This window comes from Streptomyces sp. NPDC057565, from assembly GCF_042801455.1.
Lineage (GTDB): Bacteria > Actinomycetota > Actinomycetes > Streptomycetales > Streptomycetaceae > Streptomyces > Streptomyces yanii.
Genome location: NZ_JBHVFU010000012.1, coordinates 155641 through 207923 on the forward strand (window position 1 = coordinate 155641; position 52283 = coordinate 207923).

Annotated in this window: 44 protein-coding genes, 1 pseudogene and 1 riboswitch; of the genes and pseudogenes, 28 read left to right on the forward strand and 17 right to left on the reverse strand. The window is 71.0% G+C overall.

What is annotated here, in order from left to right; genetic code table 11:
• Nucleotides 1-171: 171 nt before the first annotated feature.
• The 3 genes from ACFU8W_RS23000 to ACFU8W_RS23010 form a co-directional block, all read right to left on the reverse strand.
• A complete protein-coding gene (locus tag ACFU8W_RS23000; RefSeq protein ID WP_384040121.1) occupies nt 172-2250 on the reverse strand; it encodes a SpoIIE family protein phosphatase in 2079 nt (692 codons plus the stop codon).
• Between the two features lie 543 nt (nt 2251-2793).
• Nucleotides 2794-4356, reverse strand: a complete 1563-nt coding sequence (locus ACFU8W_RS23005; protein WP_384040124.1) for a DUF4139 domain-containing protein — start codon at nt 4354-4356, stop codon at nt 2794-2796.
• An 8-nt stretch (nt 4357-4364) separates the two neighbouring features.
• Nucleotides 4365-6473 carry a DUF4139 domain-containing protein gene (locus tag ACFU8W_RS23010; RefSeq protein WP_384040127.1) on the reverse strand — a complete coding sequence of 703 codons (2109 nt, stop codon included), beginning with the start codon at nt 6471-6473 and terminating at the stop codon, nt 4365-4367.
• A gap of 314 nt (nt 6474-6787) precedes the next feature.
• On the opposite strand from ACFU8W_RS23010, the gene ACFU8W_RS23015 reads away from it, so the two are divergent.
• Nucleotides 6788-7006 carry a hypothetical protein gene (locus ACFU8W_RS23015; protein ID WP_384040130.1) on the forward strand — a complete coding sequence of 73 codons (219 nt, stop codon included), beginning with the start codon at nt 6788-6790 and terminating at the stop codon, nt 7004-7006.
• A gap of 238 nt (nt 7007-7244) precedes the next feature.
• Here the strand turns inward: ACFU8W_RS23015 and ACFU8W_RS23020 are convergent, their stop codons facing one another.
• Nucleotides 7245-8501 (reverse strand): DUF6777 domain-containing protein, encoded by a 1257-nt coding sequence (locus ACFU8W_RS23020; protein ID WP_384040133.1) that lies wholly within the window; start codon nt 8499-8501, stop codon nt 7245-7247.
• A 144-nt stretch (nt 8502-8645) separates the two neighbouring features.
• Between ACFU8W_RS23020 and ACFU8W_RS23025 the strand changes: the two genes are divergently transcribed.
• Nucleotides 8646-9926: a streptophobe family protein gene (locus ACFU8W_RS23025; RefSeq protein WP_384040136.1), complete on the forward strand. Its 1281-nt coding sequence runs from the start codon at nt 8646-8648 to the stop codon at nt 9924-9926.
• Here ACFU8W_RS23025 and ACFU8W_RS23030 read toward each other — a convergent pair.
• From ACFU8W_RS23030 to ACFU8W_RS23055, 6 genes are all read right to left on the reverse strand, one after another.
• Nucleotides 9885-11003, reverse strand: a complete 1119-nt coding sequence (locus ACFU8W_RS23030) for a serine/threonine-protein kinase (protein WP_384040139.1) — start codon at nt 11001-11003, stop codon at nt 9885-9887. The two genes, ACFU8W_RS23025 and ACFU8W_RS23030, sit on opposite strands and share 42 nt — an antisense overlap.
• Nucleotides 11000-11689 carry a hypothetical protein gene (locus tag ACFU8W_RS23035; RefSeq protein WP_384040142.1) on the reverse strand — a complete coding sequence of 230 codons (690 nt, stop codon included), beginning with the start codon at nt 11687-11689 and terminating at the stop codon, nt 11000-11002. Before ACFU8W_RS23035 ends, ACFU8W_RS23030 begins: the two co-directional genes overlap by 4 nt.
• Before the next feature lie 14 nt (nt 11690-11703).
• Entirely contained in the window at nt 11704-14058 is a 2355-nt protein-coding gene (locus ACFU8W_RS23040) for an FHA domain-containing protein (RefSeq protein WP_384040144.1), read from the reverse strand.
• Between the two features lie 780 nt (nt 14059-14838).
• A complete protein-coding gene (locus ACFU8W_RS23045; protein WP_384040147.1) occupies nt 14839-15471 on the reverse strand; it encodes an SRPBCC family protein in 633 nt (210 codons plus the stop codon).
• The gene (locus ACFU8W_RS23050; protein WP_345510836.1) at nt 15464-15817 is read right to left on the reverse strand and encodes a metalloregulator ArsR/SmtB family transcription factor; all 354 of its coding nucleotides are present in this window, start codon (nt 15815-15817) and stop codon (nt 15464-15466) included. The genes ACFU8W_RS23045 and ACFU8W_RS23050 overlap by 8 nt, the downstream gene beginning before the upstream one ends.
• Nucleotides 15818-16041: 224 nt before the next feature.
• The gene (locus ACFU8W_RS23055) at nt 16042-16884 is read right to left on the reverse strand and encodes a class I SAM-dependent methyltransferase (RefSeq protein ID WP_384040151.1); all 843 of its coding nucleotides are present in this window, start codon (nt 16882-16884) and stop codon (nt 16042-16044) included.
• A gap of 344 nt (nt 16885-17228) precedes the next feature.
• On the opposite strand from ACFU8W_RS23055, the gene ACFU8W_RS23060 reads away from it, so the two are divergent.
• Nucleotides 17229-18890, forward strand: a complete 1662-nt coding sequence (locus ACFU8W_RS23060) for a PHP domain-containing protein (RefSeq protein WP_384040154.1) — start codon at nt 17229-17231, stop codon at nt 18888-18890.
• A 60-nt stretch (nt 18891-18950) separates the two neighbouring features.
• Here the strand turns inward: ACFU8W_RS23060 and pgm are convergent, their stop codons facing one another.
• The gene (pgm, locus tag ACFU8W_RS23065) at nt 18951-20591 is read right to left on the reverse strand and encodes a phosphoglucomutase (alpha-D-glucose-1,6-bisphosphate-dependent) (protein WP_384040157.1); all 1641 of its coding nucleotides are present in this window, start codon (nt 20589-20591) and stop codon (nt 18951-18953) included.
• A gap of 47 nt (nt 20592-20638) precedes the next feature.
• Nucleotides 20639-21373 carry a 4'-phosphopantetheinyl transferase family protein gene (locus tag ACFU8W_RS23070; RefSeq protein ID WP_384040160.1) on the reverse strand — a complete coding sequence of 245 codons (735 nt, stop codon included), beginning with the start codon at nt 21371-21373 and terminating at the stop codon, nt 20639-20641.
• Nucleotides 21374-21546: 173 nt separating this feature from the next.
• On the opposite strand from ACFU8W_RS23070, the gene ACFU8W_RS23075 reads away from it, so the two are divergent.
• The 7 genes from ACFU8W_RS23075 to ACFU8W_RS23105 all read left to right on the forward strand — a co-directional run bounded on the left by ACFU8W_RS23075 (nt 21547) and on the right by ACFU8W_RS23105 (nt 29341).
• Nucleotides 21547-22029 carry a GNAT family N-acetyltransferase gene (locus ACFU8W_RS23075; protein ID WP_384040163.1) on the forward strand — a complete coding sequence of 161 codons (483 nt, stop codon included), beginning with the start codon at nt 21547-21549 and terminating at the stop codon, nt 22027-22029.
• A 164-nt stretch (nt 22030-22193) separates the two neighbouring features.
• A complete protein-coding gene (locus ACFU8W_RS23080; protein ID WP_384040166.1) occupies nt 22194-23390 on the forward strand; it encodes a S8 family peptidase in 1197 nt (398 codons plus the stop codon).
• 406 nt (nt 23391-23796) lie between these two features.
• A complete protein-coding gene (locus ACFU8W_RS23085; protein ID WP_384040169.1) occupies nt 23797-25221 on the forward strand; it encodes an extracellular solute-binding protein in 1425 nt (474 codons plus the stop codon).
• A gap of 89 nt (nt 25222-25310) precedes the next feature.
• A complete protein-coding gene (locus ACFU8W_RS23090) occupies nt 25311-26270 on the forward strand; it encodes a carbohydrate ABC transporter permease (RefSeq protein WP_384040172.1) in 960 nt (319 codons plus the stop codon).
• Nucleotides 26271-26283: 13 nt separating this feature from the next.
• Nucleotides 26284-27234 (forward strand): carbohydrate ABC transporter permease, encoded by a 951-nt coding sequence (locus ACFU8W_RS23095; protein WP_384040175.1) that lies wholly within the window; start codon nt 26284-26286, stop codon nt 27232-27234.
• 115 nt (nt 27235-27349) lie between these two features.
• Nucleotides 27350-28972 carry a glycoside hydrolase family 13 protein gene (locus tag ACFU8W_RS23100; protein ID WP_384040178.1) on the forward strand — a complete coding sequence of 541 codons (1623 nt, stop codon included), beginning with the start codon at nt 27350-27352 and terminating at the stop codon, nt 28970-28972.
• 51 nt (nt 28973-29023) lie between these two features.
• A complete protein-coding gene (locus ACFU8W_RS23105; protein WP_384040180.1) occupies nt 29024-29341 on the forward strand; it encodes a cupin in 318 nt (105 codons plus the stop codon).
• Between the two features lie 2 nt (nt 29342-29343).
• Here the strand turns inward: ACFU8W_RS23105 and ACFU8W_RS23110 are convergent, their stop codons facing one another.
• On the reverse strand, nt 29344-30582 hold the full coding sequence (locus tag ACFU8W_RS23110; RefSeq protein WP_384040183.1) for an MFS transporter: 1239 nt from the start codon (nt 30580-30582) through the stop codon (nt 29344-29346).
• 80 nt (nt 30583-30662) lie between these two features.
• Between ACFU8W_RS23110 and ACFU8W_RS23115 the strand changes: the two genes are divergently transcribed.
• Together ACFU8W_RS23115 and ACFU8W_RS23120 are read left to right on the forward strand one after the other, a co-directional pair.
• The gene (locus ACFU8W_RS23115; RefSeq protein WP_384040186.1) at nt 30663-31559 is read left to right on the forward strand and encodes a LysR family transcriptional regulator; all 897 of its coding nucleotides are present in this window, start codon (nt 30663-30665) and stop codon (nt 31557-31559) included.
• Nucleotides 31560-31663: 104 nt separating this feature from the next.
• Nucleotides 31664-32107, forward strand: coding sequence for an SRPBCC domain-containing protein (locus ACFU8W_RS23120; protein WP_376663515.1), 444 nt, complete (start codon nt 31664-31666; stop codon nt 32105-32107).
• A 58-nt stretch (nt 32108-32165) separates the two neighbouring features.
• Here ACFU8W_RS23120 and ACFU8W_RS23125 read toward each other — a convergent pair whose 3' ends face one another.
• Complete coding sequence (locus tag ACFU8W_RS23125; RefSeq protein ID WP_384040190.1) at nt 32166-33455, reverse strand: RNA polymerase sigma factor; 1290 nt, start codon at nt 33453-33455, stop codon at nt 32166-32168.
• Complete coding sequence (locus tag ACFU8W_RS23130; RefSeq protein WP_384040193.1) at nt 33455-33811, reverse strand: YciI family protein; 357 nt, start codon at nt 33809-33811, stop codon at nt 33455-33457. Before ACFU8W_RS23130 ends, ACFU8W_RS23125 begins: the two co-directional genes overlap by 1 nt.
• A gap of 207 nt (nt 33812-34018) precedes the next feature.
• Between ACFU8W_RS23130 and ACFU8W_RS23135 the strand changes: the two genes are divergently transcribed.
• The 6 genes from ACFU8W_RS23135 to ACFU8W_RS23160 all read left to right on the forward strand — a co-directional run bounded on the left by ACFU8W_RS23135 (nt 34019) and on the right by ACFU8W_RS23160 (nt 39810).
• On the forward strand, nt 34019-34645 hold the full coding sequence (locus ACFU8W_RS23135; RefSeq protein ID WP_384040196.1) for a GNAT family N-acetyltransferase: 627 nt from the start codon (nt 34019-34021) through the stop codon (nt 34643-34645).
• A gap of 261 nt (nt 34646-34906) precedes the next feature.
• On the forward strand, nt 34907-35791 hold the full coding sequence (locus tag ACFU8W_RS23140) for an ABC transporter substrate-binding protein (protein ID WP_384040199.1): 885 nt from the start codon (nt 34907-34909) through the stop codon (nt 35789-35791).
• 77 nt (nt 35792-35868) lie between these two features.
• Nucleotides 35869-36753, forward strand: coding sequence for a hypothetical protein (locus tag ACFU8W_RS23145; protein WP_384040202.1), 885 nt, complete (start codon nt 35869-35871; stop codon nt 36751-36753).
• A gap of 179 nt (nt 36754-36932) precedes the next feature.
• On the forward strand, nt 36933-37196 hold the full coding sequence (locus ACFU8W_RS23150) for a type B 50S ribosomal protein L31 (protein WP_345510858.1): 264 nt from the start codon (nt 36933-36935) through the stop codon (nt 37194-37196).
• A gap of 275 nt (nt 37197-37471) precedes the next feature.
• Entirely contained in the window at nt 37472-38833 is a 1362-nt protein-coding gene (locus tag ACFU8W_RS23155; RefSeq protein ID WP_384040205.1) for a GH32 C-terminal domain-containing protein, read from the forward strand.
• 14 nt (nt 38834-38847) lie between these two features.
• On the forward strand, nt 38848-39810 hold the full coding sequence (locus tag ACFU8W_RS23160) for a carbohydrate kinase (protein ID WP_384040208.1): 963 nt from the start codon (nt 38848-38850) through the stop codon (nt 39808-39810).
• A gap of 66 nt (nt 39811-39876) precedes the next feature.
• On the opposite strand, the gene ACFU8W_RS23165 is transcribed toward ACFU8W_RS23160, so the two are convergent.
• Nucleotides 39877-41184: a hypothetical protein gene (locus ACFU8W_RS23165; protein ID WP_384040211.1), complete on the reverse strand. Its 1308-nt coding sequence runs from the start codon at nt 41182-41184 to the stop codon at nt 39877-39879.
• A 369-nt stretch (nt 41185-41553) separates the two neighbouring features.
• Here ACFU8W_RS23165 and ACFU8W_RS23170 point away from each other — a divergent pair, with 369 nt between their 5' ends.
• From ACFU8W_RS23170 to ACFU8W_RS23200, 7 genes are all read left to right on the forward strand, one after another.
• Nucleotides 41554-42783 (forward strand): beta-ketoacyl-[acyl-carrier-protein] synthase family protein, encoded by a 1230-nt coding sequence (locus ACFU8W_RS23170; protein ID WP_384040214.1) that lies wholly within the window; start codon nt 41554-41556, stop codon nt 42781-42783.
• Between the two features lie 240 nt (nt 42784-43023).
• Nucleotides 43024-44886 carry an acyl-CoA dehydrogenase gene (locus tag ACFU8W_RS23175; RefSeq protein ID WP_384040217.1) on the forward strand — a complete coding sequence of 621 codons (1863 nt, stop codon included), beginning with the start codon at nt 43024-43026 and terminating at the stop codon, nt 44884-44886.
• 285 nt (nt 44887-45171) lie between these two features.
• Complete coding sequence (locus tag ACFU8W_RS23180) at nt 45172-45432, forward strand: acyl carrier protein (RefSeq protein ID WP_384040220.1); 261 nt, start codon at nt 45172-45174, stop codon at nt 45430-45432.
• Nucleotides 45429-46652, forward strand: a complete 1224-nt coding sequence (locus ACFU8W_RS23185) for a beta-ketoacyl-[acyl-carrier-protein] synthase family protein (RefSeq protein WP_384040223.1) — start codon at nt 45429-45431, stop codon at nt 46650-46652. Before ACFU8W_RS23180 ends, ACFU8W_RS23185 begins: the two co-directional genes overlap by 4 nt.
• 75 nt (nt 46653-46727) lie before the next feature.
• Nucleotides 46728-46916: riboswitch (cobalamin riboswitch) on the forward strand.
• A gap of 35 nt (nt 46917-46951) precedes the next feature.
• The gene (locus ACFU8W_RS23190; protein WP_384040226.1) at nt 46952-48019 is read left to right on the forward strand and encodes an ABC transporter substrate-binding protein; all 1068 of its coding nucleotides are present in this window, start codon (nt 46952-46954) and stop codon (nt 48017-48019) included.
• Between the two features lie 83 nt (nt 48020-48102).
• Nucleotides 48103-49110 carry a FecCD family ABC transporter permease gene (locus tag ACFU8W_RS23195; RefSeq protein WP_384040267.1) on the forward strand — a complete coding sequence of 336 codons (1008 nt, stop codon included), beginning with the start codon at nt 48103-48105 and terminating at the stop codon, nt 49108-49110.
• Nucleotides 49107-49901, forward strand: a complete 795-nt coding sequence (locus ACFU8W_RS23200; protein ID WP_384040229.1) for an ABC transporter ATP-binding protein — start codon at nt 49107-49109, stop codon at nt 49899-49901. Before ACFU8W_RS23195 ends, ACFU8W_RS23200 begins: the two co-directional genes overlap by 4 nt.
• Before the next feature lie 111 nt (nt 49902-50012).
• On the opposite strand, the pseudogene ACFU8W_RS23205 reads toward ACFU8W_RS23200, so the two are convergent.
• Nucleotides 50013-50333, reverse strand: a pseudogene (locus ACFU8W_RS23205) (PRC-barrel domain-containing protein); the annotation flags it as partial.
• A 196-nt stretch (nt 50334-50529) separates the two neighbouring features.
• On the opposite strand from ACFU8W_RS23205, the gene ACFU8W_RS23210 reads away from it, so the two are divergent.
• From ACFU8W_RS23210 to ACFU8W_RS23220, 3 genes are all read left to right on the forward strand, one after another.
• Nucleotides 50530-50751, forward strand: coding sequence for a hypothetical protein (locus ACFU8W_RS23210; RefSeq protein WP_384040232.1), 222 nt, complete (start codon nt 50530-50532; stop codon nt 50749-50751).
• 299 nt (nt 50752-51050) lie between these two features.
• Entirely contained in the window at nt 51051-51719 is a 669-nt protein-coding gene (locus ACFU8W_RS23215; RefSeq protein WP_384040235.1) for a DUF4097 family beta strand repeat-containing protein, read from the forward strand.
• A 13-nt stretch (nt 51720-51732) separates the two neighbouring features.
• Nucleotides 51733-52283: ABC transporter ATP-binding protein (locus tag ACFU8W_RS23220; protein ID WP_384040237.1), on the forward strand; the 551-nt coding region annotated here is incomplete at its 3' end.

Below are 52283 nucleotides of genomic sequence, written 5' to 3' on the forward strand. Positions count from 1 at the left end.
TGCGCACCTCGGCCCATCCGGCCGCGGTGCGCCGCCTGAGTCGTGGGCAGCGGTTCACGGGCCCCTGCGACGGATGCCGCCCGCGGCGCGAGCCCGTCGCCTGCCCGACGATCGGAGCGAGCGGGCGCACGAGCGCCGCGATGCAGCACGGGCGAGCGGAGGGTGCACTCGTCAATCTGGGCGCGCGATCTCCTGTTCGGCCCAGAGCGCCTTGCCGGTCCGGCCGTATCGGGTGCCCCAGTGGGTGGCGAGCTGGGAGACGATGAAGAGCCCGCGTCCGCCTTCGTCGACGGTGTGGGCGTGGCGCAGGTGCGGGGCCACTGGACTGCTGTCGTGGACCTCGCAGGTCAGCGAGCGGTCCCGGATGAGCCGCAGGTGCAGCGGCGGGGTGCCGTAGCGGACGGCGTTGGTGACCAGCTCGCTGACGATCAGTTCGGTGGCGTAGACCGTCTCTTCGTCGAGGTCCCAGCCGTCGAGCCGGTCGCGCACGAGCGTACGGGCGATGGCGGGGGTCGTTCGGGCGTGGGCCAGCTCCCACGTGGCGACGTGGTCGGGTGGCACGGTGCCGGTCCGGGCGAGGAGCAGGGCGGCGCCGTCGGGGTGGCTGCCGGCCGGCAGGCTGTAGACGACGTCGTCGCACAGCTCCTGCAGGCCGCGTCCGGGGTGCACGAGCACCTCCCGGACCCTCGCGGCGCTCTCGGCGTCGGGCAGCAGAGCGCGGGTGCCGAGCGCCAGGACGCTGCCCTCTTCCAGCTGAAGGGTGGCAGTGGCGAACGGGGCGCTGTCGGCAGAGAAGAGGGCGGGCCCCTCGGGCACGTCGAAGGGCGGCGTGCTGCCGTCGGGGCCGATGACGATCGGTTCGGGATGCCCCGCCAACGCGATCGTGCAGCGGCGCGTGAACGGGTCGTAGACCGCGTACAGACACGTCGCCGTCAGGGATTCCTGGTGCAGGGAGTCGCCGGGGGGCAGTGCGGCACGCTCCTGGGCCAGGCGGCCGGCCGTGTCGTTCAGCCGGGCCAGGACCTCGTCGGGTTCCAGGTCGAGACCGGCCAGCGCATGGATGACCGTACGCAACTGTCCCATGGTGACGGCCGTCTGGAGACCGTGCCCCGCGACATTGCCGACAACCATTGCGGTGCGGGCGCCGGACAGGCCGATGGTGTCGAACCAGCAGCCGCTGTTGCGCCCGGGAAGGAGGACATGGGCGGTGTCGACGGCGACATGGCTGCTCTCGTGCTGCGGCAGCAGCCGCCGCTGCACCGTCGATGCGATCACGTGGTCGCGCTCGAACCGGCGCGCGTTGTCGATGCTCAGTGCGACATGGGCGACCGCGGTCAGCGCGAGAGTGACGTCGTACTCGTCGTACGGCTCCGACCCGCCGCGGCGGTACAGGCTCACCAGGCCGAGGACGGCGCCACGCAGCTTCAGCGGGGCAACGATCAGCGAATGGGCCCCGATCGCCCGGATCAGCCGGGCGCTCTCGGGATCCGCGACCAGCCATGGAGTGTCCGCGTCGAGCTGGATCCGACGGGGCCGCAGGTCGGACACCGCCAGGGCGAACGGGGTACGGACGGGCAGCCTGCGTGTGTCGCCGACGAGACCGTCCTGGGGACCGGTGTCGTCGGCACCTCGCAGCGCTGCCCGCCGCAACGGCACTTCGAGCCCCAACGGGCCCACCCGAGGATCCGCACCGCGCAGCACGTCGTCCACCACCTCGACCACGGCGAAGTCGGCGAACCCCGGTACGACCGCGTCGACGAGCGCCTCGCAGGTGGTCGCCACATCGAGGGACCGGCCCACCTCCTTGAGCACACCGGCCAGGGTCGCGGACCGTGCGCGGGCCTTCTCACGTTCGGTGACATCGACGACCGAGGCGAGCAGGCCGAGGGTCTGCCCCTGTACGTCGTCGAGGCGGTAGACGGAGACCATGAGACTGCGATCCGGACCGGGCGTGTCCTGGAGGCGGCCCCGGATGAGGCGGTCGCGCACGGGCGCGCCGGTGTCCAGCACTCGTTGCAGCACCGCCCTGGCCTCGTCGGGCCGTTCGAGGTGGTACGCGTCGGAGAAGGGACGCCCGACAAGCCGCTGGGCGTGGGCAGGGTCGGACAGGGAGTTGATGCGCACCAGCCGCAGCTGCGGATCGAGCACATGGAGGCCCACCGACGACTGGGTGAACAGTCTCTCGAGGAGCGCGGTCTCCATGGCGTCGGGCGGCATCGGCGCGGGGACGGTGGGACCTGCGTCCGACACGGTTGCACCCCGATCGCGCTCTGCTGGTCTCTGTGCATCGACACGTATGGGATCAGCGTCCGCGCTGCCCGCGCGCCCGGCCACCGATATGTGGCAGACGGGTGAATGCGGAACAGGGTCGTCGGCACACCCTCCGGCGGAAGGTGCGGCAACCTTTCTGCTTCCGACGGGAACTGACGTGACGACATCCGCCCCGGCCCCGAAGGTGCCTGCCGTGGCCCATCCGCATCCCCGAGCCGCCCGCAGACGCCGCGCAACCCGGTCGCACACCCTGTTCACCGCGCTCGCGGCCGGTGTGCTCGCCCTCACCGGACTGGTCGCCGTCGGCCAGACCTCGCAGGTCACGACCGCCCGGCAGGCCGAGGCACTGGACCGCGGTGTCGTCAGCGTCCACACCGACACCGGCGGCTCGGATGGTGGCGCGCCGGCTCCCGCACGCTGTCGGACGGTGCGGTCCTCCTTCGGGTGTGCGAGACGGCCCCCGGCTGGGAGCGGGGGCCAGGATCAGGCCTGCACCAGCAGTCGTTCAGCGGCCCACCGAACTCAGAGCCCGGTGACTTTGGCGCTCGCCGACAGCTCGTAGACCAGGGTGACCGTGCGGCGGCTGCCGGGCGGGAGGGTGACGTCCCAGCGGGCGATGCCCTCGGCGTCGACCACGTCGGGCGCCGGGGAGCATGAATCCTTGTGCAGGCGTACCTCCACCGCCGAGACCTCGGAGACCGGGATCCGCTCCCGAAGGACGACCACCCGCTCGCCGTGCTCCCCGGGGGCGGAGAACCGGGACAGGTGCAGCCGGACCGTGCGGGTGACCACGGTCCGCTGGGTGATACCGGCGGAGTCGCGGGACTCCTCGGCGTGCCGGACGACGCTGTAGTCGTCGCAGCTGCCGAAGGCCAGCTCAACGGGGGCGCCGGGGGCAGTGAAGTCCAGCGTGCCGCGGCCGCTGAATCCGCTGCCCCGGACCAGGTCCACGGGCCCGGCGAGCAGCGCGTGGCCGGACAGATTGTCGAACCGCACCACCTGGGTGACCAGGGGGGACAACTCCGGTGAGCAGACGTACTCACTGGGAGCGGCCGTGGTGAATGCGGACAGCGGCACTCGGTGGGCGCGGCCGTCACCGGGCACCGAGACCGGTGCGGGGGATCTCAACACCCGCGCCTCGCCGCCGTCGTCCACCCCCGGCAGGCCGAGCACCGGGGCCGGGCCGAGGGCCCCGGTCTCCTCCTCGCGCAGCTCGACATCGACCGTGCGGCGCTCCGCTGCGGAGCGGTCCTTGAGTGTCAGCCGGTCCTCGCCCAGCCATGGCGGATCGGTGGCCAGCGCCGAGCGGGCCGTCGACAATGTCAGCCGTACGTCCGACCAGTCCTCACCGGTGCGCTGCCAGACCATCGCGTCGGTCTCCAGTGTCAGGGAGGCCCCGTCGAGCACGGCCCGGTAGGCGGGCCGCCACAGCGCACACGGGGTGAGGTGGCTCAGGCGCAGTTCGACCGGCCCGGCGACCGTGGCCTCCACGGTCAACTCGATGTGACCGACCAGCTCGGCGGGCTCCTCCTCGGAGAGATGCATGGCCCGCTGGGCTTCCCCGAGTTCGACAGCGAGGGAGGCCAGCCGGGCTTCCACGGCGCGGAGTTGCTCGCCGTGCGCGTCGCGCTCGTCGTCCACCCGGTCCAGTTCGCGGGCCCAGCGGGGCCGTTCGGTCTCCCCGGAGCCGGCGCCTTCGCCGATCTCGCGCAGCAGATCGACGGCGAGGCGGCCGAGCAAGTCGAGGCGGGCATGCAGCCGGTCGCGTCGCCGCCCCAGGTCCAGTCGCTCCTCTTCGAGGGTGTGTACGCGGTGGCGCAGGGCGGAGTCGTCGTCGGTGAACGGCAGCGGTCCGCGCGGCGTCCAGCTGCGGACGATCCGCACGTCGAGCACGCTCGCGGGGTGATCGGCGGTCAACTCGGCATGGAGGGTCCGGTCGACGGCCAGCGCACTGACCGGCCCGAGACGCAGCCGTTGGATCCCGGCCTCCAGGTCGAGCACGACGGCGCGCTCGATGTGGGCGCGATCCTCGAGGCAGGTGACAGCGGTGACGGGGAGGGCGATCGGCTTCGGGGCCGTGGACATGGCGTGTGTCAGCTCCTGCGGTTGCCGCCGACGAGGGCCTTGCCGGTCGGGATGCGGATCTCGTAGCCGCCGTCGAAGGCGGCAGTGGCGCCTGCGGGCAGGTCCAGTCGCCAGACGCGGGTGCCCGGCGCATGTCGATCGGGCCCCACGCCTTCCTCGGGTGCCGTCCAGTCGGCCCGTTCCTCGATCCGGACGTCCGGATCGGAGGTGACCGGCACCCGCTCGCGGACTTCCACGGTGACGGGCCTCGCGAGCCCGTTGGCCAACTCCACGTGGACTCGGTGGTCGAGCACGGTGGTGTTGTTGCGCAAGCCCGAAGTCGACTCGCGCAGGCTCGTATGGTGGATGACCCGGATGCCCTCGGCCGGCCCGAGCCCCACCCGGCGGACACCGCCGGGGGCAAGCGTGGGCAGTGCGGCGGTCAGCAGGAAGTCGTCGTCGACGGTGACCTCCATCGGGCCGGCCAGCAGTGCCTGGTCGGTGGCGTTGGAGAGCACCAACGTCGCGTACACGGCCTGCTCGACGGACGGAACGCAGAGGTACTCGGTACGCAGGCCGACCGGGATCTCGCCGATGGTGACGGTGTGCCAAGTGCCGTCCGACGGAATGTCGGCGCGGGCGGTGGCATCGAAGCGGTGGTCGAAGGAACCCGCCGACTCGCGGGGCCGCACGGCCTGTCCGGGCAATGGCAGCGCGGCCACCGCTTCGGCGCGGCGGCGGTACTCGGCCGCCACCGGGTCGAAGGGAGAGTCGGGAAACAGCCGGCCTCTCCGACCGCCCTGCTCGTCGGGGCCGCACAGGACAAGGCCGACATAGTCGAGCTCGGCGCCGCTCGGCTGCGGCGGACCGGCTACCGGTGCCGGAGGGGGTGGCGGCGCAGCCCGGCCAGGAGCCGCGGGCGCCATGGCGGCGGGGGAACCCGCGAAGGACCTGCCGCCGGTACGCGGCCTGTCGCCCGGTCGCGACCCGGCCGGCTGCGCAACGGCCGGCATCCCGCCGCCGAAGACTTCTGGGGGAGCGCCGTCTGCGCCGCCGGGCACCGAGACCGCGGCCGGCGGACCGCCGTAGCTCTGCGGTGCCGGCGGCGGGGGAGGCGGCGGCGGAACGGGACCGGACGCGGAGCCGCCCGCGGCACCCATGGGCGCGGAGCCGGCCCGGACGGCCGCGGGTGCGGCGGTCGTGGCTGGGCCAGGACCTGCCGCGTCGTACCCGGAGAACAGGTCGACGAGCCCGGCCGGGGGCTCGCGCCAGCCAGAAGGCGCGGGGGCGGGCTGACTGCGTCCGATCCGGATCGAGCGGAGCCTCGGCAGGTCGGTGCGGCGCCGATGATCGGCGGTGGCCACGGCGATGCGTACGCCGGTCCAGTCCTCGCCGGTCCGCTGGGCGACCGAGGCGCGCAGCACCAGACGGCCGCTGCCGTCGCCCTGACGGTGAGTGAGACGGTAGGTCGGCACCCAGACGGTGCCCGGCACCCCGTATTCCAGCTCCAGCTCCACCTCCGCCTCCGCCTCACCGGTGCCGTCGAGGGTCAGTACCGCGCAGACCGTGGTCGCCACGTGCGCTGACGGCGCGTCGGTGGAGGCGCGGGCGAGCCTGTCGGCGGCGACGGTGAGCTCGTGCTCGACGCTGCGCAGCGCCTCCTCCAGCTCGACGAGGCGGTTGTGCAGTCCCGTCAGCCGCTCGTCGACGAAGTCGGCGAGCTCCAGCCACGCGTCGACCGGGGTGCGGCGGTGCGGATCTTCGCGCCTGCGGGCTGGTGGGACCGGGTGGAGAGCCCTGACCTCCTCGATCAGGCTCAGCTGCCGGTCCCGGCGTCCCTGCGCCGCCGCGTACTCGTCGCTCAGCCGCTCGACCTCGCGCTGCAACTCGTCGGGCGTGCCCGTGCCGAGCGGCTCGGCCTCGACTTCCACCCGGGCCTCGGTGACGCGCACCCCGGGGGCGCCCAGGACACGGGTCCGCAGCGAGCCCGGGTCCAGCGAGCGGGGCAGTCCTGTCACCCGCACCCGGCCGTCCGGCGACACGCTGCCCCGGGCCAGGCGTCGGCAGACCGCGCCCTGTGCGTACACCACGACCGAATCGAGGGTCGACCCCCACCTCTGTGTTGACTCAGCTGTCATGCGCTCTGCCCCCCGCTGCGTTCATGCTGAGCGAAGCCTACGCCCGGGCGGTCTGCGCGTCCGTGTCGATTCAGGAGATGACGTCAGGACCACACGCCCTGTTGGCTGAGCACCGTTTCACGGCCTCCCAGAGGGGGCGGGTCGCATGCGGCCCGGCACGGGCGGGGCGCCGAGGCCATCGAGGTGATGCGCGCGCTGGACAGCGCCGAGGACTGGGTCGTCGACTCGCTGTGCGGGCTGTTCACCTCCGAGGGCCGCGCCGAGGAGGGCCTCGCCCACCTGGACGCCCTCAAGGCCCGGCGGGGCAAGGAGGAGTGGGAGCTGTTCCGGCTGCGGGGCCGCTCCTGGCCGCCTGCGGACAGCTCGACGAGGCGGTCGAGGAGGCCCAGGCGCACCCCGAGGGCGGGAGTCCGTACGAGGTGGAGAGCCTGGCCGGCCTGTTGGCCGACGCCGGGCGCCCGAAGGAGGCTGTCGCCCTCCTGGACGCGGACCGCCTGGACCACCGACGGACTCTCGGCCCGCTGCTGGTGTAGCTGGGCCGGGTCGAGGAGGCCGTGGCGCTGCTGCCGACGCCGCGCCCCGTCGTACCACTGCCGGAGCCCACGGGCTACAGCGACTGTCCGCCCTTTCAGTGCCGGGACAGCCCTCAGGCAGTCGCTTTCGCATCTTGTTCGGTAAGCCCGTGGTGTCCGGTGCCGGGCACGGCAAGGCGGAGGTCTCCACAGGGCGTAGTCGGGAGCCCCGGCAAGGCAGGCAACCCATTCGCAGCCCTCACGCGGAGCCGACCTCGGACGCCTTTCCGGGTGCGGAGGACGCCGCGGAGGACTGCGGTGTCAGGGACTCCGTGTTCGCCGGCTCCGGGGCCGGCCGGGACGCGGGCGACTCGGTGACGGGCGGTGGCGGCGCCGTCGGCTCCGGGGAACGCGGGGACGGCGAATTCGGCGACTCGGGCGACGGCGACTCGGATGCGGGCGGGTGCGAGGACGGGGACTCGGACGCCGGCGACTTCGATGACGGGGACTTCGAGGACGCCGAAGCCGACGGGCAGGGGCCGGTGGACGGGCAGGGTTGCGGTGTGCGCTCGGCGGGCGGCTCGGTCTTCTTGTCGCTGCCACCGGTGTCACCCGCCTTTCGGGCGATCCAGTTCCCGGACTTCGGGTCGAACATGATGAACTCGTCCACCACCTGGGCCGCGGGTTTCACCACCACGACGTGCGAGGAACTGAATCCGGGCCAGGCGTCGCCCTTCAGCCGTGTGGTGCCCTTCACCGCGACCGGCGGGAGCAGCGGATTCCCGCACGCGCAGCGCACTCGCGGTACACCGTGGTCGTCGACGAGAACGGCCGTGCCCGCCTGGAGCACCGCCTGGTAGCTGGTGGGGGCGCCGTTCCGGTACCCGTGGTTGGTCACCCGGGTGTCCATCCGCAACTGGACGGGGGTCAGCGCCCGCAGGTAGTCGGGGACGCCCGACGGATCGATGCCCAGGACGGAGGCGAAGGCCTTGTTCTTGTCCGGATCGGCTGTCAGCGCGGTGATCTGTTTCTCCACGTCGCAGCTGGAGACCTTGCGGGTGCCGCCGTACAGACCGGGGGTCGCTCCGTCCACACCCTGCGTGACGTTGGCCCGGGTCTCCGACGGGTTGGGCACCGGGGTCGGCGTCGCCGGGGCGCTGGTGCGCGCCGTCGAGGCGGTGAACGGATCCTGCCCGGCCGACCCCGCCGGCTGCAGGAACACCTCACCGGCCGCCACCGAACCGCCGTCGGGGCGGGTGAGCACGACGGTCAGGATCACCGCGGCCACGAGGGCGGCGCCGATCGACGCCATCGTCGGCACGGAACGCCACCAGGGACGGCCAGGACCACCGGGTCCGCCCGGGACGGGCGGCCCACCGGCGGAGCCGCCACGGCCACCGCCACCGCCCGACGGGACATCGGGCGGTGGCGGCACGGAACCCGGCTTCGAGGGGCCCGAGAGCGGGCCGGAAGGGGGGCCTGTCGGGCGGCCGGACGACGGCGGTTGGGCACTCACGGGCTCTTCTTCCCGACGGAGGGATCAGTCCCAGTTTCTTCCGGTACCCGCCCATTGTGTGCCGGGTACTCGCGCGGCCCGCAAGCTGACGCCGTCGGGCCCTCCCAGGGGGCGGATGGCCGCGCTCCTGCCTAGCGTGGCAGCGTGAGCCACCAGGGAGCCATCGACCGAAGCGGAGCGCCGCGTGCCGCGCACGGCTGGGGTGAAGCTCTCCTGGCGGTGCTCGCCGGACTCGTGGTCATGGCCGTCACCGCGGCCCTCGGCCTCTGGGCGGCAGGTGCGACCGGTCTCCCCGCGGGCGCGTTCGCGCGTGTCGTCGCGGCCGTCGTGGTGATGGCGGCGGGCGGCTCCGTCTCCCTGTCGGGAAATGTCGGGGAACTGGCCAGGACCCATGCGGAATTCTCGGTGCTTCCGCTGTCCGTGACTCTGGCCGGGGCCCTGGTCATCGCCGCCGGCTTTCTGCGGCCCCTGCGCCACCGGGCGGTCGCGGGTGCACGCGAACTGGCCGGCTGGGCCGCCCGGGTGGCGGTGCTGTGGGCGCTGGTCCTGCTCGGCCTGTCGTTCCTGGCCCGCCAGAGCTTCGACGTCCCTGTCCAGGATCTGACCCGGGATGTCATCGGTGACCTGCTGGGCGCCTCGCCGAAGGTCGGATTCACGACCGACGTCCCGCTCACCCTGCTCCTCGGCCTGCTCTGGCTGGTGGGCGTCCTCGTCCTGGCTCTCGTCGTGTCGCGCGGCGCCCCGCTCCCGGCCCGTCTGCTGCGCTTCCAGGAGTCGGTGCGCCCGGCCGCGTACGCAATGGTCGCGCTGCTGCTCGTGTACGTCGTCCTGGGCGTGATCGTCGGACTCGTCGTCGTGGTGACCAGGGGCCACCCCGCCGAGACGTTCGCCGTGATCCTCCTGGGGCTGCCGAACCTCGTCTGGCTCGCGTACACGCTCGGGCTGGGGGCGTCCTGGGAGGGCAGGGTGGACGGGCCGTTCGGGCTGCCCATGCCACAGGTGCTGGACTCGGTTCTGCGTACGCCGGACCTGTCCACCCTCAGCGTCTCCACGCTCGCCGACCACGACGGTCGGGCCTGGTGGCTGGTCGTCGCCGCCGCCGTGCTGACCCTGGCCGCCGCCTTTCTCATGGCGCTCCGCTCGCCCGGCTGGATGCGGCCTTGGCAGCACGCCGTACACATGGCGGTGGCGCTCCTCCTCACCGTGCTGACCATCTGTCTCGTCGCCGGGTCCTCGGTGCACTACGGCCTGTCACTGCTGGGCATCGGGGACCTCGGAGGCGGTCTCGGCGGCGAGGTGACGCTGCGCCCGCGACTGGGATCCGCGCTCGTCGTCGCCGTCGCGTGGGGGCTGGTCACCGGCTTCCTCGGAAGCCTGTTCGCCTCAGGGATCCGCCGGCGGGGAGAGGTCCCGGCGGACGGCTGAGGCGGTTGCGGTTACGGACTTCGCCTCCCGTACCAGCCCGGGGAACACGGGGAGGGCCCACCGTGGCGGCGCGGGCGGCGGTTCGGCCCCCGCCCCCGTGGCCCGGGCACCGATCCGCACATCCACCTGCGTCGGCGGATGGTTCTCCTGCACTGCGCCCCGGGCCGCACCGCGCAGTGCCGCCACGAAGTGCAGACACGAGTCGTACCGGTCGTCCGGGTTCTTGGCCAGGGCCTTCGCCAGTACGTCGTCGACGGTGGCCGGGAGATCGGGGCGCCGGCCGGTCAGCGGTGGCGGCGGGTCGAACTGATGGGCCCACAGCAGTGCCATGTCGTCGTCGCGCTGGAAGGGCGGCGCACCGGCCATCGTCTCGTACACGACACAGGCCAGGCTGTAGACATCGCATCGGCCGTCCACCGGGCGGCCGGAGATCTGTTCTGGCGCCACATAGTCGAGCGTGCCGACGAACTGGCCCACCGAGGTGAACCCGGTCAGCGACAGGGACTTCTTCGTCAGCCCGAAGTCCGTGAGGTACACATGCTCCGGGTGGTCGCTGTCCGTGCCCGCCGCGACCAGTATGTTGCCGGGTTTGACGTCCCGGTGCACCAGATCGTGGTCGTGGGCGGCATCGAGCGCGGACGCCACCTGTGTGGCGATCCGGACCGCCACCGCCATCGGGAGCGGCCCCTGACGGTCGATGAGGGCACGCAGGTCCTGCCCGGCGACGTAACGCATCGCGATGTAGAGGATGCCCTCGGTCTCCCCGGCCTCGAAGACCGGCACGATATGCGGGTGATCGATCGCGGCGGCCACCCGTGACTCGTGGGTGAACCGCTTGCGGAAGGTGTCGTTGCGGGCGAGTTCGGGGGCGAGCAGCTTGAGGGCGACGGTGCGGTCCAGTCGCAGATCCCTGGCCCGGTACACGACGGCCATGCCGCCGCGGCCGATCTCCCTCTCCACCTGGTAACCGGCGATCCGTCTGCCGAGCAGATCGGACGGGCGGCCCACGGGCAGTGCCGTGTCCTGCCGGGGGTCGGGGGAGTGCGGGGCGCCCGGCGCGGGATCGGGGGAGGTCATGCGTCACCCGTCCGGGTGGGTGGATGCGCGGTGTCCGCCCCGGACCGGTCGCCGGGCCGCAGGAGCTGGGTCGGCTCGGTATCGGCGGGATCCGCCGGGCGGTACGGGGCCACCTGCGCGGGGTCGACGATCTGCGTCGGCTCGGGCTCCCGTGTGTGTGCCTCGCCCGCTCCAAGGTCCGTGGGGGCACCGCTCGGCCGACCGGGACCGCCCGAGGCCGCGTACGTGCTCAGCTGTGTGCCGTCGCAGTACACCCAGCGTTCGTGCTCGGCGTCGTACAGCCACATCGCCTCGCTGTCGACGACCATGCCCACCCGCAGCCCCTGGGTCCGGCGGCGGAAGGTCTCCCCGTCGATCCGGCCCTCGGCCAGCTCCTCCGCGGCGCGCCGGTACTGGGTCAGCGACTCCTGGACCCGCGCCATCAGCGGCCGGGGGTCCGCGGTGCGCGCGAGTGGCTGTCCGGACTCCGGCGGGCCGTGGGGGACGGAGACGAGCAGTCGGCCGTCGACCCATGCCGACCAGCCGTTGGCGCAGAGGATCTGCCCCCAGTCACCCCGCCGACCGACCAGCTGGACGGGAAGCAGCGGGTCGAGCGGCTCGGTGGGCCGGGTCACGTCGGGTGCCTCCCAGGCGGACATCCCGTCCGGGGGGACCACGTGTGTGGGGCGGAAATCGGGTGTCGCCACGGCTCCCGCCTCCGCTACTTCCGCATGATGACGGGTTCGTGCCGACGAAGCAGCCGCGCCACCACCAGTCCGAAGACGACCGACAGCACCACCAGCATCCCCATGTTCAGCAGCCACGCCCCCGCGGAGTGCTCGAACAGCGGATCCGCGCTCACCCTTCCCGGCACGATCCTGGCGAGCCCGATGGTCCCGCCCATCGCCGCGATCGCCCAGCGGGACGGCACCAGCCACGCCACTTGCTCCAGCCCGGGCACCCCGTGCAGTTTCAGCAGCGCACCGCAGAACACGACCTGGACGATGGCGAGGAGCACCAGCAGCGGCATGGTGACCTCCTCCTTGCGCACCAGCGCGGAGACGAGCAGACCGAGCATCATCGCAGTGAACGACAACAGGGCCATGGCCAGTGTGACTTCGGCCAGCGGCGGCAGGAGAACACCTTTGCCGCCCGGGGCGTTCAGATCGACGCCCACCAGACCGACCAGGGTCAGAACCACCGCCTGCAGGACCGTAACGGTGCCGAGGACCACCACTTTGGACATCAGATACGCCGATCTGGACAGCCCGACGGCCCGCTCCCGCTGGTAGATCGCCCGTTCCTTGATCAGTTCCCGTACGGCATTGGCGGCGCCGGTCAGCACGCCGCCCACACAGAGGATGAGCAGCGCGTTGATCGCCGTGTCCTGGGTCAGCCGGCTGCCGGCCAGGGCCCGGGTCATCGCGCCCATCACGAACGGCAGAGCGATCATGATGGCCAGGAAGGTCCGGTCGGCGCTCAGCGCGGCGGCGTACCGGCGCACGAGCGTCCACAGCTGAGCGCCCCAGCTCCGGGTCTTCGGCGGTGGTGCGACCGAGGGGACCGCGGCGTGCGGCAGTCGGGGCTGCGCGGTGGAGTTCGCGATGTACTGCTGGTGGAACGGGGAGGCGCGGTACTCCGCCGACCAATCCCGGCCCCGGTCGTGCTCGAATGCCTCGAACGCCTCCGGCCACTGCTCGAATCCGAGGAAGGCGAGTGCGTCTTCCGGGGGCCCGAAGTAGGCGGTCTTCCCGCCGGGGGCGAGAACCAGCAGCCGGTCGCAGACGTCGAGGCTGAGCACACTGTGCGTGACGACGATGACCGTACGCCCGTCGTCGGCGAGCCCCCGGAGCATATGCATGACCGAGCGGTCCATACCGGGGTCGAGCCCCGAGGTCGGCTCGTCGAGGAAGAGCAGCGACGGCTTCGTCAGCAGCTCCAGTGCGACGCTGACGCGTTTGCGCTGGCCGCCGGAGAGGCTGTGGATCGACTGTTCCGACCGCTTTTCCAGACCCAGCTCCCGGATCACTTCGGTGACCCTGGCCCGGCGTTCGGACGGGGCTGCGTCGTGCGGGAAGCGGAGCTCGGCGGCGTACCCGAGGGCGCGGCGCACGGTCAGCTGGGAGTGCAGGATGTCGTCCTGCGGGACGAGCCCGATGCGATGGCGCAGCTCGGCGTAGTCGTGGTAGAGGTCGCGGCCGTCGTAGAGGACGCTGCCCTCATCGGCCGGGCGGAGGCCGGTCAGTGCGTTGAGCAGGGTGGACTTGCCCGAGCCGCTCGGACCCACCACGCCGAGCAGGCACTTCTCGCCCACCGGGAAGGAGACCTGTTCGAGCAACATCTTGCGGCCCCGGTCCACGGTGACCGCCAGGTCCTGTACATCGAGCGAGACCTCACCGGTGTCGACGAACTCCTGCAGCACGTCGCCGACGAGGGAGAACTCGGAGTGACCGATACCGACGATGTCACCGGCGGCGACCGGGGCGCGTCGGACCAGTTGGCCGTTGAGATACGTCCCGTTGTGCGAGCCGAGGTCGACGATCTCGTATGTGCCGTCCGGATGCGCCCGCAGTTCGGCGTGCCGGTGCGAGACGGTCAGGTCGTCGACGACGAGGTCGTTGTCGGCGCTGCGGCCGATGCGTACGGTATGGACGGGCCGCGGTCGCACAGTGGTCGGCTGCCGGAACGTAACGGTGGCGGCGGGCATGGAGACGGTGGACGGGCGGTCCGCCGGATGCAGAGCGGGGGCCGGGGGTTCCTGACCGACCAGAACGGCGCACGGCCCGTCCGCGGGATGACCGAACCGGATGACGCTGCCGGGTCCTACGCCCGACTCATGGATGCGCCTGCCGTCGGTGAACGTACCGTTCGTGCTGTTCTCGTCCTCCAGGGACCAGTGGTCGGCCACGGGCCGGAGCACCGCGTGGTGCCACGAGACCCGGACATCGTCGATGACGATGTCGCTCAGCGGGTCGCGGCCGACGTGGTAGTCCCGGCTCGGACTCATCACCGTGGGTCCTGCATCGGTTTCGAGAATGAGCTCGGGCGCAGTCGACGCGACAGGCCTCTCTGACATGGTCGAATTCTATCTATTGGTGCGGATATATGCTCATAGGTCCACGTCGGGGCGCTCTGCCGGAACATGGCGGGCTCACGGGGGCCGGCGCGCATCTCCCCAGGCCTGACCGGGCCCGATCTCCCGGCCGTCGTGGTGCGATGCCCAGCGGCCACGCTGCCGGCGCACGCTTTCGCTCGGAGAGCCGGCGCGGACAGGCCGTCGACCCGGCAGGGAAGGAGACCCGTCGCCGACCCGGGTGACGATCACTGAAGCGGACCCGCCTCATGGTGCCCGCCTCGACCTCACCGGAGCAGATCCCGATGCATCGTTCCCCGCCGGATCACGTCGGCACAGAATGGCTTGATGGCACACGTACATGACGATCCATCGTGGTGACGCCATCCGTCGCCAGGAGGAGCAGTGCTTCCTGGGCGGCGTCGGTGAGGCCTCTGCCGCCGCGAGGGGGTTCCCGATGGGCGGCCCCGGTTCGCTGGTGGCGGCACCTGATCCGACCGGCGACGTCGCCCGCCGAGCTGTGCCACGCACCGTGGTCCCCCAGCGGTGCGCCCGCCCTGTCGGACGGATTCCGATGGCGGCGACTACGGCGCCGAACTGTGGGAGGTGGAGTGCAGCGACGGCGGAAACCCGGCCATGGTGCCGGGAGCTCTGCCCCCGGCGGAGACCGCGTTGCCCTCTTGATCGAGGAAGCGGTCTCCGCGGTCCGTCCACAGCCCGAGGGGAGCGCAGAGCCGGGCCGCGGCCGAGATCGCACCGCGAGGTGTGTGGGAGTGGCCCCGCCTACCCGCCCGTGTAGAACCCGATCGTCGCTGCCGTCGTGGCCGCCACGACCCCCGCGTCCGCGCCCGAGGCGGCATACGCGGTGCCCCACTCCTGGCCCGACCGCGTCATGAACTCCTTCGCCTCGGGCGACGTCTGCCAGGCCGCGGCGTCCGCCTTGCTGATCCCGCCGCCCGCGAGGTGCCTCCCGAGCCCCAGGAGCATCAGGTCCCAGCCGACCCCGACCGCCCCTGGCCCGAACTGCCCCCAGAACTCCTCCGGAACCACGGCCACATGCTCCAGCTCGAACACCGTCCGTCCCTCGCCCTCCGGCGTGAGCCGCACCTCGACCTCGCTGAACCCGGGATCCGGCCCGAACAGCCAGGTCACCCGCAACCGCTCCGGCGCGACGCACTCAAGGATCTCGCCTCCGGCGTTCCCCTCCAGCTGGTACTGCCCGCCGACCTTGAACTCCCCGCTCACCGGCAGGAACCACCGCCCGATCCGCTCGGGTGACGTCACCGCGTCCCACACATCGGCAACCTCGGCGTCGTAGCTGCGCCGCAACAGCACCGTGCGAGCCTCACTCGCCTCGACCTGCCGCCCGCCGACCTCCCGGTGCAGCCGGTTGATCTCCTCGACGATCTCACTCATCCCTGCTCGCTCCCTCGCTCAGCCTGCGCTCGCGCCTTCCCCGCGCGATCTCCGTCCCCAGCGCGTCGAGCCGCTGCTCCCAGAACCCCCGGAACCTCTCCAGCCATGCGTCCACCTCCCGCAGCGGCCCGGTCTCGACGGCGTACAACCGCCGAGTCCCCTCCGCCCGCACGGACGCGAACCCGCTCTCCCGCAGTACCCGCAGATGCTGCGACACGGCCGGCTGCGAGATCCCGAACTCCTCGCGGATCACGGCACTGACCTCACCCGATGCCTTTTCGCCCGATGTGAGTAGTTCCAATATTCGGCGCCTGACCGGGTCCCCAAGAACATCGAAGGCATGCACACGCCCAACTATGCCATCGTTCGCTTATATAAGCGAACCCTTAATGAAGGGTGTCCGTCGAAGGACATGACAGCGACGACCGCGATGCCGACGGGACGGTCTCGACGCGACGCCGGGCAGGATCCCCGGAACCTCGGTGCCGTGGGTGAACGTCACGAACATCTACTCGCATCCGGTGTGCCACTCCCGGACGCACTCAGGCTCCGCAGGGCCGGCAGCGGCCGTCATGGCGGGGCCTCCTCCGGCCGCCGTCCCCAGGCCGTGATCATTCCCGGCGACAGTGCGGCGCATTCGGGTGAGTCGAGATACCGGACCGCCGCGTCGACCGCCGCGTCGTCCACCAGCCCGGTGGCCAGGATCGCCTCCCTCGCCCGGTCCCATGTCCCGGCCCAGAAGCGGCTGATGGGGCTTCCGGGGATCAGGGGCGGTACCTGGATCTCGGCGGCGACGGACACAAGCCCCGTGGCGCGCAGCAGATTTGGGTAGTCGGGGACCCACGAGACGTCGGTGCCGATGGTGTCATGCAGCCCCTGCCACATGGCCTGCATGACCCGGGTGTACGGCGTCGTGGGCGCAGTCGCGGTGGTCAGGTCGACGGCGTCGCTGAGGACGAGCACCCCGCCGGGAACCAGAAGTTCGCCCAGGTCGGCGATCAGGCGTTGCCGCGAGGGCAGATGCATCAGGACGAATCGGGCGTGTACCAGCTGGAATCGGCCGGGGTCGAACCCCGGGGCGCTGATGTCGGCCTCCAGGACACCGAGCCCGGGGAAGGGGCGGGCGGTGAGGAAGCGTACGTCGCGGTCGACGGCGAGCACGGTCGCGACACCCGCTTCGCGCAGCAGCCGCCGGGCGATGGTGCCGGTGCCGGCTCCTACGTCGAGGCAGTTCCAGCCCGGCCCGACCCCCAGGTTCCGCAGGCGGGCCATCGTCATGTCGTCGTACGCGAGCGCGCCGAGGTCGATGCGGTCGTCCTCGCCGACCTGATCGGGCCGGAACACGGCCTCGCCGTAACGGTCCGCTGCGGACAACCCCGGAGGCTGTTCGCCGTGCCGCGCGCGTGCGCACATGCGTCGATCACCGCCTCTGTGCCTCGGAGGGCATCGCGCGAGCGGCCTGATGCCCCTGGAGTGACGGCCATCGCCCGCCGCGGGCACTCCTCCATTATGGCCGGGGTGCTCCGCGCCTTCCTGGCGTAACTGCGGGCGGGCATGATCCTGACCCCCGGACCTCGGCGGCGTGGCCGGCGAAGAGGGCGAGGTGCGGCCGGGTGCGTCGGCCGCCGACGGGTCATGGCGGCGACCCCGGTCCTTCAGTCCGGGTTCACCGCCGGGTTCCGGAACCAGGCAATCCTGCCCGGGACGGCCCTGGGGCCCCGGCCCGGTGCCGTCCACGACGAAGGAGAACTTCCCGCATGTACCGCCCCGTGCCCGAATGGGCCGACCCCCAGGTTCCCGCAGAGACGCTCGACGCCCAGGGGTTCAGCCGCCGCGGTCTGATACGCCGCGCGGGCCTGTTCGGTGCGGCTTTCGCCGCCGCGTCGCTTGCGTCGCCCGCCCGCGCCGCGACCCCGGCCGCCGAGGGGAACGATCGCGCCCCCGACCTGGTCTATCTGGTCGGGGACCACCACAACCACTCCGTGTACAGCCATGACGCCAAGTACACGTTCTCCCAACTCGCATCCGCAGGGCAGAGGTTCGGTCTGGACTGGATGGTCTTCACCGAGCACAGCAACATCGGCCACGTCGAGTTCGGTGCCGCGCTGGAGCACCGGGAGATCCTCAGGGCACGCGCCGACAACAAGCGCATGCTCATCTTCCAGGGGCTGGAGTGGTACATCCCGGGCGCCGAACACTGCACCGTCTTCTCCCCGCCCGGACGGCACGAGGTCGAGCTCCTCACGAGGTTCGAGAAGGCATTTGACGGCAAGCTGCTCGGCTACACCGCCGGCGCCGCGGACCACCCCGACACCCCGCGGAACGAGGCGCACGCGGTAAAGGCCCTCAGGTGGCTGGCCGAGCAGCGCCGTACCGGATACGTCGACGACGTACTCGTCCTCGCCAACCATCCGATGCGTCTGGGGATCGACTCCCCCCACGAGATGCGCGGCTGGCGTGACGCCGCACCCGGAATCATGATCGGCATGGAGGGCGCCCCGGGCGCCCAGGCCGGCGCGATCCCGGGCTGGCACCCGGACACCAACATCCGCGGCGAGTACACCAATGCGCCGTCCGCCGATTCCTGGCCCGGCTATCCGCGCGAGGCATACGTCACGTACGGCGGCTTCGACTGGGCGACCGCGACGGTCGGCGGCCTCTGGGACGCGATGCTGGCCGAGGGCAAGCTCTTCACGATCACCTCGAACTCCGACGTCCACCGGGTCGCCCAGGACACCTGGGTCAACGGCGCCTGGCCGCCCGGCGAGAACTTCGACAACACCGGGCACGTTCCCGACCCGTACGACACCACGGAGCCGCAGCCCGGCGGCGACTTCTGGCCGGGGCAGTTCAGCCGTACGCATGTCGGCGTCACCCGGTACGGCTACCGCCATGTGATGGAGGGTTTGCGGGCCGGCCGGGTCTGGGTCGACCACGGGCACCTTCTCGACGGCATCGACGTCAAGGTGCGCGGCGAACACGGCAACAGCGCGACGCTCGGCGGCCGGTTGCGCGCCCGGCGCGGCGAGCGGCTCACGCTGACCGTCACGGTGACGGCAGCGTCGCGCCGCAACCCGTACGGTGTGCTCCCGCAGCTGGAGCACGTCGACGTGATCCGCGGCGCGGTCAGGGGCCCGGTCGCCGACCGCGACGACTGGCACGCTCCGGACACCCGGGTCGCCCACACCGCCGACGTCTCAGGACGCCGCGGCACGTACACCTTGAACCTCCCGGCCGGACGCGCGGACGAGCCGTTCTACCTGCGTCTGCGCGGCAGCGACGGCAAGCGCCACGGGACGGGCTTCCTCGGCGCGTCGGTCGACCCGCACGGTCCGCTGCCGCACGAGCCGGGGCAGGGAAACCCGTGGCTCGACACGTGGTTCTACACCAACCCGGTGTTCGTGGACATCGTCCGCTGACCACGAAGCCGCCTCCCGCACGACGCCCGGGCGTCGCGCGGGAGGCGGCCCTTCGACCGCTCAGGCGCCCAGTGCCGCCGAGACCACGGCCTTGGCCTCGTCCTGCACCTGGTCGAGGTGATCGGACCCGAGGAACGACTCCGCGTAGATCTTGTAGACGTCCTCGGTGCCCGAGGGGCGGGCGGCGAACCAGGCGTTCTCCGTGGTCACCTTGATGCCGCCGATCGGTGCGCCGTTGCCGGGAGCCGAGGTGAGCACCGCCGTGACCGGTTCGCCGGCCAGCGTGTCGGCCGTGACCTGCTCCGGCGAGAGCTTGGCGAGTACCGCCTTCTGCTCACGGTTCGCGGGGGCATCGATGCGGGCGTACGCGGGCTCGCCGAAGCGGGCGGTGAGCCCGGCATAGTGCTCGGACGGCGACTCCCCGGTCACCGCGAGGATCTCCGAGGCGAGCAGCGCCAGAATGATGCCGTCCTTGTCGGTCGTCCACACCGATCCGTCACGGCGCAGGAACGACGCCCCGGCGGACTCCTCGCCGCCGAATCCGAGCGACCCGTCGACCAGACCGTCCACGAACCACTTGAAGCCGACCGGGACCTCGACCAGCTGCCGACCGAGATCGGCGGCGACCCGGTCGATCATCCCCGACGAGACCAGGGTCTTGCCGACGCCCGCCGCGTCCGGCCACTGGTTACGGTGTGCGTACAGGTAGTTGATGGCGACGGCCAGATAGTGGTTCGGGTTCATCAGCCCGCCGTCCGGGGTCACGATGCCGTGCCGGTCCGCATCGGCGTCGTTCCCCGTCGCGATCCGATACCGGTCCCGTTGACCGATCAGCGACGCCATCGCGTACGGCGAGGAGCAGTCCATCCGGATCCTGCCGTCCCAGTCCAGCGTCATGAACCGCCAGGTGGGGTCGGTCAGCGGATTGACGACGGTCAGATCGAGCCGGTGCTGCTCGGCGATACGTCCCCAGTACGCGACCGACGCGCCGCCCAGAGGATCCGCGCCGATCCGCACCCCGGCCGCGCGGATCGCATCGAGGTCGAGCACGGACGGCAGGTCCGCGACGTAGGTGCCGAGGAAGTCGTACGTGGAGGTGGTCGGCGCCGCCAGCGCGCGGACGTACGGCAGCCTCCTTACGTCCTTCATGCCGGCCGCGATGATCTCGTTGGCCCGCTCCTGGATCCAGCCGGTCGCCTCGGACCCGGCCGGGCCGCCGTTCGGGGGGTTGTACTTGAATCCGCCGTCGCCCGGCGGGTTGTGCGACGGAGTGACCACCACGCCGTCGGCAAGACCCGAGGTACGGCCCCGGTTGTGGGTGAGGATGGCGTGCGACACCGCCGGGGTGGGGGTGTAGCCGTCGGCGGAGTCGATCAGCACAGTCACGTCATTGGCGGCGAACACCTCGATCGCGGTGACCCGTGCGGGCTCGGACAGCGCGTGGGTGTCGGATCCGAGGAACAGCGGGCCGTCCGTGCCCTGCTGCGCCCGGTACTCGCTGATGGCCTGACTGGTCGCGGCGATGTGGTCCTCGTTGAACGCCGTGGCCGTCGACGTCCCGCGGTGACCCGAGGTGCCGAACGCCACCCGCTGGTCCGGCTCGGCCGGATCGGGATGCAACGTGTAATACGCCGTCACCAGCCGGGCCACATCGGTCAGGTCCTCCGGACGTGCCTGCTGTCCGGCTCGTTCGTGCGGCATCTGCCCACTCCTCCGTATCGGTCGGTCGTTGCGATCTGCCCGCCGGATCAGTTTCCCCGGTGGCCGACGTGGACCGGTGGCTGCCCCGCCGTACGCACCGCCACGGCGGCGGCGTACCCGGCGGGGACCAGCACGTCGGTGACGGTCCAGCCCGGGGGACCGGGCTCCGGCACGGGCCCGGTGCCCAGATGGTCCAGCGAGAGCTCGCGTGCGAGCCCGATCCCTTCGCCCTTCAGATACGCCTCTTTGCGGGTCCACGCCCGGGCGAAGGCGACGGGCCTGTCCTCCGCGCGGAGTTCCGCCAGCTCCCGTACCTCCGCCGGATGCAGCATCGCCCCGACGTCCGCGGCGGCCCTGTCGTTCGGTACGACCTCCACGTCCACCCCGACCGGTGCGGTGGCGAACGCCAGCAGCGACAGGTCCCGGCTGTGCGACAGGGAGAAATGCACCCCGCCGTCGGTCGCCGGACGGCCGTGCGGACCGCCGCAGGACGGGCACGGCTCGCGGACCAGCCGCACCTCGCGCGGTTCGACACCCAGCCGGGCCCCGAGCAGTATCCGCAGCGCCACATGGGCCGCGACATAGCAGCGCCGGTCGGCCGGAGCGACGAATCTCCCGGCACGCCGCTGTTCCCCGGCGTCGAGAATTCCGGGCGCGAGCCGCTCGGCCGGATCACCGTGCCGCACCGCGTCCACGATCCACAGAGCAGGTATTCCGGCAGGCCAGGAGGGCAGCATGCCCCGGGCGCCGTCCACCGGGTCGAACTCGATGGGCTGATGCACCGGTCGGATCATCTCCAATCACTGGCGAACGCCGTGAGGGAGCGTCATCGGCGCGTGGAGCAGCGCCAATTCTATGGAGACCTCGACAGGACCCGGCATAGATTCGTCCACGATGTGAGCAGCTCGTCGCGCCGGGAGGCGCGACGAGCGCTGTTGCGACAGGGAGAGACAAGATGACACCCAACCATTCCGCGCCGGCCGACCCCGTACTGCTGCGGAGGGCCACCGCCGAGGACGCGGCCCCCCTCACCGGGGTCTTTCTCGCGTCCCGCGCGCGGTCCATGCCGTATCTCCCGAAGGTCCACAGCGATGAGGACACACTCGCCTGGATGACGCACGTCGTCCTGCCCGAAACGGAGGTCTGGGTCGCCGAGGCGGTGAGCGGTGAGGTGCTGGGCTTCGCCTCCGTCGACGGCACCGAGCTCGAACACCTCTATCTGCGGCCCGACGTACGGCGCCGCGGCATCGGCTCGCTGCTCCTGGCGAAAGCCCGCGAGATCTCCCCGGCGGAGCTCACCCTGCACGTCTTCCAGCGCAACACCGAGGCCCGGGCCTTCTACGAGTGGCATCGGTTCGCCGCCGTCGACTTCAACGACGGCAGCCGCAACGAGGAGAAGGAACCCGACGTCATGTACCGGTGGGTCGCACAGGGCTGACCGACCGGCCCGGCGGCCACGTCCCGCATGCACCGGCTCGTTCGGGTGCGGACGCGACCTGTTGCGCTGTCCGGATGATCACGCTCAAGGCGGCAGCGGCTCCCGGACGAAGGACAGGTGTCCGCTCTTGTTCGCGCTCGATCCAGGCATTCCAGGAGTCATGCATGCGTTTGCGTACACGATGGGCGTCGGTTGCCCTGCTGATGCTCGTACCGCTGATCAGCAGTGCTTACGCCGTCGCCGCCGTTCCGGGTGACGACGGCGTCGTGGTGGAACGTTCCGCGCGGGCCGTTCCGGGGCAGTACATCGTCACCCTCCAGCCCGAGTACTCGGCGACCTCCGCCGTGGAGCAGTTCGGCGTGAAGCCTCTCTTCACGTACAACAGTGTGCTGCGCGGTTTCGCCGCTGTGCTCAGCCCCGCTCAGCTGGCCACGGTCCGTTCGTCACCCGATGTGGCGGCGGTCGAGGAGAACTCCGTGGTCACGGTGAGCGAGCCGCCCACGGCGTCCGCCGCCGTGCCGTCGCGCTCCGCGGTCACGGCGGCGAGTTGGGGACTGGACCGGATCGACCAGCGGAAGCTTCCGCTCGACCACGAGTACAAGGTGACGGCCACCGGCAGGGGCGTCACGGCGTACGTCGTCGACACCGGAATCGACACCGGGAACAGTGAGTTCGGGGGCCGCGCAGTCGTCGGATTCGATGCCCTCGGCGATGGTCACGCCGGTCAGGACTGCCATGGCCACGGCACGCATGTGGCGGGCACGATCGGCGGTGCCACCTATGGAGTCGCCCGATCGGTGTCCCTTGTCGCCGTGCGCGTTCTCAACTGCAAGGGGAGTGGGACCGCGGCCGGGCTCCTGGCCGGATTCGACTGGGTGGCCGGGCATGCCAAGCAGCCGGCGGTCCTGAACGCCTCCCTCGGCGGCCCCGGGTCCGCTGCGATCGACGACGCCGTCAACGCCATTGTGACCCGGGGGACCGTACCTGTCGTCGCGGCGGGGAACAGTTCGTCGGACGCCTGCACCGTCTCCCCGGCGCGCGCGGCACAGGTGGTCACGGTCGCGGCCAGCGACGGTCAGGACCGGCAGACCAGCTTCAGCAACTACGGCCGCTGTGTGGAGATGTACGCCCCCGGCTCGGCGATCGTCTCGGCCAAGCTCGGCGGTGGTTCCGTGGCCATGAGCGGAACCTCGATGGCCAGCCCCCATGTTGCCGGGGTCGCCGCTCTCTACAAGCAGGGGAAGCCGGCCGCCACGCCGAACGACCTCACTCGCTGGCTCGTCGACCAGTCGACCAAGAACGTCCTGTCGTCCCTGGGCGCGGGTTCGCCGAACCGGCTCCTCTACACCGCGGGGCTCTGACCCCGATCCGCTGAAGCAGCTCGACCGGCGGGGTCCGCATTCGCGGGCCCCGCTTGCTGCTGTGCGGTGCACAGTCCTTTCACTCTCCCGCACATCCATTGCGCCATGTGCGACGCCATCTGTCGATCTGCGTGGTGCGCTCCGGCGCCGCGCGTGCTGTGAGTCTGCCGGGTACGGCGGCTGCAGGCGCCGTCCCTGACAAGCGAGGGGCGCCCGTTCGATGGACAGGGCTGCGCTTCGGGCTGTGCACAGCCGTCGATGCGCACGTCGCATGCGTTCCACTGTCAATCATTTACGAAATCTGCGCGAGATATTGCGCTGTCATGGGGGCGGTGGTTGAGTGTGCCGCGCCCCGGCAGAGAGCCGGCCGCGGGCCTTCCGTGCTCCTGCCCGAAGGGGACCAACGATGAGAAGTGCTGGGTTCCGCCGTCATCGCCGTACACGCCGCACCTCCGCGGCCGCCCTCGTCACCGCCCTCACCCTGACCGCCCTCGCCTCCTGCGGTACGAGCAGCAGCGGCAACGACAACGGCGGTGGTACCGGCGGCGGTTCGTCCGACCCGTCGGCCCCCCTGGACCCGAAGACGAAGGTGACGCTCTCGATCGACTGCATGCCACCGGCCGCGAAAGCGGCGGAGCTGCGGGAGTGGAACGAGGACATCAAGACGTTCAACAAGAAGTACCCGAACGTCACGATCCACGGAAAGTCCACCCCCGGGCAGTGCCTGGAGCCGCCGCGCTTCACCGCCATGCTCAAGGCGAAGTCGCAGCCCGACGTCTTCTACGCGTACTTCACCGACCTGGAACAGGTGCTGGACAACGACGGGGCGGCGGACATCTCCGCCTACGTCAACAACAGGACGGTCCCCGCACTCAAGGACATCCAGCCGCAGGTGCTCGACGTGGCACGCAAGGACGGCAAGCTGTACGCCCTGCCGACCAGCAACTACACCATGGGCCTGATGATCAACCGGAAGCTGTTCACGCAGGCCGGTCTCGACCCGGACAAGCCGCCGGCCACCTGGGACGAGGTCAGGGCGGCCGCCAAGAAGATCGCCTCACTCGGCAAGGGCGTCGCAGGCTACGGCGAGTACAGCGCGGGCAACACCGGCGGCTGGCACTTCACCGCCACCCAGTACGCCCTCGGCGGCGACGTGGTCGACTCCACCGGCAAAAAGGCCGCCTTCAACGACGCCACGGGCAAGCAGGTCCTGCAGCAGCTGCACGACATGCGCTGGGAGGACAACAGCATGGGCCAGACCCAGCTGCTGAAGTGGGGGGATCTGCAGAAGCAGATAGCCAGCGACAAGCTCGGCATGTTCCTCGCCGCACCCGACGACATCACGTACATGGTCCAGCAACTCGGCGCCAAGTACGAGAACTTCGGCATGGGTCCGATCCCCGGCGCCCAGGGAACCCTCTTCGGCGGCAACAACTACATGATCAAGAAGGGTAGTTCGCCGGACCGGATCAAGGCCGCCGTCGCCTGGCTCAACTTCAAGAACCTCACGCAGGGCAAGGGCCAGTTCGACTGGGCCCGCACCAAGGCCGACCAGCTGCCCGTCGGACTGCCGCAGCCGAACTTCTTCCTCGGAGCCACCAAAGCGAAGGACGACGCGGAGCGCGTCGCCAACGCCACCATGCCGGTAGAGAACTTCAAGACCTTCATGGACAACCCGGTCACGGGCAAGGCCGAGCCGCCGAAGGCCCAGGAGATCTACAAGATCCTCGACAACGCCATGTCCGGTGTCCTGACCAACAAGAACGCGGACATCGACAAGCTCCTCTCGGACGCCGAGAAGCAGGTGGATCAGGTGCTGGCGAACCAGTGACGGGCGCGCGGGCCGGGTCGTGCGGATCCGGCCCCGCATCCCGGCCCCGTCCATCCGCGGCTGAAGAACACCGGCACCGAGGAGAAACCATGTCGGCCCCCACTCTGTCCACCGGCAAGGCAACCAGGTCACGCCACGGACAACCACGCCCGGCCCGCCCGGACTCCGCCCGTGAGGAGTTCGTACGAGCTCTGCGCCGCAACCTCTCCGCGCACGGCTTCCTGATCGGAGCGGTGCTCTGCTTCTCGTTCTTCTCCTGGTACCCGATGGTCCGGGAGTTCATCCTGGCCTTCCAGAAGAACGAGAACGGCAGGACCACCTGGGCCGGCTGGTCCAATCTCAGCCGCGTGGTCAATGATCCGGCCTTCTGGCAGGCCTGGCGCAACACCCTGCTCTTCACCGGGCTCGCCCTGCTCCTCGGATTCGCCGTCCCCTTCGTCGTCGCCGTCGTACTCAACGAATTCCGGCACGGCCAGGGATACCTGCGGCTGCTCGTCTACCTGCCGGTCATGCTGCCGCCCGTCGCCTCCGTACTCCTCTTCAAGTACTTCTACGACCCCGGCTACGGACTCTTCAACCGCATCCTGGAGGCCTTACACCTGCCCGCCCAGCAGTGGCTCCAGTCCACGGACACCGCGATGCTCTCCGTCGTCATCGCAGCCACCTGGATGAACATGGGCGGCGCCACCCTGATCTACCTCGCCGCACTCCAGTCGATCCCCGGCGAACTGTACGAAGCGGCCGAACTCGACGGTGCCGGACTGCTGCGCAAGGTCTGGCACGTCACCGTCCCGCAGACCCGGCTCATCCTCTCGTTGCTCCTGCTGATGCAGATCATCGCGACGATGCAGGTCTTCACAGAACCGTTCCTGCTGACCAACGGCGCCGGACCCGAAGGTTCCACCACGACCGTCGTCTACCTCATCTACCAGTACGCCTTCAACTTCAACAACTACGGCAGTGCGGCCGCGCTCGGACTCGTCCTGCTCGTCGTCCTCGCGGGCTTCTCCGCCGTGTACGTACGACTCAGCCGCACCAGCGAAGACTAGGCGGGGACCGACCATGGCATCGAACACCTTTGTCTCCCGGCGGCGCGCCCCCGGACGGCGCAGGGCCGAGCGTCGAGCCGCCGCACCGGAAGGCCGGCGGACCCTGATCTCACCGGCCCAGCTCGCCCGGCCACGCGGCAGAGCCGTGTACTGGACCGTCTTCGCCCTGGTGACCGTCCTGTTCACGGTGGCCTTCCTCGGGCCGCTGTACTGGATGGTCACCGGCGGCCTCAAGACCACTCAGGAAGCCGTCCAGAGCCCGCCCACGCTCTTCCCCACCTCCGTCCACACGGAGAACTACTCCCGGGCATGGACCGTGATGGACCTGTCCCGGCTCCTCTTCAACACCCTCTACTACGCGTTCGGCGCGCTCGCCTGCCAGTTGCTCTTCGACGTCACCGCCGCCTACTCGCTCTCCCGACTGCGGCCCGTCTTCGGCAAGGCCATCCTGGGCATGATGCTGGCCACGCTGATGATCCCCGCCACCGTCCTCGTCGTACCGCAGTACCTGACAGTCCTCGACATGCCGATCGTGCAGCGCAACCTGATCGACTCGCCCTGGGTGATCTGGCTGCCGTCCGTCACCAATGCCTTCAACATCTTCCTGCTGAAGCGGTTCTTCGACTCGATCCCGCACGAACTCCTGGACGCCGCAGCCATCGACGGGGCATCCCCGCTGCGCACCCTGCGCTCCGTGGTCCTGCCCATCTCCCGCCCGATCCTCGGTGTCGTCTCCATCTTCGCGGTCGTCGGCGTCTGGAAGGACTTCCTCTGGCCGATGCTCACCCTGCCCGACCCGGGCGGACAGACCCTCAATGTGGGCATCTACTCCCTGGCCAACGGGGTCCCCGAGAACGTCCTGATCGCCGCGCTCACCATCGCGTCCGTCCCGACGCTGATCGTCTTCCTGGTCTTCCAGCGCAACATCATGAGCGGACTCACTGCCGGCGGCATCAAGGGCTGACCTTCCCGTTCCCCCGCTACCGGCCCCTCCCCAGCACTCCGCCGCCGGCTCCCCGTCCAGCACTCCGCTGTCCGGGGCCGGCGGCGGAGTCCCACCTGCCCGAAAGGAACGCCACGTGGCAGCCAACCGCCCGTCCGAGGCCACCACGAACTGGTGGCGCGACGCCGCCATCTACCAGATCTACGTACGCAGCTTCGCCGATGGCGACGGTGACGGCACCGGTGATCTCGCGGGGGTACGGGCCAAGTTGCCCTACCTCGTCGAACTGGGCGTGGACGCCATCTGGTTCACCCCCTGGTACCTCTCGCCGCTCGCCGACGGCGGATACGACGTGGCCGACTACCGCACCATCGACCCCGCCTTCGGCACCCTCGCCGAAGCCGAGAAACTGATCGCCGAAGCCCGCGCGCTCGGCATCCGCACGATCATCGACATCGTCCCCAACCATGTGTCCGACCAGCACGCCTGGTTCACCGCGGCACTGGCGGCGGGACCCGGCAGCCCCGAGCGCGACCTCTTCCACTTCCGGCCCGGCCGCGGCCCGGACGGCGCCGTCCCGCCCAACGACTGGATCTCCGAGTTCGGCGGCACCCCCTGGACCCGGCTCCCGGACGGCGAGTGGTACCTCCATCTGTTCGCCACCCAGCAGCCCGACCTCAACTGGGCGCACCCGGTGGTCCGTCAGGAGCACGAGGACGTGCTCCGCTTCTGGTTCGAGCGCGGTGTCTCGGGTGTACGGATCGACTCGGCGGCCCTGCCCGCCAAGGATCCTGCCCTGCCCGACTTCACCGAGGGCCGCGACCCGCATCCGTACATCGACCGGGACGAACTGCACGACATCTACCGCTCCTGGCGCGCCATCGCCGACGAGTACGGCGCCATCTTCGTCGGGGAGGTGTGGCTCCCCGACACCGAACGCTTCGCCCGCTATCTGCGCCCCGACGAGCTGCACACCGCCTTCAACTTCAACTTCCTGGCCTGCCCCTGGGACGCCGGGCTGCTGCGCTCCGCGATCGACGACACGCTCGCCGAGCACGCTCTTGTCGGCGCCCCCGCCACCTGGGTCCTGAGCAACCACGACGTGACCCGGACCGTCACCCGGTACGGACGCCAGGACACCGGTTTCGACTTCGCGGCGAAGACCTTCGGCACCCCCACGGACCTGGCACTCGGCACCCGCCGGGCGCGCGCCGCGGCGCTGCTCTCGCTGGCCCTGCCCGGCGCCGCCTACCTCTACCAGGGGGAGGAGCTCGGCCTTCCGGAAGCGGACATCCCGCGGGACCGGATCCAGGACCCGATGCACTTCCGCTCCGGCGGGACCGACCCCGGACGCGACGGCTGCCGGGTGCCGCTGCCCTGGTCGGCGCAGGCACCGTACGCCGGGTTCGGGTCCGCCGTGGAGCCGTGGCTGCCGCAGCCGGCCGGCTGGTCCTCCTACGCCGCCGACGCCCAGGGTGCCGACCCCGACTCGATGCTCAGCCTCTACCGCGAGGCGCTGCGGCTCCGCCGGACCGAGCCCGGCTTCGGGAGCCCGGGGAAAGCGGGGGAGCGGCTGACGTGGCTGCCGACCGCGCCGGGGGTGCTCGCCTTCACCCGTACGGACCGGCTCGTCTGCGTCGTGAACCTCATCGGTGAGGCGGTCGAACTGCCCGGCCACACCGAGGTCCTGCTGACCAGCGGTCCGCTGGCCGACGGAGGAAGGCTCCCGCAGGACACCGCGGCCTGGTTGCGGGGCTGATGGCGGTGCGGGCGGATCGCGGCGGTTCCGGGGCTGCGGCACAGTGGTCGTATGGATGATCTCAACGCCCTCGCCGACGAGCATCTGGCCGCCGCCCGTACGTCCCCGCACGGCCGCAGCGCTCACCTGCTGCTGCGGCAGGAGCCCCTGCGGCAGACGGTCATCGCGCTCACGGCGGGCTCGGCCCTCGACGAGCACAACGCGCCGCCCGCCGCCTCGCTCCAGGTCCTGCGGGGGTCCGTCCGCCTCACCGCAGCCTCCGGCGACGTGGAAGTGGCCGCCGGAGGGCTGCAGCCCATCCCGCACGAGCGGCACGGACTGCTGGCGCTGCAGGACGCGGTGGTGCTGCTGACCGCGGTCAACGACTGACCTCACCGCACCCGGACCCGTACCCGCTCCAGCACCCACAGGACGAAGCTGCCCGTGGCCAGCGAACCGCCCAGGACGCAGATGCCGGTCCAGCCCGCGCGCGACCAGACCACCGAGGCGAGTGCGGCTCCTGCGGCCCCGCCCAGGAAGAAGAGGGTCATGAACCCGGAGTTGATCCGGTTGCGGGCCTCCGGGCGGAGCGCGTAGATCACGTTCTGACTGCTGTTGAGTGCCGCCTGCTGGGCCACGTTCAGCGAGACCACGCCGAGCGCGAGCCACAGCAGCGACGACTCGCCGGCGAGAAGCAGCAGCCAGGAGAGGGCGAGCAGGGCGGCCGAGGCCCCGGAGACCACCTGCACACGGCCGCGGTCGCTCAGCCGGGCCGCGAAGTTCATGCCCACCACACCGATGACGCCCACGAGTCCGAAGAGCCCGATCGCGGCCGCGTTCCAGTCGTAGGGCGGCCGGGTCAGCAGGAAGGTCAGCGCGGTCAGCTGCACGCTGTACGAGGCCATGGAGAAGGCGGCGACGGCGGACCGCCAGCGCAACAGGGGCTCCGTGCGCAGCAGGGAGAGGGTGGAGCGCAACAACCCGGCGTAACCTGTCGGGGCCGTGTCGTCCGAGCGGGGCAGCCGGGGCAGATGGCGGTGCAGGAGCACCGCCATGACCGCCATGAGCAGGGCGTTCACCCAGTACGCAGTCCGCCACCCACCGAGTTCCGACAGCGCGCCGGAGGCCAGGCGCCCGACCAGTCCGCCCAGCAGGACTCCCGACATGACGAGGCCGACGATCCTGCCGCGTTCGGCCGGAGCCGCGAGAGTCGCCGCGAACGGCACCACGACCTGGGCGCCGACGGAGGTGAGCGCCGTGAGCGCCGTCCCGGCGATCAGCAGGGGACCGGTCGGGGCACCGGCGGTCAGCAGCAGGAACAGCGCCGTGAGCGCGAACAGGCCCACCGCCAGCTTTCGGCGCTCCATGACGTCCCCGAGCGGCACCAGCAGGATCAGGCCCAGCGCGTAGCCGCCCTGGGCGGCGGTCACGATCAGCCCCGCCGCCGTGACACCGATGTGCAGATTCGCCTCGATCACATCGAGGAGCGGCTGCGCGAAGTAGTTGCCCGCGGCCGAGAGTCCGGCCGCGACGGCCATCAGGAGAACGAGCCCGCGGCCGAGGACGGGCGACGTCCCGGTCGGGGTCGGCAGAGCCGTGGTGCGCCGTAGCGCCTGTGTGGAGTGAGCCATGCCCCTCAGCCTCGGGGACCAGGCATCCATGAGTCCAACACATGTTTTTCATTCGATCGATCGTCGTTCACGATAGATGTATGGAGCTTCAGCAGATGCGGTACGTGGTGGCGGTGGCGGAGCTGGAAAACTTCACGCGCGCCGCGAAGAAATGCCTGGTCGTGCAGTCGGCCCTGAGCCATCAGATCGCCCGTCTGGAGAAGGAGCTCGGCGCCCGGCTGTTCGATCGCACGAGCCGACAGGTCCGCCTCACCGCGGCCGGTGAGGCGTTCCTGCCCGCCGCCCGGCAGGCGCTGGACGCGGCCGAGCGGGCCCGCGCCGAGGTGACGGCGGCGGCAGGGGAAATCAGCGGGCGTCTCGGGATCGGGGCGATCCCGACGCTCTCCGCGGTCGACATCCCGGCCGCACTGCGGGAGTTCCATCTCCGCCACCCGAAGGTCCGTATCGACCTGAGGGAAGGGGCGAGCAAGGACCTTGTCCAGGAAGTGCAGGACGGGACGCTCGACGTGGCGTTCCTCGGTGTACTGCCGAGCTACCGGCCGAAGGGGGTGTGCGACCGAGAACTGGGCCGCGGGGAACTCGCCGCCGTGGTGGCGCCCGGCCACCCGCTGGCCGATGAGTCCCAGGTGGACCTGGAGCGGCTGGCGCGGGAGACGTTCGTCGACTACCCCGCCGGCACCGCGGCCCGCGCCCAGTCGGAGGAGGCCTTCGAGGCGTCCGGACTCACCCGTGAAGTGGCGTTCGAGGTCAGCGGAACCGACTTCATCGTCCGGTTGGTGCGCAGCGGACTGGTCGTCGCTCTCCTGCCCGCCGCGTTCGCGACGGAGCTGACGGGTCTCACCGTCCTTCCGGTGCGCAATGCGCCCGCACGGACGGAACGGCTGGTGTGGAGCCGGTTCCGCCCCACACCGGCGGCTGCGGCATTCCTGTCGGGTCTGGGCATCGGGGGCGACGAGGTCTCTCCCCAAACCCTCTGACTTCACTCCTGACGGAAGAAATGTCCGGGCACGCGATGAGTTTCACCTGCCCGACCCGTCCTACCTGTGTCCGGTAATTCCGGCTACGAGCAAAGGAAACATCGATGAGCCAGAGCACCCCTCCGCCGCAGGAGTACGCCTACACACTGACTCGTGAGCTGGACGCCTCAGCCGCCCGGGTCTTCGAAGCCTGGACCGCACCGGCGCAGTACGAGCAGTGGGCCGGCGCCGCACCGGGGACGGTGAAGATGGACGCGCGCCCGGGCGGGACGTGGAGGGCGGTGATGGTCACCCCCGACGGGCAGCAGTTCCCCCTCACCGGCTCCTACCTCGACGTGGTGCCCGGCAGGCGCCTGGTCATCGGCATGGACGTGCCCGGTAAGTCCGCACCCGCCACCATGACCCTGTTCCTCGACGAGAACGACGGGGCAGGGACCACGCGCATCACGCTGACCCAGAGTTGTGACAGCGCCCACGAACGCGACCTGGCAGAACAGGGCAGCACGATGCTCCTGGACTCTCTCGGTTCCTACCTCACCAAGAGCTGACCCGCCGCGTCACGCAGTAGCGCCGCACCTGTCGGTCGGCGGACGCATGCGGGCTCGTTCAGTCCGCCGGCAGGGCCCGGCGCCGACGGCGAAGGAACTCCTGCTCGGCGGCGTTCTGCGTACGGGCGACCGCCGCGTCGTAAGCTGTCGCCGCCTCGGCCGTACGGCCCAGGCGGCGCAGCAGGTCGGCCCGTACGGCGTGGAAAACGTGGTAGCGGTCCAGCGCAAGCTGTTCCACGAGCGCGAGCGCCGCGTCCGGTCCCTCGACCTCGGCCACCGCGACGGCACGGTTGAGCGCCACCACCGGCGTCGGCGCCTGCGCCAGCAACTGGTCGTACAGCCGCAGGATCTGCCCCCAGTCGGTGGCGGCCGCGGTCGGCGCATCGCTGTGCACCGCGTTGATCGCGGCCTGGATCTGGTACGGGCCGGGACGGTCGCGGCGCAGACACTGCCGGACGAGCGCCTGACCCTCGGCGATCAGCTCGTGGTCCCACCGGCTTCGGTCCTGCTCGGCGAGGGGCACCAGCGCACCGCCCGGGCCGGTACGGGCGGTGCGGCGCGACTCGGTGAGCAGCATCAGCGCGAGCAGTCCTCGCACCTCCGGTTCGTCCGGCATCAGACCGGTCAGGAGCCGCCCGAGGCGGATGGCCTCCGCACAGAGGTCCTCGCGCACCAACCGGTCGCCCGAGCTCGCCGTATGCCCTTCGTTGAAGATCAGGTACACGACGGCGAGCACGGACCGGACCCGGTCCGGAAGATCGGCATCGGACGGTACCCGGTAGGGAATCCGGGCATCACGGATTTTCCCCTTGGCACGCACCAGTCGCTGCGCCATGGTCGGTTCGGGCACCAGAAACGCATGTGCGAGCTCCGCCGTGCTCAGCCCGCCCAGCAGTCGCAGCGTCAGCGCGACCTGCGCACCGGTGGAGAGCGCGGGGTGGCAGCAGGTGAAGATCAGCCGCAGCCGGTCGTCGTGCACGGGACCCTCCTCGGCCGGTCCGCTCCGGGCGTTCAGGGACTGCGCCGACGCCGCCCGGGCCTGGCGGTCGGCGCGGGAGGCCTCCCGGCGCAGGCGGTCGATCGCCCGGTTACGCGCCGTGGTGATGATCCAGCCGGCCGGTGCGGGCGGCAGCCCGGCCGAGGGCCACCGGTCCAACGCGGTGGCGAACGCCTCCTGGACCGCCTCCTCCGCGATGTCGATGTCGCCGAAGGCACGCACGAGTACGGCCACCGCGCGGCCGTACTCCTCGCGGAAGAGGCGCTCGATGTCCGCGGTGAGTACGGCCGGTGCGCCGGTGGGACGGTGCGGCTCGGCGGCGCCGGGGCGCCGGGAGGAGGCGCCGGACATCAGCCCTCCACGTCACCCTCGAACGGCCGGACCTCGATGGGCAGGGTGATCGCCCGTGCGGCCTTGCGGCCCCAGTCGAGGGCGGCATCCAGATCCGGCGCCTTGATGATGCACAGTCCGCCGAGGTACTCCTTGCCCTCGGCGTACGGGCCGTCGGTGAGCAGTGTGTCACTGTCCTTCGCCTGCACCACGGTGGCCGTGCTCGGGGCGTTCAGTCCTCCGGCGAACACCCAGGCCCCGGCCTCCCGGAGCTCCTGGTGGAAGACCTCCACGTTCCGCATGATCCCTTCCAGCACCTCGGGGGCGGGCATCTCGCCCGCGGTCGGCGTGATCACGCTGAGCAGGTAGTGCTTCATGGCGTTCCTCCTGGGGCGCGACGTCGGCACCGTGCCGGCGTCTCACCCTCTATACGAACGGCTGCTGCCCGGATCGACACGCAACACGGTCGGGTCCGCAGAATTTTCTGCCGGGGCTCCGCGTGATTCCGGTGGTTCCCGCGCGTTCTGCTGGTTTCCGCGCACGAGGACTTGTGGGAGCGCTCCCAAGGTCGGCAGGATGAGGTGATGACCCAGCCTCCCGGCCCACGGGCCTACCACCCCGACGACCACGCGGCCCTTTCCGACATCTGCGTCCGGACGGCCGACAACGGTGGCGACTCCCGGCATCTGTATCCGGATCCGGAACTGATGCCATCGATCTTCGCCACGCCCTACGCGTACCTCGAACCCGATCTGACCTTCGTGATCGACGACGGTACGGGCCGGGCGGTCGGCTACATCCTGGGGACCGCCGACACCGCGCAGTTCGTCACGGCGTTCCGGAAGCGGTGGCTGCCCCTGGTCGAGGAGCGCTTCCCGGAACCGGACGGCCCGGCGCGTACCCCCAGCGAGGAGATGATCGCTCTCCTGTACAACCCGGAACGGATGATCGTCCCCGAAGTGGCCGCCCACCCCGCCCACTTGCACATCGATCTGCTTCCCGCATGGCAGCGGAAGGGGTACGGCAGAGCACTGATGCGCACGTTCCTGGCCGCCCTGCGAGCCAAGGGGGTCGGGGCCGTGCACCTGTCCATGCTGACGGCGAACACTGCGGCCAGGGCCTTCTACGACCGCCTGGGATTCGCCGAGATCGACGTTCCCGATCCCGGACCGGTCACGTATCTGGGCCGGAGCACCACGCCGGACCTGTGAGCTCCACAGCCGCTTGACCTCCGTGCGCCCGTCGATCGCGGTCGTCACGACGAGACAGCCCACGGGCACGTCCCCGCTGAAGGCCATCAGGCCAAGACGGATCACTCATGACGCCGGGATCACATGCCGCGACGTGTCATCGATCGGCCGGAACCGGGTGCGGGACCGGCGCCCCGCGGAGGGATGCCTCGGCAAGGACCTGGGCAGGTAGTGGTGGACGAGCCGGATCGGGGCCGGGCCGGGTGCAGAAGGGTGTGCGATGTGAGCGAGCGGACCGAGTGGCAGTTCTCCGACGACCGTGGACAACTGTCGAGTGCCGGGCGGCGCCCGTCGCGTGTGCTCGCCTATGTCCAGGCCGGAGCCACGCTGTGGGACCACGGGATACGTCCGAGCGGGATCTTCGGATCGGACCACGACGGCGAGTCGCCCGACCGGGCCAAGACCGGGGCGCTGCCGCTCACCGAGGTCGACTATCTCGGTGCGGGCAGCGTCCTGGACGTGGACACCCTGTTACGGGGCGGGCCGGATCTCGTGGTGGCCGTCAGCTACGGGGGAGGGCATGTCTACGGGCTGGCCCCGGAGACCGCCAAACACCTGGAGGAGCACGTACCGGTCGTCGTGATCGACGTGGGCCAGGCGCGCACCCTCGCTGACATCGGCGACCGGTTCGCCGAGCTGGCCCGCTCGCTCGGGGCCGAGGAGGGAGGGTCCGCGGCGACGCACGACCTGGAAGCAGCCCGGGAACGGCTGCGCGCTCTCGCCGCCGGTCCGTCCCGGCCCCGGGTGCTCGCCCTGTCACCGGCGGAGCAGGACCAGGCTCATCTCGCGCGTCCCCGCATGTGGCCGGAGCTGCGCGTGCTGGCGGAGCTGGGCGTCGACGTCCTCGAACCGGCCGCCGGGCCCGGTGCCAACTGGTCCACGGTCGGCTGGGCGGAGGCGGCGGCCCTCCGTCCCAGGATCCTGCTCACCGACATCCGGTCCAATGCGACACCCCTGGACCGGCTCCGGTCGAACGCTGACTGGACGGCGCTTGAGCGGGCGGCCGCGGTGGTGCCGTGGAATCCGGAACCGGTCTGCAGCCCCCAGGCCCATGCACATTTCCTGACGCTGGTGGCCGACGCGGTGGAGGCGGCGCAAGGCCGGTAGCGCGAGCCGGAACCGTCGCACCGCCCGGCACGTCCGACGGGCAAGCAGCAAGGACCGAGGATGGGCAGGGGTGGGGCATGAACAGAGGCAGGGTGGGCGGAACGGTCGCGGTGATCCTCGTGACCGCGCTGACGGCGTCGGCGTGCGGTGGGGGTGCCTCCGAGGATCTCGTGACCGAGGGGAGCCCCCCGGCCGCGCCCTACAGCGGCCCGCTCGACGTACCGCATCCGAACGTCGAAGCCGACACCCCGCAGGCGATGAAGACGAAATCGGGGGCCGCCGGCCGTGCTCTGGAGTGCGCGGGGGACATCTACTCCGGCAGCGGCAGTGAAACCTGGAGCAAGGGCGACGGCGGGGCTACGCCCGAGGAAGGGCTGAAGCTGCACTTCGAGATCGAGCAGCCCGATCTGCCGCAGTACGGCTATCGCGTGGAACGCGAGGAGGCGGACCGGGTCCTGTACTCGTTCGACGTGGACCGCAGGACGAAGATCGCCGTCGTCGTCGCCAAGGACCAAAAGGGGCGTCCGGGCTGGGGTCCGGAGACCGCCGCCTCGTGCGACCCGGCGGAACTGCCGTCGAGCTATACGGACAAGCAGCCGTACCGGGTCTGGACCGACAAGGACGGCCACCGGGTGCCGGTGTCCGAGCTGAACAGCTCGGAGGGCGAGGCGCACTGCGACTGGCAGGAGGCGAACTTCCTTGAATGGAAAGCGGGTTCGGAAGGGGAGGTCTCGGCCCATCGGAAGGTCTATGCGCGTGACCCGAAGGGCGTACTCCCGTCCGGCATGCTCACCGCGGCGTACGACGGGGACGTGACGATGCCCGCCGGTGCGCGGTCCACGGGCTACCACCTGGACGACTGGGAACTGTGGCTGACCGACGACATGTCCAGGGCCTATGTCCGCACCCCGGACGGGGTGGAGGCGTGGCCCGCCGTGAAGCCGGACATGGGATGCCGGTGACCTGTCCGGCGTGGCGGGCCCCATGACGGCTCCGAGGGGCCGCCGTCGAGCGCCGGACGGGACCGGCGCGGCAGCGGGCCACGGCACCGCCCCCCCCGTACGGACCGTCTGCGATCGCGCCCACCGGCTTCGTTCGCGAGGCTGGGCTGAGCCGAGTCCGTACGTCCCCAGGAGCAGGCATGCAGCAGGACAAGCACCCTTCCTACCATCCCGTGGTCTTCCGCGACCGCTCCGCGGGCTACGCCTTTCTGACCCGGTCCACCGCATCCAGCGAGCAGACCATCGAGTGGGACGACGGGGAGACCTATCCCGTCATCGACGTGGAGATCTCCGCCGAGAGCCACCCCTTCTTCACCGGTAAGGCCCGCGTCGTCGACACCGAGGGGCAGGTCGCCAAGTTCGAGCGCCGGTACGGGGAGGGAGAGCGCCCGGAAGCCCCCTGACCCCGCACTGCCCGGAGTCTTCCGCCATGTCCCGGGCGCGGCGGAAGACTCCGGCCGTCACCCCTCTTGACACCGTCGGTCAACCGTTCCTATCCAGTGCGCATGAGTGAGTCCTGGACCCACTGTTGCGTACTGGGCGCTTCCCGAACGGTGTTGGATGCGCTGGGTTCCCGCGTTCGCGTCCCGTTCGGTGACGGCCCTTTCGGGGGCCGGTCCGTTGCGGGTGGGCGGGTTCCCTCACGCCCCCGGTCACCTGGTCCGGCCTGGACGGTCCGATGCCCCGCACGATCACTTCCACCGGGGCGGTCCGCACCGCGGACGGGTCGGCGGCCGAGTACTTCGTCGGCGACTGGGACGGCGCCGCATTCCGTACCATCAACACGGCCGGCACCCCGTTGCGCGCCGAGGCCGGCCGCGACTACTACGCCGCCATGAGCTTCTACGGGCTCCCCGACGGGTGGCGTGTACAGCTCGGCTGGCTCAGCAACTGGGACTACGCGTTCAGCGCCCCGACCGGCGAATGGAACGGCCAGCTGAGCATCCCGCGCCAACTCACCCTCTCCGCCACAGGACTTGTCCAGCATCTCGCCGTCGAGACCGAGGCTCTCCGTAACGGCACCACCACGATCGAGGACCGCACCGTCGGCCCGGGCTCCGGGAATCCCCTGGCCGGTCTGAGCGGCCGGTCGTACGAGATCGAGGCCGAGGTCGCCCTGCCCGGATCCGGCGCCGCCACCGAATTCGGCTTCCGGCTCCGGGAGAAGGGCAACAGCCGTAGGGTCGTCGGATACGACGTCTCCGGGTCCCGGCTCTTCGTGGACCGGACCGTGGCCGGTGCCGACGATTTCACCGAACACTTCGCGGGCCGCACCGCCGCCCCGCTCCCGCTCACCACGACCGCCGGTGAACGACGGCTGCGCGTACGGCTGTTCATGGACACCTCGGCCGTGGAGGTCTTCGACGGGGACGGCCGGGTCACGATCAGCAGCCCCGTCTTCCCCGGCCCGGACGCCCAGGGCATGTCGTTCTACGCCGTCGGAGGCCGGGCCCGGATCGTCAGCCTGAAGGTCCACCGGCTGGCCAGTACCAACCGGGTGACCGACAGCGCCCCGCCGACGACCGCGATCCCCGCCGACGGCACGTTCCGCAACAGCGGACTCGGCCCCCTGACCGTCGTACCCGCCGGGCACTGGACCACCACAGGCGCCGGCCGCACCGGAGTCTTCGACCGAGACTCCACCGCGGTCTCCCGTACCGAGTACGGCGACCTGGAACTGACCACGCTGGTACGGTTCGGCGGCCCCGACGGGACCAGCGGCGCAGGGTCCGTCCTGCTGCGGGCGTCGGCCGACACCGCGGACGGCTACGCCGTTAACCTCGACCCGAACCTGCGGACCGCCCGGCTCTTCCGCAAGGACGGCGGTGCGACGACCGTGCTGGCCGACGTGCCGCTGCTGGTCCGGGCCGGGACGACACTGCCCTTGCGGATCCGCGCCCGGGGAAGCCGGATCGAGGTCTTCGTCGACGGTCTGCCGACCATCGACGTGACCGACGCCCGGCATGCGCGGGGCAGGATCGGACTCAATGTGTTCGGTGGCCGCGCGGCCTACCAGGACACTTACGTACGCGCACTTTAGGAGAGATCCCACCCATGCCCGAAACGGTCGACACCCTCGGCTCACCCGGCACGCCCGGCTTTCTGGTCATCGGCGAATGCGTCGCCGACATCGTCCGGCTGCCGGGCGAGGCCGACCGGGTCCACCCCGGCGGCAGCCCGGCCAACGTCGCGTACGGACTCGCCAGACTCGGCCGGTCCAGCACCCTGCTCACCCAGCTCGGCCCGGACACCGAGGGCCGGCTGATCGCGGACCATCTGGCGTCCGCCGGAGTCGTGGTGCGCACCGACGGCTCCACCGGGGCCACCCCGTCCGCCTCGGTGGCGCTGGACGCGGCCGGCCAGGCGGCGTACACCTTCGCCATCACGTGGACGCTCTCCCCGGTGGAACCGGAGCGCCCGCCGCACCATGTGCACACCGGCTCGATCGCGACGGTCATGGAGCCCGGCGCGACCACCGTCCTGGCCGCCGTCGAGTCGCTGCGTACCACCGCGACCGTCAGCTACGACCCCAATGTGCGGGCGGCCCTGATGGGCGACCACGACGCCGCCGTCCGCCGGGTGGAGCGCTGTGTCGCACTGAGCGATGTGGTCAAGGCCAGCGACGAGGATCTGGCATGGCTGTACCCGGGGCAGTCCCCGGAGTCCGTCGCCGCGCGCTGGCTCGGCACGCGCGGCCCCGCCCTCGTCCTGGTCACCCGGGGGGCAGCCGGCGCACTTGCTGTCACTCCCGGTGGGCGGGTCACGGTCGACGCGCCCCGCACCGAGGTGGTCGACACGGTGGGGGCGGGCGACGCGTTCATGTCGGGCACGCTGCACGCCCTCGCCGCGCACGGGCTGCTCGGCGCCGCAGGACGGGACGGACTGCGTGCCATCGATCCGGAGACCGTCACCGATGTGCTGCGCCACGCGGCTGCCTCCGCGGCGCTCACCGTCGCACGCGCCGGGGCCAACCCGCCCGACGAACCGGAGCTGCGCGGCGCGCTGAGCCGCGCCTGAACCCGGCTGTGCCACCACCCGCCACGGAACTCTGCCGGGCAGGCGGTGGCACACCGGGGCCTGCGGTCACGCGTGCGGCTCGGGGAGCATGTGCGGTGTGCTGTCGTCGTCGAGGAACTCCACGACCGCGAGGGCGAACAGCGCCGCCAGGGCGATCCATACCGTGACGAGGCCCGTCGGCCGGTCCCACACGAGCAGGACCGCGGCGGCGACCACGACGACCGTCCAGTTGAGCCACGGCTTCGCCCGGTGCACCCAGGCGCCGACCGGACCGCCGGTGAAACCGGCCGCGTCGCGTACGGCGTCGATGCCGCCGTTCCACATGGCCTTGACCCGGGTGGCGGCGCGCCCCTCTCCGGAGAGCCAGGCCGCGAGCGCCACGACCACGCCGAGTGTGACCACCAGCCGGACCACGGCGCGCAGATAGATGACCAGGGCGTCGAAGACGGCGGCGGCCGCCGGCTGCGACACCGAAGCCGGAAGGCTGTCCAGATAGAAGGCGCGGAACACCCACAGCGCCAGGCCCAGCACCGCACCGCCCACCGCGATCGCGAGGGCCGCCGTGACCAGTGCGCGCCGTCGGCGCACGGCGAGCAGCACCGCGCCGCCGGCGAGTACCAGAGTCACCACCGGCAGCCAGAACCCGGCCAGTTGCAGCAGCCGGAACCCCTTCCGGGCCTTGCCGACCGCGTCGGACGTCAGCACGGTGAAGTCGGTGTGGATCTCGGGGATCTTCGCGGCGATCGTCAGCCCGTGATCGACCAGGAGCTGCTTCACGTGGTCGATCACCGGAGCGAGATCGATGACAACCGTGTCGTCCTTGAGTTTCACGGCCCCGCCCCCACTGCCGGTCAGCGCCTTGACGGCCGCCGCGTGGGCGTTGCGGTTGAGACCGACCCACAGCTTCTCGAAGGCGTCCGAGGCCACGAACTTCTTCACGGTCCCGTGCACGAAGTTTGTGAGGCCCGCGGTGAGCGGGGCGCTCAGCCGTCCCAGCGCCTTGTCGAGGACCGGCCGGTCCGCCGGGGCCACTTCGTCGAGCAGCGCACGGACGTCCAGATGTGTCATGACAGCACCGGTGACCCGGTTCGCCAGAGCTGCCTGTACATCGGGGTCCGACGCCAGCGGCTTCATCATCGCCACATAGCGGTCGGTGTCGCCGACGTCGTTCTTGGCCCAGGCGGCAACGGCGCTCAGCGGCGTGAGGACGGCCGCGACGAGGATCAGCAGCACAGCGAAGAACGAACGGATCCGGATCCGGGGCCGTGACCGCACGGGCGTACGCGCTTCCAGCTGCGTCACCCGCGCACGCAGCGCGTCCAGATCGGCGTCGACCGAGGGGTGCTGTGACTCGTCGTGGTCCGCTGCTGCCATGTCCCAAGGGGACGCCCTGTGCGTGCGGGCAGCACGGCGAGTTGCTCCGTACGGCGGAGCAGGGGGCTCGCCAGGCGTGAGCCGGTGGTGCTCCCGTGCTCCTCGCGCCCCCATTTGGCCCAGTGAACGCATCCTCGCCGGGGTGACGGCCGTTCGCCAGCCGGCGGGCCCGATCGGTTGTGGGGAGTCGGAGCAGCGAGTGACGAGGGGATGCGTACTCGACGCCGGGCGTGCAGCCGGACACGGGGGGCGGGCAGCGGTACGCGGACTCACCGCCTCCGGGGGTGGTCCGACCTCGGGGTTCCGCCGTACTTCGCCGGCCGGGAGCCCGTACGGACCACGCACAGAGGGCGACGGAAGGAATGGCACATGACGCAGGCTGACACCGGGGTCGCGGTGACGGGAGTGGGGCTGGTGACCCCCGCGGGCGCCGATGAACACGCCTTCTGGGCGGGGCTGTGCGCGGGACACTCCGTGGCGCGGCGCTGTGACGAACTGGCTGGGCTTTCGGTCGACTTCGCCTGCCCGGTCGACGGACTCGACCTGGACGCGGCGGTGGGCGGACGCTCGGTGTGGCGGATGGCGCGGTTTGTGAAGCTGGCCCTGATCGCCGCCCGGCAGGCCGTCGCGGACGCCGGACTCTCGCCGGGGGACTGGGACGCGAGCAGGGTCGGCGTGGTGCTCGGCGTCGGTGTGGGCGGTGTGTCCGTCCTCGTCGACAACCTTCGCAAGCTCGACGACGCAGGACCTGAGGCCGTCTCCCCGCTCCTGGTGCCGATGATGATTCCGAACGCGGCGGCCGGGGAGCTCGCCATCGAGCTGCGCGCCCAGGGCCCCAGTCTGGCGCCCGCCACCGCCTGCGCGTCCGGGGCGACCGCGATTGCGGTCGCCCGTGACCTGCTGACGAGGGGCCGATGCGATGTGGTCGTGGCGGGAGGTTCGGAGTCCGCGCTGGCCCCGCTCGTGGTGGCGGCCTTCGCGAAGATGGGGGCGCTGTCCACCCGTACCGGTGATCCGGCGGGCGCGTCGCGGCCGTTCGCCACGGACCGGGACGGGTTCGTCATCGGGGAGGGTGCCGCCGTCCTCGTGCTGGAGCGGACCGCTGACGCGTGCGCCCGCGGCGGACACCCGCGGGCACTGCTGACCGGCGTGGGTTCCAGTACGGATGCCCACCACCCCACTGCCCCGACACCCGACGGGCGCGGTGCGCAGTGGGCGGTGGAGGCGGCGCTGCGCGAGGCGGGCTGGGCGCCCCGCGAGGTCGACCACATCAACGCGCACGGCACGTCCACTCCGTTGAACGACGCGATGGAGACCGCGCTCATCTCCCGGCTCTTCCCGCACCGGCCCTCGGTCACCGCCCCGAAGGGCGTGGTCGGACACACCCTCGCTGCCTCCGGGGCGATCGAGGCGGTGGCGACCGTACTGACCCTGGAGCAGGGCATCGTGCCGCCGATCGCCAACCTGGATGCGCTGCCGGTCGGGTTCGCGCTCGACTGCGTGACCAAGGAGCCGCGCCGGCAGTCCGTCGAGCGCGCCGTCAGCCACTCCTTCGGCTTCGGCGGACACAACGTCGCTCTCGCCTTCCAGCGCGTCTGACCGGTCTAGTGCTGCGACCGGAAAGGTTTGCCGGGAAGCTCGCGGCGTCCGGTGCGGTGCATCGCAAGGCGGAGGATCGCCCCCGTACTGGACGTACTCGGGTGATGCGACAACGCGGCGAGGTGCCGTGCCGGGCGTCGCGAGCCGGTGAACCTTTCCGGTCGCAGCACTAGGCGCCCGCAGGTCCCGGTGGGAGCAGCGAGAGTGTGTCCTTGCCGCTCCTGCGTCGTTCTCCAGTTCATGACCGCAACGATCGACGGCACCACCAGGCACACCCTTGCTGACGTGTTGAGGGGCGTCATCTTCGGCGGCAACTTCCTTCAGGAGCACGGCTCCTGGCGGCGGCTGATCTCAACGGAACCGTTCCGCCGCCCGGTCGGCGGCGGTCCCGACGAGCGTCTCGCCCTGACGTACGAACGACTGAGGATCCTCAACAGCGCGCTCGACAGCGCAGCCGGGCCCGCTGCCGACCCACGCGCCCTCGCCGCCCTGCACGAGTGGCTCGGCCCGGTCGATCCGGCGCTCACCACCGTTGCGGGCATCCACTACAACCTCTTCCTCGGCAGCCTCCTCGACCACGCCGGCGAGAGCCGCCGCGACCTGTCGGACTTCCTCCGGTTGCGACGCATCGGCACCTTCCTCTGTACGGAGGTGGCGCACGGAAATGACGCGGCGGCCGTCGAGACCACGGCGACGTACGACCGCGTACGCGACGGGTTCGTGCTGCACACCCCGCACTCCGGGGCACAGAAGTTCATGCCCAACACCAGCCCGGCCGGCGGCCCCAAGTCAGGACTGGTCGCGGCGCGCCTGCTCGCCGACGGGGCCGACCACGGGGTCTTTCTCTTCCTGGTGCCGCTCACCGACGACACGGACGCTCTCCCGGGGGTACGCGTCCGCAGGCTTCCGGCGCGCCTGGGCAGCCCCGTCGACCACTGTCTGACCTCCTTCGACCGGGTCTTCGTGGGGCGTGACGCACTGCTCGGCGGTGAGCACGGACGGATCGGCGACGACGGGGAGTTCAGCAGCGTCCTGCCCAACCGCAGGCGTCGCTTCCTCACCTCGATCGCACGCGTCACGGTCGGCAGGATTTCCATGAGTGCCTGTGCGGTCGGCTCCGCGCGCGCGACGCTCGCCGTCGCCGTGCGCTACGGAGGCCATCGGCACATCTCCGGGCCACGTGCGACGGAACGGGTGCGGGTGATCGCCCACCGCAGCCATCACGGCCCGCTCGCCGAGGCCATGGCCACGGTGTTCGCGATGAGCCTGCTGCATCGCAGGGCCCTCGACCGCTGGGAGGAGCAGCTCGAGGCCGGCACGGAGACGGGACGGGCCGAGGCGGAGCGGCTGGTCGCCGTCGCGAAGGGGTGGATCACCTGGCAGGCCCGTGCCGTTGTCATCGAATGCCGCGAACGGTGCGGAGCGCAGGCGCTGTTGGAGAACAACGGCATGACCGAGCTGATCACCGGCGCGGAGGCGGTGATCACCGCCGAGGGCGACAACCTGGCCATCCACGCCAAGGCCGCCGCGGAAATGCTCTTCGCCGCCTCACCGGCCGCGGACGGTGGCACCTCGGGCCGAGCCACCGGAGAGCTCACGGACCCCCGGTTCCTGGGGTGGCTGCATGCGCAGGTGGAGGTCATCTGGTTCGCCCGCGCCAGGGAGCGGATGCGCAGCGCACCGCACGGTGATCCGCTGGCGCGGTGGAACGCGGCGTCCGGGTCCGCCCTGCGGGGCGTCGAGGCGCACGCCCGCCGACAGGCGGCCGAGGCGTACGCGGAGGCGGTCGCGGAACTGCCCGAAGGCCCTGGCCGCGAGAGGCTGGCCGAGCTGGAGCGGCTGTTCGCCCTTCAGTGGGTGGCCCGCAACAGTGGCGATCTGCTCGCCGCCGGCCATCTGACGACTGATCAGGTCAATGCCCTGCCGGACGCCGTCGAGCAGCTCATCGCCGCCGTCGCCGGGCATCTGCCCACCCTGATCGAGTCCTTCGCGCTGCCGGACGAGGTGCTCGCGGACTGGCCCATCGCGGGCGCCGACTACGTCGATGCGTACGACGATCCGGAGGCGTCCTGGCACACCACCGGGGCGCAGGGGGAGCGTTGAAGGCTTCGGGCGAGCGAACCGCCGGGCAGCCGTGCCGGGTACGGGAGGCGGCGGGGCCCTCGGAGTCCGGGCCGTTCTGCCGGCGTACCGGGGGCACCGCATCCGTCCTTTCCCGGTGCTGTACGAAGCCGCGGATGATCGTTGGCGAATCGGTTCGCCGCAAGGCGTAACCGGCAGATCGGGAGTCAGTTACATCGGCGTCGGGACCGTGCGTTCCGCCGTCCCGGGCATCGGCAGAACCTGCATGACGTGCGCGACCTGTACGACCTAGCGAAGAGGAAGATCATGAGCGCGATTCACCCCAAGATCACCGACGTTCTCACGAACACCTTCAAGGTGCCCGCCGCCGAGATCCTTCCGGGTTCCACGATGGACAGCCTGGAGATGGACTCCCTCGCCGTCGCCGAGTTCGCCGTCATCATCAAGGAGACGCTGGGGGTCGAGGCCGACTCCGACAAGCTCTACAAGGACGCCACCCTCGCCGACATCACGACGTTCATCGATGCTGCGATGAGCGGCGATCCCGCGATGAGCGACGCCCGATGAACAGGCCTGCCGTCGCCGTCACCGGTCTGGGGATGATTACCCCGGTCGGCAACGACACCGACACCACCTGGGAAGGGGTGTGCGCGGGGGTCTCACCGGCCCGCACCGTCCCCGAGCTCGAAGGCTGCGCGATCGACTTCGCCTGCACGGTCTCCGGCATCGATCTGGACGAGGCGGTCGGCGGCCGTGCGGCCTTCCGGATGGGGAGGTACGTCAAGTTCGCCGTCCTCGCCGCGCGGGAAGCGGTCGCGGACGCCGGACTGGACCCGGCCGACTGGGACGGCAGCCGGGTCGCCGTGGTCGTCGGCACCAGCAGCGGAGGCTCCGCGGGCCTGACCGAACAGGCCGTCGCCCTCGACCGGCGCGGACCGGGGGCCACTTCACCGGCGGGGATCCTCCTCGCCATTCCGAACATGCCCGCTGCGGAGATCGCCATCCGGATGGGGGCGACCGGTCCCAGCCTGGCGCCGTGCACCGCCTGTTCGTCCGGGGTCACCGCCCTCTCCGTCGCCCGGGACCTGCTGGTCACCGGGCAGTGCGACCTCGCGATCGCCGGAGCCACCGAGTCGATCGTCTTCCCGGTCGCCATGACCGGATTCGCCCGGTCCGGTGCCGCCGCGACGAGGGACGGCGACCTGGCCCGCCTCTGCCGGCCGTTCGCGGCCGACCGCGCCGGTCTCGTCATGGGCGAGGGTGCCGCCGTCATGGTGCTGGAACGGGCGGACGACGCACGGGCCCGGGCAGCGGTCCCGCGGGCGCTGCTCGCCGGGACGGGCGCCACCACCGACGCCCACCATCCCACCAGTCCGCATCCGTCCGGCGCCGTCGCCCGGGCCGCGGTCGAGGCCGCGCTGCGCGACGCGGACTGGGAGGCCGAGGACGTCGAACACGTCAACGCGCACGGCACGTCGACACCGCTGGGCGACGCCACCGAAGCCGCTCTCATCAGCCGGGCCTACCCGCACCGGCCACCCGTCACCGCCCCCAAGGGGGTACTGGGCCACTGCATGGGGGCTGCCGGAGCCATCGAGGCGGGGCTGACGATCCTCACGCTGCAGCGCGGCGTCGTACCGCCGATCGCCAACCTGGACGCCCCGGCGCCCGAGTTCGACATCGACTGCGTCACCGAACAGCCTCGCCACCGGCCCGTCCGACGCGCCGTGAGCCACTCCTTCGGGTTCGGCGGCCACAATGCCGTGGTCGCCCTCCAGCGCCCGTAGGCATGGGGGAGCGGGCCGGGACGGCCGGGGCGCCTGCGGCCCCACCACACCGCCGACCAGCCGCGCGGGGCAGCGTGATAGCTTGCCGAAGCCAGTCAAACTCCACGTAGGGGTCAGGGAATCCGGTGCGAATCCGGAGCTGACGCGCAGCGGTGAGGGGGACGGGCGGGGCCACGGCCACTGGGACGTCCACGGATGTCCTGGGAAGGCGTCCCGTCCGAAGGAACCCGAGTCCGAAGACCTGCTGGCACCTGCCGCCCGGTACCGGGCGGCAGCACTCCGTACACCGGGCTCCGCGCATGGGCCCTGAGACGCAGAGGGACTCCGTGCCGTCCATAGCCAGCCCTGTCCGCGCCGCCGCCCTGCTCTCGGCGGCACTTCTCCTGCTGACCGCGTGCGGCGGAGGGACCGACGACTCTGCAGCCAAGTCAGCCGGTGGCGAAGGCTATCCGGTGACGCTCAGGAACTGCGGCCGCACCGTCACCGTCGCAGCCGCACCGCACCACGCCGTCTCCGTCGACCAGGGATCGACGGAGATCCTGCTCTCCCTCGGCCTCGCCGATCGGCTGGCGGCCACAGCCACCTGGACCGACCCGGTGATGAAGGGACTGGAGAAGGCCAACGCGAAGGTGCCACGCCTCTCGGAGAACCGGCCGTCGTCGGAGAAGGTCCTCGACCAGGAACCCGACTTCGTCAGCGCCTCGTTCGAATCGACCCTCGCCAAGGGCGGCGTCGCCCCCCGAGAGCAGTTCGAGGAGCTCGGTGTCCCCACCTACGTGTCGCCCGCCGACTGCACCGGCAAGGACAACAGCGGCGGCGGCGACGGAGCGCGTACCGAAGCACTGACCATGGACAGCGTCTACGGCGAAGTGCGCGATCTGGCGGCGGTGTTCGGCGTCCAGCAGCGCGGAGACGAGCTCGTCGCCCGGCTGCGGGAGCGGGTGAAGAAGGCCACCGACGGCATCGACGCGTCCGACGCCACCCTCCTCTACTGGTTCTCCGACTCCAAGGCCCCGTACCTGGCGGGCTGCTGCGGCGCACCCGGCGTCATCACCAGGGAGCTCGGAGCGAAGAACGTCTTCGACGACACCCATGAGGAATGGCCGCAGATCAGCTGGGAGACCGTCGCCGACCGCAACCCCGACGTCCTGGTCATCGGCGATCTGACGCGCAAGGCACAGACCGCCGAGAGCGCCGCGAAGAAGATCGAGTTCCTGGAGTCCAATCCCGCGACGAAGAACATGGACGCCGTCAAGCACAAGCGGTACGTGCTCCTCAGCGGCCAGGCCATGAACCCGTCCATCCGGACGGTCGAAGGCCTGGAACAGGTCGCCGCCGGGCTGCGGACGTTCGGGCTCGCCGGGTGACGGACACCGAACGGGGCGCAGCGGTACGTACGGAGCAGGCACCCGGAACCGATACGCACCACAGGGCCGGTGGCGCGCGGGGGCTGCGCGACGGTGTGCTGTGGGCCGCGGGCGTCGCCCTGCTCGGGTTGTCCGTTGCCGTCGCCGTCACCATCGGCCCCGCCCGGATCTCCGTCGCCGACGTCTGGTCCGCGGTGGCCGCCCATCTCGGGGTGGGCGACTCGCGGCTCACCCCGATCCGGGACGGCATCATCTGGAACCTGCGCATGCCCCGTACTGTGCTCGCCGCCGTGTGCGGCGCCGGGCTCGCGGTGTGCGGCACGGTCATGCAGTCCCTGCTCCGCAACCCGCTCGCCGACCCGTTCGTCCTCGGCGTCTCCTCCGGGGCGTCGACGGGCGCGGTCGTGGTCGTCGTACTCGGGGTGGGCGGGGGAGCGGTGTCGATCTCGACCGGGGCATTCATCGGGGCGCTCTGCTCGTTCGCCCTGGTGCTGCTGCTCAGCCACACCCTCGGCGGTACGACGGACCGGGTCGTCCTCTCCGGCGTCGCGGCCATGCAGCTGTTCTCCGCACTGACCTCCTTCGTGGTGATGACCTCGGCCGACGCCGAGCAGACCCGAGGTGTGCTGTTCTGGTTGCTCGGCTCGCTCAGCGGGGTCGGCTGGAGCGATGTGTGGGTCTGCTTCAGCGTGCTCGTCGTGACCCTGCTGATCTGTCTGGGCCACGCCCGTACGCTCGACGCCTTCGCCTTCGGCCAGGACGCGGCCGCCGCACTGGGAGTCAACGTCGGCCGCACCCGGATCGTGCTGCTCTGCACGACCGCGCTGCTGACCGCCGCGCTCGTCAGCTCGGCGGGCGCCATCGGCTTCGTCGGACTGGTGCTGCCCCATGCCGCCCGGGCGCTCACCGGCTCCGGGCACCGGCGGCTGCTACCGGTCACCGCGCTGGCCGGGGCGGTGTTCCTGGTCTGGGTCGACACGCTCGCCCGGACCGTCCTCGACCCGCAGGAGGTGCCGGTGGGCGTCGTCACCGCCCTCATCGGCGTACCCGCGTTCGTTCTGGTCCTGTACCGCACCCGGAGGACCACATGACATCCAACGGCACCGCCGCAGGTCTGCGCGCCCAGCGGGTCTCCCGGGAGGCGGGCGGCCGTCTCGTCCTCGACGGGGTCTGCCTCGTCCCCCCGCCCGGCGCGACCGTCGGACTCCTCGGCCCCAACGGGTCGGGCAAGTCCACGCTGCTGCGGGTGCTCGCGGGGGTCCTCGTGCCGGCGGCGGGCGTGGTGACGCTCGACGGCGAACCGCTCGCCGCGCTCGGCCGGCGCACCGTCGCGCAGCGGGTCGCCGTGGTCGACCAGCACGCCGACACCCAGGTCGAACTGCGCGTCCGGGACGTCGTCGGGCTGGGCCGCATTCCGCACCGCCGCGCCTGGTCGGCGCCCAGCCGCGCGGACGACGAAGCGGTACGCGAGGCGCTGGAACGCACCGGACTCGCCGAACGCAGCGAACAGTCCTGGCACACGCTCTCCGGGGGCGAGCGCCAGCGTGTCCAGATCGCCCGCGCACTGGCGCAGCAGCCGCGTGAACTGCTGCTGGACGAGCCGACGAACCATCTCGACATCCAGCACCAGCTGGAGCTCCTGTCCCTGGTCACCTCGCTGCCCGTCACCGGCGTCATCGCCCTGCACGACCTGAATCTGGCCGCGATGTTCTGCGACCGGATCGTCGTCATGAAGGAGGGGCGGGTGGTGGCCGCCGGTACCCCGGCGGAGGTGATCACCGAGCAACTCATCGCGGACGTGTACCGGGTGCGGGCGGTGGTCACCCAGGACGGCCCGGACGGGCGTCCCTCGGTGCGTTTTCTGCCCGGACGGGCGGCATAGCCGGACATACGGAGCTGGAGGCGGACCCCGGCACCGTGCGGCCCCGCCCCTTGCCTGCCCGCTCCCGGGAACCGCGCCTGCCAGGGGCGCCGGGACCGACCGCGAAACTCACCTGGTGAGGTCGTAGTGACGGTAGAGCTCCTCCTCCTCGGAGACGGAGAGATGCGCATCCGCGTCCACTCTCGGGGCGCCCTTCACGCGGTCCTTCGGATGAGGGATGTGCAGATCGGAGCCGACCCGGCGAGCGCCGTCCAGGGGCACGAAACTCTCCTTCATGCCGAACAGGCCGGTCTTCACCGTGATCCAGTCCGGTCTGCCGGTGGCGTCGTCGAGATACACCCGCCCCACGGTGCCGACCTTCTCGCCACTGGGGTCGTACACCGTCAGGCCGTCGAGCTCCTTGGAATCCGTGAAACCGTCAGTGGCTCCCATGACCGGTTCCTCCTCGCCCGGGCGCGCGTTCTGTGGTCGGCTCCACCGAGGAAGGCACGTCCGGCTTCCATCGCGCCTCACCCGGATGGGCGATGCAACTTCCCGGCCCGGAACCGTGGCCCGTCGCATTCGGGGCGGCAGCGTGCGATGCCGGTGGTGGGGGAACAGCCCGGCGTTGGACCGTTCGAGTGAGGTCGTGACGGGGGAGACGTACGTGGGGCTGCGGACGGGCACCCCGCGCGGCCCGGCCGAACGGCGCGCCGACCGCACCGGTCCGGGCGATGTTCTCGAGGCGGGTGGCGGCCGGTGTGTCGGGGCGGAGGATGCTGACGCCCTGCCGTGCGGTCTCGACGAGGTGGGCGTGGCCGCGGCGCCGACGATCACCGACTGGTACCGGACGTCGTCGTCGGCGACGTAGCGCTCGCGGCGGCCGTAGGTCAGCCCCCCCGTGCGATCTGTCGGTGTTCCTGCCGGGTGAGCCTGTCTCCCGGCATCGCAACTCCCTTCGTGCTTCCTTGACGCCTCCGGCATAGCGTTCATTCTCAATCCATTGCAATGAATGACTGACCGTTATTGCGTTAGATCTTAAACCATTGCAACGATTATCTCGCTCCTACCTGCATTGATGCTGATAGCTCGCAACGAGTGTATTGATAGATTCGTGAATGCAACGTAGCGTTTCCGATATCAGAAACAGCGAGTCGACAGGAGAACACCATGCAGAAGTTCGCCACCCCCGCGCCGATCTCCGCAGCCCTCGACATCCCCGCGGGGCGCGTCCGGTTCATCGCCGCCGACCGGTCCGACACCGCGGTCGAGGTCCTGCCCGCGGACGCCTCGAAGGACCGCGACGTGAAGGCGGCGGAGCAGACCACGGTCGAATACGGCGACGGAGTCCTGCGGATCGAGGCCTCGGCGAAGAACCGGATCCTCGGCAGCTCCGGATCCATCGAGGTGACCATCCAGCTGCCCGCCGGCTCCCGCATCGAGGCGAAGGCAGCCGACGCCGAGTTCCGGGGCGTCGGACGACTCGGCGACGTCGCCTTCGAGGGCGCGCAGGGCTCCGTCGAGCTCGACGAGGTCGCGAGTGCCCGACTCGCCCTCCTCGCCGGCGACGTCTCGGTCGGCCGCCTGGGCGGCCCCGCGGAGATCAGCACCCAGAAGGGCGACATCCGGATCGGCGAGGCCGTGCGCGGCACGGTCGAACTGCGCACCGAGGCCGGCGAGATCTCGGTCGGCGCCGCCCGCGGAGTCTCCGCCTCCCTCGACGCCGGCACCACCTACGGCCGGATCCACAACGCGCTCAAGAACACCGACGGCGCCGCCGCCGGCCTGAACATCCACGCGACCACCGCCTACGGCGACATCGCCGCCCGCAGCCTCTGAAGGAGCACCCATCATGACCAACCTGGCCATCGCGGCGAACGGGCTCCGCAAGTCCTACGGCGACACGGTCGTGCTCGACGGCGTCGACCTGGCCGTCCCCGAAGGAACGGTCTTCTCCCTGCTCGGCCCGAACGGCGCCGGCAAGACCACCGCCGTGAAGATCCTCTCCACCCTCATCTCCGCCGACCCGGGCACCGGCGACATCCACATCGGCGGCCACGACCTGGCCACCGAGTCCCAGGCGGTGCGTGCCGCGATCGGCGTCACCGGGCAGTTCTCCGCCGTCGACGGCCTGATCACCGGCGAGGAGAACGTGCTCCTCATGGCGGACCTGCACCACCTGTCCAAGCGCGAGGGGCGGCGGGTCGCCGCCGAGCTGCTGGAGCGCTTCGACCTGGTCGAGGCGGCGAAGAAGCCCGCCCAGAGCTACTCCGGCGGCATGAAGCGCCGCCTCGACATCGCCATGACGCTGGTCGGCAACCCGCGGATCATCTTCCTCGACGAGCCGACCACCGGCCTCGACCCGCGCGCCCGCCACAACATGTGGAGCATCATCCGCGAGCT

What these genes read in the sequence shown, in the direction of transcription:
- ACFU8W_RS23005 (WP_384040124.1), bottom strand. Translation starts at nt 4,356, where the DNA reads ATGTCCACGGCCCCGAAGCCGATCGCCCTCCCCGTCACCGCTGTCACC.
- ACFU8W_RS23010 (WP_384040127.1), bottom strand. Translation starts at nt 6,473, where the DNA reads ATGACAGCTGAGTCAACACAGAGGTGGGGGTCGACCCTCGATTCGGTC.
- ACFU8W_RS23030 (WP_384040139.1), bottom strand. Translation starts at nt 11,003, where the DNA reads ATGACCTCCCCCGATCCCGCGCCGGGCGCCCCGCACTCCCCCGACCCC.
- ACFU8W_RS23040 (WP_384040144.1), bottom strand. Translation starts at nt 14,058, where the DNA reads ATGTCAGAGAGGCCTGTCGCGTCGACTGCGCCCGAGCTCATTCTCGAA.
- ACFU8W_RS23045 (WP_384040147.1), bottom strand. Translation starts at nt 15,471, where the DNA reads ATGAGTGAGATCGTCGAGGAGATCAACCGGCTGCACCGGGAGGTCGGC.
- ACFU8W_RS23055 (WP_384040151.1), bottom strand. Translation starts at nt 16,884, where the DNA reads ATGTGCGCACGCGCGCGGCACGGCGAACAGCCTCCGGGGTTGTCCGCA.
- ACFU8W_RS23060 (WP_384040154.1), top strand. Translation starts at nt 17,229, where the DNA reads ATGTACCGCCCCGTGCCCGAATGGGCCGACCCCCAGGTTCCCGCAGAG.
- pgm (WP_384040157.1), bottom strand. Translation starts at nt 20,591, where the DNA reads ATGCCGCACGAACGAGCCGGACAGCAGGCACGTCCGGAGGACCTGACC.
- ACFU8W_RS23075 (WP_384040163.1), top strand. Translation starts at nt 21,547, where the DNA reads ATGACACCCAACCATTCCGCGCCGGCCGACCCCGTACTGCTGCGGAGG.
- ACFU8W_RS23080 (WP_384040166.1), top strand. Translation starts at nt 22,194, where the DNA reads ATGCGTTTGCGTACACGATGGGCGTCGGTTGCCCTGCTGATGCTCGTA.
- ACFU8W_RS23085 (WP_384040169.1), top strand. Translation starts at nt 23,797, where the DNA reads ATGAGAAGTGCTGGGTTCCGCCGTCATCGCCGTACACGCCGCACCTCC.
- ACFU8W_RS23090 (WP_384040172.1), top strand. Translation starts at nt 25,311, where the DNA reads ATGTCGGCCCCCACTCTGTCCACCGGCAAGGCAACCAGGTCACGCCAC.
- ACFU8W_RS23095 (WP_384040175.1), top strand. Translation starts at nt 26,284, where the DNA reads ATGGCATCGAACACCTTTGTCTCCCGGCGGCGCGCCCCCGGACGGCGC.
- ACFU8W_RS23105 (WP_384040180.1), top strand. Translation starts at nt 29,024, where the DNA reads ATGGATGATCTCAACGCCCTCGCCGACGAGCATCTGGCCGCCGCCCGT.
- ACFU8W_RS23110 (WP_384040183.1), bottom strand. Translation starts at nt 30,582, where the DNA reads ATGGCTCACTCCACACAGGCGCTACGGCGCACCACGGCTCTGCCGACC.
- ACFU8W_RS23115 (WP_384040186.1), top strand. Translation starts at nt 30,663, where the DNA reads ATGGAGCTTCAGCAGATGCGGTACGTGGTGGCGGTGGCGGAGCTGGAA.
- ACFU8W_RS23120 (WP_376663515.1), top strand. Translation starts at nt 31,664, where the DNA reads ATGAGCCAGAGCACCCCTCCGCCGCAGGAGTACGCCTACACACTGACT.
- ACFU8W_RS23125 (WP_384040190.1), bottom strand. Translation starts at nt 33,455, where the DNA reads ATGTCCGGCGCCTCCTCCCGGCGCCCCGGCGCCGCCGAGCCGCACCGT.
- ACFU8W_RS23130 (WP_384040193.1), bottom strand. Translation starts at nt 33,811, where the DNA reads ATGAAGCACTACCTGCTCAGCGTGATCACGCCGACCGCGGGCGAGATG.
- ACFU8W_RS23135 (WP_384040196.1), top strand. Translation starts at nt 34,019, where the DNA reads ATGACCCAGCCTCCCGGCCCACGGGCCTACCACCCCGACGACCACGCG.
- ACFU8W_RS23145 (WP_384040202.1), top strand. Translation starts at nt 35,869, where the DNA reads ATGAACAGAGGCAGGGTGGGCGGAACGGTCGCGGTGATCCTCGTGACC.
- ACFU8W_RS23150 (WP_345510858.1), top strand. Translation starts at nt 36,933, where the DNA reads ATGCAGCAGGACAAGCACCCTTCCTACCATCCCGTGGTCTTCCGCGAC.
- ACFU8W_RS23155 (WP_384040205.1), top strand. Translation starts at nt 37,472, where the DNA reads ATGCCCCGCACGATCACTTCCACCGGGGCGGTCCGCACCGCGGACGGG.
- ACFU8W_RS23160 (WP_384040208.1), top strand. Translation starts at nt 38,848, where the DNA reads ATGCCCGAAACGGTCGACACCCTCGGCTCACCCGGCACGCCCGGCTTT.
- ACFU8W_RS23165 (WP_384040211.1), bottom strand. Translation starts at nt 41,184, where the DNA reads ATGGCAGCAGCGGACCACGACGAGTCACAGCACCCCTCGGTCGACGCC.
- ACFU8W_RS23170 (WP_384040214.1), top strand. Translation starts at nt 41,554, where the DNA reads ATGACGCAGGCTGACACCGGGGTCGCGGTGACGGGAGTGGGGCTGGTG.
- ACFU8W_RS23175 (WP_384040217.1), top strand. Translation starts at nt 43,024, where the DNA reads ATGACCGCAACGATCGACGGCACCACCAGGCACACCCTTGCTGACGTG.
- ACFU8W_RS23180 (WP_384040220.1), top strand. Translation starts at nt 45,172, where the DNA reads ATGAGCGCGATTCACCCCAAGATCACCGACGTTCTCACGAACACCTTC.
- ACFU8W_RS23185 (WP_384040223.1), top strand. Translation starts at nt 45,429, where the DNA reads ATGAACAGGCCTGCCGTCGCCGTCACCGGTCTGGGGATGATTACCCCG.
- ACFU8W_RS23190 (WP_384040226.1), top strand. Translation starts at nt 46,952, where the DNA reads ATGGGCCCTGAGACGCAGAGGGACTCCGTGCCGTCCATAGCCAGCCCT.
- ACFU8W_RS23200 (WP_384040229.1), top strand. Translation starts at nt 49,107, where the DNA reads ATGACATCCAACGGCACCGCCGCAGGTCTGCGCGCCCAGCGGGTCTCC.
- ACFU8W_RS23215 (WP_384040235.1), top strand. Translation starts at nt 51,051, where the DNA reads ATGCAGAAGTTCGCCACCCCCGCGCCGATCTCCGCAGCCCTCGACATC.